This window comes from Burkholderia sp. KJ006 (assembly GCF_000262695.1).
GTDB classification, from domain to species: domain Bacteria; phylum Pseudomonadota; class Gammaproteobacteria; order Burkholderiales; family Burkholderiaceae; genus Burkholderia; species Burkholderia vietnamiensis.
On the sequence record NC_017920.1, the window covers coordinates 1 to 57671 of the forward strand.

47 protein-coding genes, 1 tRNA gene and 3 rRNA genes (1 of these 51 running past the window's edge) are annotated in these 57671 nt (G+C 64.1%); 19 read left to right on the forward strand and 32 right to left on the reverse strand.

What is annotated here, in order from left to right; genetic code table 11:
* Positions 1–293: 293 nt before the first annotated feature.
* The 6 genes from dnaA to MYA_RS00030 all read left to right on the forward strand — a co-directional run bounded on the left by dnaA (position 294) and on the right by MYA_RS00030 (position 8595).
* Positions 294–1871, forward strand: a complete 1578-nt coding sequence (gene dnaA, locus MYA_RS00005; RefSeq protein ID WP_011882715.1) for a chromosomal replication initiator protein DnaA — start codon at positions 294–296, stop codon at positions 1869–1871.
* Between the two features lie 168 nt (positions 1872–2039).
* On the forward strand, positions 2040–3146 hold the full coding sequence (gene dnaN / locus MYA_RS00010; protein WP_014722105.1) for a DNA polymerase III subunit beta: 1107 nt from the start codon (positions 2040–2042) through the stop codon (positions 3144–3146).
* Between the two features lie 193 nt (positions 3147–3339).
* The gene (gene gyrB / locus MYA_RS00015; RefSeq protein WP_011882717.1) at positions 3340–5814 is read left to right on the forward strand and encodes a DNA topoisomerase (ATP-hydrolyzing) subunit B; all 2475 of its coding nucleotides are present in this window, start codon (positions 3340–3342) and stop codon (positions 5812–5814) included.
* Positions 5815–6180: 366 nt separating this feature from the next.
* The gene (locus MYA_RS00020; protein WP_050991206.1) at positions 6181–6987 is read left to right on the forward strand and encodes a S1 family peptidase; all 807 of its coding nucleotides are present in this window, start codon (positions 6181–6183) and stop codon (positions 6985–6987) included.
* A gap of 260 nt (positions 6988–7247) precedes the next feature.
* Complete coding sequence (locus tag MYA_RS00025) at positions 7248–8090, forward strand: hypothetical protein (protein WP_226256676.1); 843 nt, start codon at positions 7248–7250, stop codon at positions 8088–8090.
* 136 nt (positions 8091–8226) lie between these two features.
* Positions 8227–8595: a helix-turn-helix domain-containing protein gene (locus tag MYA_RS00030; RefSeq protein ID WP_050991207.1), complete on the forward strand. Its 369-nt coding sequence runs from the start codon at positions 8227–8229 to the stop codon at positions 8593–8595.
* 319 nt (positions 8596–8914) lie between these two features.
* Here the strand turns inward: MYA_RS00030 and MYA_RS29045 are convergent, their stop codons facing one another.
* The 4 genes from MYA_RS29045 to MYA_RS00040 are packed head-to-tail and all read right to left on the reverse strand — an operon-like array spanning position 8915 to position 15002.
* Entirely contained in the window at positions 8915–9202 is a 288-nt protein-coding gene (locus MYA_RS29045) for a PAAR domain-containing protein (RefSeq protein WP_080484292.1), read from the reverse strand.
* Positions 9203–9215: 13 nt separating this feature from the next.
* Positions 9216–10259, reverse strand: a complete 1044-nt coding sequence (locus tag MYA_RS31670) for a T6SS immunity protein Tli4 family protein (protein WP_080957828.1) — start codon at positions 10257–10259, stop codon at positions 9216–9218.
* Entirely contained in the window at positions 10253–12184 is a 1932-nt protein-coding gene (locus MYA_RS29055; RefSeq protein WP_014722108.1) for an esterase/lipase family protein, read from the reverse strand. The genes MYA_RS31670 and MYA_RS29055 overlap by 7 nt, the downstream gene beginning before the upstream one ends.
* Before the next feature lie 37 nt (positions 12185–12221).
* Positions 12222–15002: a type VI secretion system Vgr family protein gene (locus tag MYA_RS00040; RefSeq protein ID WP_041493711.1), complete on the reverse strand. Its 2781-nt coding sequence runs from the start codon at positions 15000–15002 to the stop codon at positions 12222–12224.
* A 212-nt stretch (positions 15003–15214) separates the two neighbouring features.
* Between MYA_RS00040 and MYA_RS30785 the strand changes: the two genes are divergently transcribed.
* Together MYA_RS30785 and MYA_RS00045 are read left to right on the forward strand one after the other, a co-directional pair.
* Positions 15215–15439, forward strand: a complete 225-nt coding sequence (locus tag MYA_RS30785; RefSeq protein WP_134206944.1) for a hypothetical protein — start codon at positions 15215–15217, stop codon at positions 15437–15439.
* Positions 15440–15934: 495 nt separating this feature from the next.
* Positions 15935–16216, forward strand: a complete 282-nt coding sequence (locus MYA_RS00045; protein WP_041493712.1) for a hypothetical protein — start codon at positions 15935–15937, stop codon at positions 16214–16216.
* A gap of 259 nt (positions 16217–16475) precedes the next feature.
* Here the strand turns inward: MYA_RS00045 and rrf are convergent.
* The 5 genes from rrf to MYA_RS00070 all read right to left on the reverse strand — a co-directional run bounded on the left by rrf (position 16476) and on the right by MYA_RS00070 (position 23568).
* Positions 16476–16588: ribosomal RNA gene (gene rrf / locus MYA_RS00050) — 5S ribosomal RNA — on the reverse strand.
* 155 nt (positions 16589–16743) lie between these two features.
* Positions 16744–19625 (reverse strand): 23S ribosomal RNA (locus tag MYA_RS00055).
* A gap of 390 nt (positions 19626–20015) precedes the next feature.
* A 16S ribosomal RNA gene (locus MYA_RS00060) occupies positions 20016–21548 on the reverse strand.
* Together the 16S, 23S and 5S rRNA genes form the textbook arrangement of a ribosomal RNA operon.
* Before the next feature lie 401 nt (positions 21549–21949).
* On the reverse strand, positions 21950–22483 hold the full coding sequence (locus MYA_RS00065; protein ID WP_014722111.1) for a cytochrome b: 534 nt from the start codon (positions 22481–22483) through the stop codon (positions 21950–21952).
* On the reverse strand, positions 22480–23568 hold the full coding sequence (locus MYA_RS00070; RefSeq protein WP_014722112.1) for a catalase family peroxidase: 1089 nt from the start codon (positions 23566–23568) through the stop codon (positions 22480–22482). The genes MYA_RS00065 and MYA_RS00070 overlap by 4 nt, the downstream gene beginning before the upstream one ends.
* A 156-nt stretch (positions 23569–23724) precedes the next feature.
* Here MYA_RS00070 and MYA_RS00075 point away from each other — a divergent pair, with 156 nt between their 5' ends.
* Entirely contained in the window at positions 23725–24243 is a 519-nt protein-coding gene (locus tag MYA_RS00075) for a sigma-70 family RNA polymerase sigma factor (protein ID WP_041493713.1), read from the forward strand.
* The gene (locus tag MYA_RS00080) at positions 24240–25001 is read left to right on the forward strand and encodes an anti-sigma factor family protein (protein ID WP_014722114.1); all 762 of its coding nucleotides are present in this window, start codon (positions 24240–24242) and stop codon (positions 24999–25001) included. The genes MYA_RS00075 and MYA_RS00080 overlap by 4 nt, the downstream gene beginning before the upstream one ends.
* Positions 25002–25497: 496 nt before the next feature.
* Here the strand turns inward: MYA_RS00080 and MYA_RS00085 are convergent, their stop codons facing one another.
* Positions 25498–26568, reverse strand: a complete 1071-nt coding sequence (locus tag MYA_RS00085; protein WP_014722115.1) for an Imm72 family immunity protein — start codon at positions 26566–26568, stop codon at positions 25498–25500.
* Positions 26569–27443: 875 nt separating this feature from the next.
* Here MYA_RS00085 and MYA_RS00090 point away from each other — a divergent pair.
* Positions 27444–27520 (forward strand) — tRNA-Val (locus MYA_RS00090).
* Between the two features lie 167 nt (positions 27521–27687).
* Here MYA_RS00090 and MYA_RS00095 read toward each other — a convergent pair.
* Positions 27688–28557 carry a sigma-70 family RNA polymerase sigma factor gene (locus MYA_RS00095; protein ID WP_014722116.1) on the reverse strand — a complete coding sequence of 290 codons (870 nt, stop codon included), beginning with the start codon at positions 28555–28557 and terminating at the stop codon, positions 27688–27690.
* Positions 28557–29033, reverse strand: a complete 477-nt coding sequence (locus MYA_RS00100) for a carboxymuconolactone decarboxylase family protein (protein WP_014722117.1) — start codon at positions 29031–29033, stop codon at positions 28557–28559. The genes MYA_RS00095 and MYA_RS00100 overlap by 1 nt, the downstream gene beginning before the upstream one ends.
* A gap of 554 nt (positions 29034–29587) precedes the next feature.
* Between MYA_RS00100 and egtB the strand changes: the two genes are divergently transcribed.
* The 5 genes from egtB to MYA_RS00125 all read left to right on the forward strand — a co-directional run bounded on the left by egtB (position 29588) and on the right by MYA_RS00125 (position 33222).
* The gene (egtB, locus tag MYA_RS00105; protein WP_041493714.1) at positions 29588–30817 is read left to right on the forward strand and encodes an ergothioneine biosynthesis protein EgtB; all 1230 of its coding nucleotides are present in this window, start codon (positions 29588–29590) and stop codon (positions 30815–30817) included.
* A complete protein-coding gene (gene egtD / locus MYA_RS00110; protein WP_014722120.1) occupies positions 30801–31814 on the forward strand; it encodes an L-histidine N(alpha)-methyltransferase in 1014 nt (337 codons plus the stop codon). Before egtB ends, egtD begins: the two co-directional genes overlap by 17 nt.
* A 231-nt stretch (positions 31815–32045) precedes the next feature.
* A complete protein-coding gene (locus tag MYA_RS00115; RefSeq protein WP_011882740.1) occupies positions 32046–32348 on the forward strand; it encodes a hypothetical protein in 303 nt (100 codons plus the stop codon).
* A 56-nt stretch (positions 32349–32404) separates the two neighbouring features.
* The gene (locus MYA_RS00120) at positions 32405–32659 is read left to right on the forward strand and encodes a hypothetical protein (RefSeq protein ID WP_011882741.1); all 255 of its coding nucleotides are present in this window, start codon (positions 32405–32407) and stop codon (positions 32657–32659) included.
* Between the two features lie 188 nt (positions 32660–32847).
* Positions 32848–33222: a hypothetical protein gene (locus tag MYA_RS00125; protein WP_014722121.1), complete on the forward strand. Its 375-nt coding sequence runs from the start codon at positions 32848–32850 to the stop codon at positions 33220–33222.
* A 255-nt stretch (positions 33223–33477) separates the two neighbouring features.
* On the opposite strand, the gene MYA_RS00130 is transcribed toward MYA_RS00125, so the two are convergent.
* The 17 genes from MYA_RS00130 to MYA_RS00215 form a co-directional block, all read right to left on the reverse strand.
* Complete coding sequence (locus MYA_RS00130) at positions 33478–36504, reverse strand: type III restriction-modification system endonuclease (protein ID WP_014722123.1); 3027 nt, start codon at positions 36502–36504, stop codon at positions 33478–33480.
* Entirely contained in the window at positions 36504–38522 is a 2019-nt protein-coding gene (locus MYA_RS00135) for a site-specific DNA-methyltransferase (protein WP_014722124.1), read from the reverse strand. The genes MYA_RS00130 and MYA_RS00135 overlap by 1 nt, the downstream gene beginning before the upstream one ends.
* Positions 38523–38858: 336 nt before the next feature.
* Complete coding sequence (locus tag MYA_RS00140; RefSeq protein WP_034193009.1) at positions 38859–39989, reverse strand: porin; 1131 nt, start codon at positions 39987–39989, stop codon at positions 38859–38861.
* 286 nt (positions 39990–40275) lie between these two features.
* Positions 40276–40953, reverse strand: a complete 678-nt coding sequence (locus MYA_RS00145) for a response regulator (protein WP_014722126.1) — start codon at positions 40951–40953, stop codon at positions 40276–40278.
* Between the two features lie 14 nt (positions 40954–40967).
* The gene (locus MYA_RS00150; protein WP_014722127.1) at positions 40968–42335 is read right to left on the reverse strand and encodes a sensor histidine kinase; all 1368 of its coding nucleotides are present in this window, start codon (positions 42333–42335) and stop codon (positions 40968–40970) included.
* 80 nt (positions 42336–42415) lie between these two features.
* The gene (locus MYA_RS00155) at positions 42416–43273 is read right to left on the reverse strand and encodes an ABC transporter permease (protein WP_011882748.1); all 858 of its coding nucleotides are present in this window, start codon (positions 43271–43273) and stop codon (positions 42416–42418) included.
* A 45-nt stretch (positions 43274–43318) separates the two neighbouring features.
* Positions 43319–44116 (reverse strand): ABC transporter ATP-binding protein, encoded by a 798-nt coding sequence (locus MYA_RS00160; protein ID WP_011882749.1) that lies wholly within the window; start codon positions 44114–44116, stop codon positions 43319–43321.
* 146 nt (positions 44117–44262) lie between these two features.
* Positions 44263–45267 carry an ABC transporter substrate-binding protein gene (locus MYA_RS00170; RefSeq protein ID WP_014722129.1) on the reverse strand — a complete coding sequence of 335 codons (1005 nt, stop codon included), beginning with the start codon at positions 45265–45267 and terminating at the stop codon, positions 44263–44265.
* A gap of 145 nt (positions 45268–45412) precedes the next feature.
* Positions 45413–46195, reverse strand: coding sequence for a flagellar biosynthetic protein FliR (gene fliR / locus MYA_RS00175; protein WP_014722130.1), 783 nt, complete (start codon positions 46193–46195; stop codon positions 45413–45415).
* 28 nt (positions 46196–46223) lie between these two features.
* On the reverse strand, positions 46224–46496 hold the full coding sequence (fliQ, locus tag MYA_RS00180; RefSeq protein ID WP_011882752.1) for a flagellar biosynthesis protein FliQ: 273 nt from the start codon (positions 46494–46496) through the stop codon (positions 46224–46226).
* A gap of 15 nt (positions 46497–46511) precedes the next feature.
* Entirely contained in the window at positions 46512–47273 is a 762-nt protein-coding gene (gene fliP, locus MYA_RS00185; RefSeq protein WP_011882753.1) for a flagellar type III secretion system pore protein FliP, read from the reverse strand.
* 36 nt (positions 47274–47309) lie between these two features.
* Entirely contained in the window at positions 47310–47879 is a 570-nt protein-coding gene (gene fliO / locus MYA_RS00190; protein ID WP_014722131.1) for a flagellar biosynthetic protein FliO, read from the reverse strand.
* Positions 47876–48388, reverse strand: coding sequence for a flagellar motor switch protein FliN (gene fliN / locus MYA_RS00195; RefSeq protein ID WP_014722132.1), 513 nt, complete (start codon positions 48386–48388; stop codon positions 47876–47878). The genes fliO and fliN overlap by 4 nt, the downstream gene beginning before the upstream one ends.
* The gene (fliM, locus tag MYA_RS00200; protein ID WP_011882756.1) at positions 48381–49379 is read right to left on the reverse strand and encodes a flagellar motor switch protein FliM; all 999 of its coding nucleotides are present in this window, start codon (positions 49377–49379) and stop codon (positions 48381–48383) included. The genes fliN and fliM overlap by 8 nt, the downstream gene beginning before the upstream one ends.
* A 22-nt stretch (positions 49380–49401) precedes the next feature.
* A complete protein-coding gene (gene fliL / locus MYA_RS00205; protein ID WP_046425506.1) occupies positions 49402–49938 on the reverse strand; it encodes a flagellar basal body-associated protein FliL in 537 nt (178 codons plus the stop codon).
* A gap of 222 nt (positions 49939–50160) precedes the next feature.
* Positions 50161–50883 (reverse strand): LrgB family protein, encoded by a 723-nt coding sequence (locus MYA_RS00210; RefSeq protein ID WP_014722134.1) that lies wholly within the window; start codon positions 50881–50883, stop codon positions 50161–50163.
* A gap of 13 nt (positions 50884–50896) precedes the next feature.
* Positions 50897–51373 carry a CidA/LrgA family protein gene (locus MYA_RS00215; RefSeq protein ID WP_011882759.1) on the reverse strand — a complete coding sequence of 159 codons (477 nt, stop codon included), beginning with the start codon at positions 51371–51373 and terminating at the stop codon, positions 50897–50899.
* 138 nt (positions 51374–51511) lie between these two features.
* Here MYA_RS00215 and MYA_RS00220 point away from each other — a divergent pair, with 138 nt between their 5' ends.
* Positions 51512–52438, forward strand: coding sequence for a LysR family transcriptional regulator (locus MYA_RS00220; RefSeq protein WP_014722135.1), 927 nt, complete (start codon positions 51512–51514; stop codon positions 52436–52438).
* Positions 52439–52564: 126 nt separating this feature from the next.
* Here MYA_RS00220 and MYA_RS00225 read toward each other — a convergent pair whose 3' ends face one another.
* Both MYA_RS00225 and MYA_RS00230 read right to left on the reverse strand, forming a co-directional pair.
* A complete protein-coding gene (locus tag MYA_RS00225) occupies positions 52565–54127 on the reverse strand; it encodes a DHA2 family efflux MFS transporter permease subunit (RefSeq protein WP_014722136.1) in 1563 nt (520 codons plus the stop codon).
* Between the two features lie 175 nt (positions 54128–54302).
* Positions 54303–54800 carry a MarR family winged helix-turn-helix transcriptional regulator gene (locus MYA_RS00230; protein ID WP_011882762.1) on the reverse strand — a complete coding sequence of 166 codons (498 nt, stop codon included), beginning with the start codon at positions 54798–54800 and terminating at the stop codon, positions 54303–54305.
* Between the two features lie 173 nt (positions 54801–54973).
* Here MYA_RS00230 and MYA_RS00235 point away from each other — a divergent pair, with 173 nt between their 5' ends.
* Both MYA_RS00235 and MYA_RS00240 read left to right on the forward strand, forming a co-directional pair.
* Positions 54974–55267 carry a hypothetical protein gene (locus tag MYA_RS00235; protein ID WP_011882763.1) on the forward strand — a complete coding sequence of 98 codons (294 nt, stop codon included), beginning with the start codon at positions 54974–54976 and terminating at the stop codon, positions 55265–55267.
* Positions 55268–55554: 287 nt separating this feature from the next.
* Positions 55555–57090 carry an efflux transporter outer membrane subunit gene (locus MYA_RS00240; RefSeq protein WP_014722138.1) on the forward strand — a complete coding sequence of 512 codons (1536 nt, stop codon included), beginning with the start codon at positions 55555–55557 and terminating at the stop codon, positions 57088–57090.
* A 28-nt stretch (positions 57091–57118) separates the two neighbouring features.
* On the opposite strand, the gene gspN is transcribed toward MYA_RS00240, so the two are convergent.
* Positions 57119–57671 carry the 3' portion of a type II secretion system protein N gene (gene gspN, locus MYA_RS00245; protein ID WP_011882765.1) on the reverse strand. Its footprint extends 236 nt past the window's final position, so 553 of the gene's 789 nt are visible here — the last part of the coding sequence; the start codon falls outside the window, past its right edge; it ends in the stop codon at positions 57119–57121.

Consider the following 57671-nt stretch of genomic DNA (forward strand, 5'->3'; position numbering starts at 1 on the left):
TTCTCTTGACGGTCAATACTTTACGAGTCGTCCGCCTGTGCCGGCCCGTTCCGATCCGGCCCCGCACCCCACAGCCGCAGCCTGTGGATAAGTCCCGCTGTGGCTGCGTTTGGCGTTAGAATCTCGCCTTATCTCCAAGAATCCCGCACGCCGCTTCGGTGTTCGCCTGCCCGTCCGCCACTGTGACGCAGGCGCCCGACGCACGCTCGCACGACCGCTTCGGGCCTTGTCACGCGACCGCGACAAGGGCGCCGGCGAGCTGCCCTGTGCACGCAAAAAACGACAGCTACTTGATGAACGATTTCTGGCAACACTGTTCCGCACTGCTGGAGCGCGAGCTGACGCCCCAGCAGTACGTGACGTGGATCAAACCCTTGGCCCCGGTGGCCTTCGATGCGTCGGCGAACACGCTGTCCATCGCCGCGCCGAACCGCTTCAAGCTGGACTGGGTCAAGAGCCAGTTTTCGGGCCGCATCGCCGATCTGGCCCGTGAATTCTGGAATACGCCGATCGAAGTCCAGTTCGTCCTCGATCCGAAGGCCGGCATGCGCGGCGCGCCCGCGGGCGTCGCTCCGGCCGCGCCGCGCATGCCGCTCACGCCGAACGGCCCCGCCGCGGCGGTCGCCGCGATTGCCGCAAACCTGACCGCACATGCATCGGCCGCGCCGAGCGCGCCGGCCGACGTGCCGCTGACGCCGTCGGCGGCCGCCGCACACCACCTGCACGGCGACGACGCCGACATCGACCTGCCGAGCCTGCCCGCGCACGAAGCGGCGGCCGGCCGCCGCACGTGGCGCCCGGGCCCCGGCGCCGCGCCCGCGAACGGCGCCGAAGCCGATTCGATGTACGAGCGCTCGAAGCTGAACCCGGTGCTCACGTTCGACAACTTCGTGACCGGTAAGGCGAACCAGCTCGCGCGCGCCGCCGCGATCCAGGTCGCGCACAACCCGGGCATCTCGTACAACCCGCTGTTCCTGTACGGCGGCGTCGGCCTCGGCAAGACCCACCTGATCCACGCGATCGGCAACCAGCTGCTGCTCGACAAGGCCGGCGCGCGGATCCGCTACATCCACGCCGAGCAATACGTGTCCGACGTCGTGAAGGCGTACCAGCGCAAGGCGTTCGACGACTTCAAGCGCTACTACCACTCGCTCGACCTGCTGCTTATCGACGATATCCAGTTCTTCTCCGGCAAGTCGCGCACGCAGGAGGAATTCTTCTACGCGTTCGAGGCGCTGGTCGCGAACAAGGCGCAGGTGATCATCACCAGCGACACGTATCCGAAGGAGATCTCGGGCATCGACGATCGCCTGATCTCGCGCTTCGACTCGGGCCTCACCGTCGCGATCGAGCCGCCCGAACTGGAAATGCGCGTCGCGATCCTGATGCGCAAGGCGCAGTCCGAGGGCGTGAACCTGTCGGAAGACGTCGCGTTCTTCGTCGCGAAGCATCTGCGCTCGAACGTGCGCGAGCTCGAAGGCGCGCTGCGCAAGATCCTCGCGTATTCGAAGTTCCACGGCCGCGAGATCTCGATCGAGCTGACCAAGGAAGCGCTGAAGGACCTGCTGACCGTGCAGAACCGGCAGATTTCGGTGGAGAATATCCAGAAGACCGTCGCCGACTTCTACAACATCAAGGTCGCCGACATGTATTCGAAGAAGCGTCCCGCGAACATCGCGCGGCCGCGGCAGATCGCGATGTACCTGGCGAAGGAGCTGACGCAGAAGAGCCTGCCCGAGATCGGCGAGCTGTTCGGCGGGCGCGATCACACCACCGTGCTGCACGCGGTACGCAAGATCGCCGACGAGCGCGGCAAGGACGCGCAGCTGAACCACGAGCTGCACGTGCTGGAGCAGACGCTGAAGGGCTGAACGCCGCGCGCACTTGATAATTCGGCCTCCGCCCCAATTTAATTGGGGCGGTTCGGTTTTGAGGCACAATACAGGTTTGACCGCCCCGGCGGCGGCGGGCCAAGAGCCCGGCTGGCGGGGCGCTGCGAGGCTGCTGCGCTGCAGGCCGTTACTCAACGAAGGAACTCTATGCAACTGGTCAAGACCGAACGAGACACCCTCCTCAGGCCGCTGCAAACGGTCAGCGGCATCGTCGAACGCCGCCATACGTTGCCGATCCTCGCCAACCTGCTGATCACCAAGAACGGCCCGGACGTTTCTTTCCTGTCGACCGACCTGGAGCTGCAGATCACCACGCGCGCCGATTTCGGCGTCGGCAGCGACCAGGTGGCGACCACGGTCGCGGCCCGCAAGCTGCTGGACATCCTGCGCGCGATGCCTGACGGCCAGGTCACGCTGTCGCTCGCCGACAAGCGGCTGACCGTCCAGTCCGGCAAGAGCCGCTTCGCGCTGCAGACGCTCGCCGCGGACGAGTTCCCGACCGTTGCGCAGGCCAAGGATTTCGCCGCGAGCCTGAGCGTCCCGCAGAAGTCGTTCCGCCAGCTGCTCGGCATGGTGCACTTCGCGATGGCGCAGCAGGACATCCGCTACTACCTGAACGGCATGCTGCTCGTCGTCGACGGCGACCAGCTGATGGCCGTGGCCACCGACGGCCACCGCCTCGCGTTCTCGTCGATGAAGATCGAAGGCGGCACGTTCGGCCGCCAGGAAGTGATCGTGCCGCGCAAGACGATTCTCGAGCTGCAGCGCCTGCTCGAGGACATCGACGACACCGTCACCATCGACATCGCGCAGACGCAGGCGAAGTTCACGTTCGGCGGCGTCGAGCTCGTGTCGAAGCTGGTCGAGGGCAAGTTCCCCGACTTCCAGCGCGTGATCCCGAAGGCGCACAAGAACACGTTCGAGATCGGCCGTGAAGAGCTGCAGCGTTCGCTGCAACGCGCGGCGATCCTGACGTCGGACAAGTTCAAGGGCGTGCGCTGCATCATCGCGCCGGGCCAGTTGAAGATCATGTCGACCAACGCCGATCAGGAAGAGGCGCAGGAAGAACTCGAAATCGCGTACCAGGGCGACACCGTCGACATCGGCTTCAACGTCACGTATCTGCTCGACGTGCTCGCGAACCTGAAGGTCGACACCGTGCAGGTGAGCCTCGGCGACGCCAGCTCGAGCGCGCTGATCACCGTGCCCGAGAACGACGAATTCAAGTATGTCGTGATGCCGATGCGCATCTGACGCGCTCGACATCGCGATACACACCAGGGGGCGGCAAGCCCCTTTGGCGTTTTTATGGCGAACCGACAACCCGTCCCTTTGGCGTCTTTTGGGCGCCGGGGGCGAGCCAGGAAACTGGAGCGGCCGGCGATTTCTCCTCGCTGAAACGCACCGCGCCGCCACGAGAGTGGCCTCGCAGAACCGGAAGATATCCATGAGTGAACAGCACAATACGCAACCCGATAACAGCAGCTACGGCGCCTCGTCGATCCAGATCCTCGAAGGTCTGGAAGCGGTGCGCAAGCGCCCCGGGATGTACATCGGCGACACGTCGGACGGCACCGGTCTGCACCACCTCGTGTTCGAGGTGCTCGACAACTCGATCGACGAAGCGCTGGCCGGGTACTGCAACGACATCCACGTGACGATTCACGCCGACAACTCGATTTCCGTGACCGACAACGGCCGCGGGATTCCGACCGACGTGAAGATGAACGACAAGCACGAGCCGAAGCGCAGCGCCGCCGAGATCGTGATGACCGAGCTGCATGCGGGCGGCAAGTTCGACCAGAACAGCTACAAGGTGTCGGGCGGGCTGCACGGCGTGGGCGTGTCGTGCGTGAACGCCCTGTCGAGCTGGTTGCGGCTCACCGTGCGCCGCAACGGCAAGAAGCACTTCATGGAGTTCCATCGCGGCATCGCACAGGATCGTGTGCTCGAGCAGGTCGATGGCGTCGAAGTGTCGCCGATGCTCGTCACCGGCGACACCGAGAACCGCGGCACCGAAGTGCATTTCATGGCCGATCCGACGATCTTCGGGACCGTCGAGTATCACTACGACATCCTCGCGAAGCGGATGCGTGAGCTCTCGTTCCTGAACAACGGCGTGCGGATTCGTCTTACCGACCTGCGTTCGGGCAAGGAAGACGATTTCGCGTTCGCCGGCGGTGTGAAGGGCTTCGTCGAGTACATCAACAAGACGAAGACCAACCTGCACCCGACCGTGTTCTTCGCCAACGGCGAGAAGGACGGCGTGGGCGTCGAAGTCGCGATGCAGTGGAACGACAGCTACAACGAAAACGTGCTGTGCTTCACGAACAACATTCCGCAGCGCGACGGCGGCACGCACTTGACCGGCCTGCGCGCGGCGATGACGCGCGTCATCAACAAGTACATCACCGACAACGAAATCGCGAAGAAGGCGAAGGTCGAGACGACCGGCGACGACATGCGCGAAGGGCTGTCGTGCGTGCTGTCCGTGAAGGTGCCGGAACCGAAGTTCAGCTCGCAGACCAAGGACAAGCTGGTGTCGTCCGAAGTGCGTGCGCCGGTTGAGGAAGTCGTCGCGAAGGCGCTCGAAGAGTTCCTGCTCGAAACGCCGACCGACGCGAAGATCATCTGCGGGAAGATCGTCGAAGCTGCTCGGGCGCGGGATGCTGCCCGGAAGGCGCGCGAGATGACGCGACGCAAGGGCGTGCTCGACGGCGTCGGCCTGCCGGGCAAGCTCGCGGACTGCCAGGAGAAGGATCCGGCGAAGTGCGAAATCTACATCGTCGAGGGTGACTCGGCAGGCGGCTCGGCCAAGCAAGGCCGCGATCGCAAGTTCCAGGCGATTCTGCCGCTGCGCGGCAAGGTGCTCAACGTCGAGAAGGCGCGCTACGACAAGCTGCTGTCGTCGGAGCAGATCGTCACGCTCGTGACCGCGCTCGGGTGCGGCATCGGCAAGGACGATTACAACCTCGACAAGCTCCGCTATCACCGCATCATCATCATGACCGACGCGGACGTCGACGGTGCGCACATCCGGACGCTGCTGCTCACGTTCTTCTATCGGCAAATGCCGGAGATGGTCGAGCGCGGGTACGTGTATATCGCGCAGCCGCCGCTTTACAAGATCAAGGCCGGCAAGGACGAGCGGTATCTGAAGGACGACGCGGAGCTCAACGCGCATATGCTGCGGTTGGCGCTGCAAGGGTCGGAGTTGGTGCCTAGCGAGAACGGCGCGGCGATTTCGGGCGATGCGCTCGGGGAGCTGGCGCGGTCGTATCTGCTGTCGCAGAGCGTCATCGGGCGGTTGAGCCGGTTGTATGACCCGGCCGCGCTCGAGGCGATCATGGACGGGGTTTCGATCGATCTTTCCAGCGAGGAATCGACGGAGGCTTCGGCCAAGGCTCTGCATGCGGCGCTGCATGACGAGACGCTGAAGAATGAAGTGCGGGTGGTGCCTTCGTATGATCCGGTGCGGGAGCTGCGGTCGCTGCGCGTTGAGCGGGCGCATCACGGCAACGTGCGCGTTTCCGTTATCGATGAGGAGTTCCAGCATACGGCGGATTATCAGCAGCTGGTGACTACTGCCAAGACGTTCGAAGGGCTCATTCAGGCCGGTGCGGTGATCAAGCGCGGTGAGCGCAGCATGGCCGTGACCGACTTCAAGAGCGCGATGAAGTGGCTGCTGGCCGATGCTGAGCGGAACGTGTCGAAGCAGCGCTATAAGGGGCTGGGGGAAATGAACCCCGAGCAGCTGTGGGAAACGACCATGGATCCGACCGTGCGGCGTCTGCTGCGCGTGCAGATCGAAGACGCGATCGCGGCGGATGGGATCTTTACTACCCTCATGGGGGACGAGGTCGAGCCGCGTAGGGCGTTTATTGAGTCGAATGCGTTGCGGGCGGGGAATATTGATGTTTAACAGCGAATGTAGATAGACGCATATCCTGAGAAAAACGGACCCATAAGTTGAGAAATTTATGGGTCTTTTTCATTGATAGCCAAGAGTTAAGAACAATCCATCGAGTTGTCCTACGCCCACCACAGGCAGAAGCGCTCGGCATTCAGTGCGGACCTATCATCGTTCCAGCGCCTGCCGCTCCGCCGCAGAAGCCCGAACTGGAGGTGCCCAGTGCTAACGCGCGCTTCGTAGAGCAGATGCGTGCGAGGCGCAATGCCAGCCTCGGGAAGAATCTCGGCAATCGTTGACGGTGGCGAGCGCAGCCGCGTGGCACGACTTCAGTCCACGCCGCCAGACGAAGCCTGAACTCTCACTTATGAATGCCTCATGCTCGAAGAACTCTACAATCGAATCTCATCCGCGTGCTGCTCTGTCACGGTCTTCCTTGACGACGAGAAAATCAGCGAGGGCTCAGGCTTTGCGTTTCTTCCGAACGGTCAGGTGATTACGGCCGCGCACGTCGTCACCGGGCGGTTCCCGATTCGGCACAGCCATTACATCGACCCGGCGCTAAAAATATTCTGCAAGTTCCAGGGTTTGCCGGTCGCAGAGTATGCGGTCCAGCTTTGCTCCATGAACATAGAAGTCCCGGGATTTTCGCAGCCGGTCCAGCTGGACATCGCGATGCTGAATCCGAAGGAGCCGTTTCCGACGGAGGTTCCTCGGATACCGGTCGTGCTTGGGGATACGCCGCGACTTGGCCAGCGCGTATTCCTGGCAGGCTATTCTGAAGAGCTGCGCCTCCCGTTCGACATTGACCGACTACTCTTGCCAGAGACAAAGGGCGCCGCCGAATTCAAGGCAGCCATGGACAAGGGCTACATGGCCGACATGACGGGCCCGCTCATCAAGCAAGGGCATATCGGCAACCTCAGGCGGATAGTGACGACAGTCTCTGGTCTCGGAACCCTCGAATGCGATGTCATGTATATCGACAACGCAATGCATCCCGGCGCCAGCGGCGGCCCAGTGTTCAACGAGCGGGGCGAGGCTATCGGGATTCTATCTCAGCGCGCTATGACCGCCGTTGAATACGGAGCCGATGGCCGAGCACGCGTGCCATCTGGTTGCACTATCGCTATCGGCCTCAACCCGCTTGCGTTTCTTGGCGGGCAGCCCCACGCCTCTAAATGATTGCGGCCGGCTCGAACAGACTGGATGACTTGGTCGACCGTCGTCTTGTTTAGGCTAGACTGGCGTTTCGCCAGCTCCGGAGGCAACCATGGTTGGCGTCCATTCGAAGAATGCAGAGCTCACAACCGCGCACCTGCGCGCCGTGCGGTGCTGGGTTGCCTCGCTTTGGTTGGCGGCGCAGCGCTTAGCGATGACATCAACTCGGTAGTCGAACGAACGTCGCGCGGTGTCGCGTACATGAAAGGCCTGAAGGTGCACACATGATTGTTCTGGAAGCGAACGAGACCCTCCGCTCAACGTGCGAAGAAGCCCGACATTTCCTGCGGCTCGGTCAGGCGGATAAAGCGGGGTCCGCCTGGTATAAGAGCTTCCTGGACCAGCCCACTGTACGGAGCTTCTTCAAGCGTTCCGTGTTCGGCAAGGGGACCGTGCTGCAGGTCACGGCGATTACTCAGGTCGCGCTCGCGTTCGTGGCTTGCGTCGACGACGAGCCGTCCGAGCTGTTGCCCACTGCCGCAGCTGTCCAGGCAGTGATGAAGCGCGCGGAGGCCTTTGAGTCTTCCCTGCTGGCTGAGACTTCCTTCTGGGTGCCGTCGCAGCTCCAGGCGAGTTTCTTTGGGCAGTTCAAACACCTGCACGATGTAGCATCTGCGGTCAAAACTCGCTCTGCCGGCCGCCCGGCATTCGAGGAACGGCGCACATTCGTCTTGCACCTTGCCCGAGCGCTTTACGAGATGTGCGGAGACTATCCGAACAAGTTCATCGCTACGGTGGCTGCGCGTGTTTGGGAAGACACCGAATCGCGCGCCGTCCGGAAAATCCTGACCGATGTCGAGCGAGCCTCCATCGCGCGTTACGTAGACGATAAACGGCGTCAAACCGCCGAGAGCGAGAACCTCGCGCACCTCGTGGTTGCACGGGCAAGCATTCCGCCGAAGATGCTCCCCGCGGTCGCGCTGCCGCAGACAACCAGCGAGATATTCCAAGCGATGCTTGCGCTCGCCCAGCGCATTCCGGATGAGACTGACAGGATTGTCGCAGTCGACCACCTGGACATGCTCCGTCGCGAAATCGGTTTGGAGCCTGACCATCCCGCCGAATAACAGGCGGCCCAAATAGGCTCAAAAATGGCCGAATTTTGGCCGGACGATTCGGCGCTCGATTAGTCAGGTATTTCGGTAGCTACGTTTTGAAGCATGTGGCCAACAATGGACCTCATCCCCACTACGTTAGCGTCGAATGCACAAGCAAAACGGACGGCTGGACCATTCATTGTTCAGCAGCATCATCGCCAACTGGCCTGAGAACACCGCTGCGCATCAGCGCGCCCGCCTGCTCGAGGCGATGAAGATGTACGGTGGCGTAACAACGTTGGAGGCGGTGCGGTTTCTCGACATCGTTGACCCGCGGCCGCGGATTGTGGAGCTCCGCAAGGAGGGATACAAAATTGCAACCCTGTGGAGCCGTCAGCCGTCCGAGTGCGGGCGGATGCACCGGGTCGGGGAGTATGCGCTTGTGAACAGCCGTCCCACGGCAGCATTCGGTGGACGGTCGGACATGCCGCGCACCGACTCCGGCCGGCAGATGACTCTTGCGTTGCAAATTTGAAGACCGGCTGCCAGCGACTCGTTATTTGTCCGGGTCGTGCCGGAGATAGCCAATCATGTGGCGAACTTTGTAGGGCAATCCCGTGCCGGCGTGGGGCGCAGCTGTCGAGAATGCAAGCCCTGGCCTAGTCGCGTCCTCGCGGTCGCATTCGATGCCCTGCTCGCTTTCCAGATACTTGGCCGATTGCTCCGGACGCGATTTTGCGTCTTTGTAATTCTGCAGGTAGATGAGGATGCCACCGGCGTCCGCATGAGGCTAGCCCAATTTCCGTCCCAGTCTTAGCTGGAAAATTCCGGCTCGGAGCATCCCTCTCCGTAGATCAGAACTCGACATAAGATACCGACTGCGACGCCACCAACTTCGGCGGCGTTGGACATGCGCACCGACAGAGGTCGTCACTAAGCGCCGACTGCCGACCATCCGGCCCGGTGCTCGAATGGCGCGGGCCGTCGCATACGATCATGCCAACTGTCTTGCACACCGGGCACCACACCTGATCGTGCTCGTACGCTTGTTCGCGATCGTGCAGTATGTCCCGTGCGTCACCTCCCTGCACGATGCCACCGACTGTCGTCATGTCACCTTTTAGGATATCAAATCGCCTCACGGCACGCCCCCCCTTAAACCGCACCGGGCCGCAGCCTCAAGCTGTTCAGCAATGTATCCCACGCCTGTAATGCCCGCGCTTCATCGACCGGAGAGGTTCGCTCTTTAGCCGGCATATCGTGACTACTGATATCTCCGAGAATCATTTGAATCGAAGTATGTGGCTTCGCCAGCGTACTCGGGTCACCCGGGGCAAGCAAAGAGAAGCGGTATTCGGTAACCCCTCCGTCTTTAGCTTCAAACAGTACTTCTTCCGCTTCGATGCCCGCGACTTTGCGATGGCCTTGGCGCAAAATACGGTAGTGTGCACCGATACTATCCAATTTCGCACGCAAATCAGGCAAGGTCTTCAGGAGCGAGGCGGAAGGATCGCGGTCTTGACTAACTGAATCGCGCATCTGAATCACTAGCAGTGCCGGGCGACTTTCCGGCATCAATGCGAACGACTGGGTAACCTCCTCAGAGTAGGTCGACGAACCAGTCACGATTCCACCATCAATACAGAATCCTGACTCTGTCGGTACCGACCAGTTGTCACGGCTCTTAATTCGACGGTACGTGTCCTTATAGATCTCCTCAGCCTGTCCCAGCGCCTCTGCCCCAATTCCACCAACAGTGTGAAAAAGATTCCCACCATCCAACAAATAGCCCTCGGTCTTGAAATCAAGCCCCGATTTTGAATAATATTCCTGATAGACAAATACCGCCGAATCATTTCGTGGACGCAACTCCTTCTCCAACCACGAATGATTAATCTTGACACCAGTTCCGGGATTTACTCGCTGCGAACCATTCAACCTCGAGCTCAAGAGCTTTACCTTCGAATCGTATTCGGCTGCCGAAGAATTATGTTTAACATCAATCTTTTCACCGCGAAATTCGTATGATTGATTCGATATTTCGCTCGCCACCGGGCGATCAAAGACAAAGCGACCGACACACCACGGTCGCGACTTGGACAACAAAGGATTAGTCACTGCCGACTCCCCCGAGAAGACAACTGAGCAGGCACACATACCTGCAACAATTAACGAAATAGTAGCGACACGTCTCAGCATTTCGGCTCCGGTGCATTCCAGGCAATCTGCACAATACTATAGAGCACCGACCAACGTGTCCACGGGTGATCGTAACTAAACTGATGTTGATACCCGCCTTGCTCGAAAACCATCTGTACACCTTCGGCCGGACCGCCGCCCACACCCGGCTTAAGGCCACGGGCCTGCGCACGAGCTGACCAGACCGGCACTGTTCCGTCTCCCGGAATGATACCGTTTCGACTTTTTTCCAAATCCTGATTTGGGCCACCGGGCAACGACGCAGTTCTCTGGACTTGAAACTCGATTGTTAGTTTGCGAGATTCCAGATGGATACGCAAAATCCCATCACGAGAATCAAACAATGGAGTAGCGGCAAGCAACTCCTCTTCCGTTACCCCTGCTGGGATGTTTCCGGTCCACACTGCATTCCCCCACGCCAAAAGCTTGTCGAGCACCTCTCCTTTCTCGATAGTTGGTTTTCCGGCGCTCTTTTCAGGCGGGCTGCCTTGCAGCTTAGGATCGAGTGCTCCATTCGCATAGGCAGCATACGTATTACCATGATACTTGTTGATAATATTTCTCTGATTCTCAACCGCCTTAGACAGCGTGTCTTTGAAATTTCCCAAGACCGTCTTATTAATTTTATTCTTTTTAAGCCTATCCTGAACAATTCCAGCCGGATCTAGCATTGACGCGTCCGGAACGAGTCCATACCATTTTGAGCTTGTATATATGTCATCATATGCATTACCGGCTTTCGGCAGTTTAACAACTGGATCTCCATTTATTCTTGCAAATATCCACCATGGCTCACCGTTGTTGTAATCTGGCATCGGCAACAGTTCGAGTGGCCCCGGCGCATTCGCCGTCACCGCAACAAACTCATTTTCATTTCTTCCCATCAACGCAGCATTCTTATATCCGTCTTGCGTGATAAATGTGGAAGGACCCTCGGTCTCCGCTCCCACCCTAAATCGCTTCGCCGCCAATGGCGCCCCAGTCGCCGGTTGCACGCCATGAAACACCCCATGCATTAAATCCGCCGCACCATGCATCGCAATTGCCATGCGTGCCACTAGCCCGCCCATCGAATGAGTTACGATTATCGCCTTACCGCTATGATTTTCTGCGATAATTTCCTTGATTCCCATCAAGTGTGTTTTTTTCTTGGATTTTGGATTGAAATAATCTGTACTTTCAATCACCTGCCTGGCGGAATCCGAATTCGATTGAAGCCAGTTATATCCAATCGCATACACTCGATATCTGAATTTCGTAAAATGATCAAATTTTGTCGAATCAGCCTCGATAGGTGCTCCGTTACCAAAGCCCCCGTATTTCTTCGGATCAGTCCCAAGTACCGGATGAAGCGCCCACTTCTCGCCAGTTGGATCAGGAGTGATCCACGGACCGAGTATTTTCCCAAAAAACTTCGGCGAGTTCAGCGTCTGCTCGAGCCATAAAAGAAACGGGTGGTAGCTCCAGCGATGTACTGACCCCCACCCTCTTCGCCGCGCTTCGTCTTCACTGATTGTCTTTCCATCCCCGACGTTGATGGGGCCAAGCGTAGTGACGGCCGCCTCTAACGGATTGAATTTTGTCTGGCGCTCGGCCGCATTTTGGTGGTAAGCACCATATAACCAAGGCGCTGCGGCTGCCTTCGAACCTGTAGTATCCGCATTCGGCGGAAAAAACATTTCGTCGCCTGTATTTTTGTTGACCAACAGCGTGCCCATTACTCCCGGAATGAAAATCACCGGGATGATGGGCCGGACATCACACAGCAACTCCTTTTGCCGCGTATCACTCGCGGGGGTGAGCGTAAATTTTCCGAAAGACGAGCCGTCAGGCGCCGTGTGCCCCATGAGTTGCACAACATCCTGATCGAAGTCGTTATTGAACGGCGAAACTACGTTTGGATTACCTACCGGATTGGTGCCCATAGCATTCGCAAAATATGTTTAGATCTGTCAGACAATGTTATTGAGTATCGCCACCCGCGTCCGGGGTTCGCCTCAATGCATGCAGCATCAGTGATTCAACGTCATCGCTTTTTTGCTCGGCGACATGGCCCAGTTCGTTTGTCGTCCCGGTCAGGCGTGTACCGTCCCCGCGGATCAGTTCATACGGATGGTTTTTCAGCACCTCGCCCGTGATGCGATCTCGCAGCACATACGGATCGTTGAACTTGGCTTGCGGCAGACTGTTCATATGCTGCGCAATCGAGCTCGGCCCCTGACGGCTGAGCGACGCCGATTTGATCGTGCGCGGACCTTGCGTGCCGTCTTCAATGCCAGCAGCGACCCACCGGGTGTACGAACCGCCCGCCTTGATGATGATTTCATCGGCATCGAGCACAATACGCTTGGCCTTCACGGTCACATCTTTACCGGCATTGACATTCACGTCATCCGTGTTGGCCGACAGTTTGATCGGACCTTTAGCCGTCACAAAGAACGCTCCGAGCTTCTGGGCGAAGAAGCTCACCTTTTCCGCAGCCGCCACGACGAGCGACTTGCCGGTCGCCATAGACGTGTTCTCGTTGCTGACGACGTTGATCTCTTTCTCGGCCACGATATGCGTCGAGTTGTCCGCAACCAAAGCGATGTCCTTCGGCGTCGATACCAATATGTTCGGCTGCGAAAATCCGTTGGCGCTGCCGGTACCGCCACCTGCAGTCACGCCACCCGACGTATCGCCCGACACTGGGTGCTGGATGTCCTTCGACAACGCTTTTAGCGCATCCTGTCCGGTTTGCAGCGATTCCGCCTGGGCGGTTGTGCTTGCGCTTGATAGCGATTCGACCAACATCCCCGCCTGCTGCAACTGCGACCGCGCCTCATCCACGCCCATCTGTTCGTCGTCGTAGGATTTCGAATGCGCACTGATGGACAATCCCTTGCTGGCGCGAACTGCACCGAACTCGTCGGCGTGCAGGATGAAACCGGCGCCCAGATACTTCCCGCGCGTGTTGCCCTCATGCTTGATCAGGTAGCCCTGCGTCAGCGCCGCATAGCTCTTGCCGGTGTAGCTGACCAGGCGTGTGCCGCCTTGATTAGTGGAATCGTCGTGGACAAAGGAGTTGTATGCTCCTGTCTTTCCGAATCCCTCGGACTTAAACCCGGACAACAATGCGTTTGAATGCCATGGCGATGGGGTTGCGCCTCCGTTGATACGCCCTAATACGAACGGCTTGTCACAGTCGCCGTTCCAGTAGCCGACGATGACCCATTCCCGCGCCCGCGGAACATGAACCGCTCCATAACCGTTCCCAGTATCCGATTGAAGCGATGACAGCAATGGCGAGGAGGTGAAAGCGTCTGGTGGATTCTTGCGGTCCCATGCGAAATGCACCCTGATCTGATTCCGGTCGTTCGTCCATGCTTCGGCGCCATCGGGCGTCACGACAAGCGCGTGTTCGATCGACATGATCGGCTTCGGATGATCCAGCGGACTCCGGTATTCGACTGCCGTGGGTTGCGCCTCGACTTCGATCACGAAAAATCCGGCTGAACCATCCGCAGCATGTCCAGGCGTCTTAAAGCGCTCACTGTGGATCGCCTGCTGCTCGGCCAGCGTTGCGCGAAGGCTCTGCGGAAACTCGGCCGTCTGCTGGCCAATCGGCACATTGTTCTCGATGAACCAACGTGCCTCGATCACCAGAAACTCTCGCTTCTTCGCATCACCGCCTTCGTGGCGGGGATGTCCGTTCAACACAAACCGCGAACCGGCATCGAGCCAGCGCACGCCTCCGACACCAAAATATCGGCTTGCTCGCGCATCCCATACTTCTACCAGCCGTCGAGCTCGCGCCTCGCCCGTGTCCGAACTGGAATAGCCGTAAGCCGTCGATTCGTAGACGGTCATCGGCACATCAGGAACGCTACGCTCGACTTTCTGGCGGCGCTCCTCCGCGACATAGCTCGTCGCGGCAAGTGCACTCTCAGCCTGAAAATCGGACGCGGGCCGCTTGTAATCAAATGCACGCGATATGTAGCGCGTGCTCTGCATCGTCTGCACCCCTGCCCAATGGGCGAAGCCATCCGATTCGTTGCTGTCGTTCGCCCGAATGAACTCAACTGCCTTGGCATCTGGGAGAGTCGAGACGTGGTCGACGATAACGAGCGTCGTCTTTGGAGCGTCGCCTTCAGCAACGTTTTCATGGATCCAGTAGAAGTACCAGCCCTCGGCCTCAGCCAAGCGGTTCACAAAGTGAAGATCGGATTCGCTTTGCCGGCACCACGAACGCTTGGCAGGATCGGACAACAGCGAGAAACGGTACTGTCCGCGTAGCTGCGGATACCGATCAAGCACGTCGGAAATGATCTCCCGGGCGTCTTTCTCGAGCCAGCCTTCTTCGTTATGGGTTTTCTCAAGGAAGACCAGCGCCGATGAAAACTCGATCTGGTATGTCGAAAGGCCGCCATTACCGCCCAAATAGGCGACCCGATGCACGAAGCCGTGAACCGGACGATAGACAGGAATCGCAAAGGGAGCAGTGACTTGCTGAATCTGCAAGGTCACGGGCTGATGCATCAGCGACAGCAGCGCAGTGTCGTCGCGCGTCGACGCAACGTCGATCGTGTACGAATAGTCGCGCCCGATTCTGGCCGATCCGCGCACCCGTAACGGCACCAGCGCATTCTTGCCGAGCGGCGTATCCAGCATCAGCACTCGGCCCTGCTGCAAAACGCCGTTGCTGATCGCCTCATAGAGCTCGCGCAACTTCAAGTCCCCGAGTGCGGACGATCTGATATCCATTTTCGTTATCCTTCTTTCTCTCAGGTTCGACTGTCCACACTGTGACAAAGGACAGACGGCCATTGCGACGGCACCCAGTCGCTCGCGCGATTCTAATCCAAAGTCTGAGAAATATGGTTCGACTTGATAGAAGTTGACGACTTGCCATGTATTGAAGCGTGCACTCACGTTCCGGCACGATCCGCGAAAGCAAGTCTATGGTCAGAAATACGGTGAGCCGCACCTGGGCGGAGGCAATGAAATCGGAGGTTCAGCAATTGTTCGTCGCGAACGACAAGCACCATTTGGATCTCAGCCATGCCGTTGGCCGTTATCGCGAATTAGTCTTCAGCCTAACCGTCCGACGGAATCGCGAAACGCCGCTTAAGCTGGCCCCGTTTGTTGGGGCAGATCATGCCGGAGTGAACCTCATTGAATACACTGAGATGCCCGCATGACAGGACTCGGGTGGCAAGGGCAAGCGTAAAGGTCACCGTCAAGACCGGCGTGCTTCCCATGAGTGAATCCGGCCGCCGTGGCCGGTGGCCGCAATAACGTCGGTCGACCCGCAAGCCGAGCCGTGAACTTCGGCGCTGACGATCTGCCGTCTTGAGATAGCACCGTTCCATTATGCTTCGCCCTATTTTATTAAATATGCGAAGTCATACCACCTCCGTCACTGGCGAACCATTGGACCGATACGAAAGTTTTTCTACGTTTGACAAAAATCTTCTTTACGCATCTGCCATGTGGCTATTGAGCATCCAAATCGATTTATGAGATGCACCGCGGACTAAACTATCCGTGGCGTGCGATATATAAAAGATCGCATTGCTAGAGACAGCGGATCAGAAGAACCGCTGAAGAGAGAGCAAAGCAGTAAGAGCGCGGGCCGCATGGGCTGCCACCCATACGACCCGCTGACCACAACCAACTCAACACAGGAGTCGGAAATGGCTGTCCCGAATATTAAATCGCTTCCCAAGAAACGCAAGCCCCAGCGCGACCCTACCACCGTGCTTCAGCTGATCCTCCGCAGCACGCCTGACAAGCCAAAGCGAGGTTGGCCGTACTTGCCTTGGATGGCCGTCATCGACGCGCACTTCAAGCTGTTCGGATTCGAGCCTGGCGACCGCGTCTATTTCGAGATCAACCACGATACCCGGCAAATGCACATCACGCCGCACTATGGTGATCTCGATTTCCGCGAGCAGCCCTACCATCAACCGGATTGACGGCGACTATTCGAGCGCTAAAGGGTCAAGGGCCGCGTTGCGCGGCCCTCACTGCCTCCGCAACGGCCCGCCCCCGGAGAGACCATCTCCATGCGCTCTTCCCGAGCGCGGAAAGCCGCGCAGTTTTCGACAGCCATCGTCAACAACCGTCACACCAACGGTCAACAGATAGATGCTGATGATCTTCGGTGGCTGGATTTTCCGAGGCCACAAATGCAAAAACCCCCGCCTGTTCAGGCGGGGGTTCTTGGCTTAGGGAGCCTGACGATTACCTACTTTCACACGGGAATCCGCACTATCATCGGCGTAGAGTCGTTTCACGGTCCTGTTCGGGATGGGAAGGGGTGGGACCGACTCGCTATGGTCATCAGGCAAAGAGGGTTGTTCTGCTGGCGTGGCCAACAGAACCAATCTGGGAAGAAGCAGTAATCTTGAGTTGTGTGTATCACACACGAGAATCCAACATGTCGCGCTGGATCGCGGCCAGTGCTTTCGCACGGCGCCGATCTACAAGGCAGACTTGTTATAGGATCAAGCCTTACGGGCAATTAGTATCAGTTAGCTGAACGCATTACTGCGCTTACACACCTGACCTATCAACGTCCTGGTCTCGAACGACCCTTCAAGGGGATCTAGTCCCCAGGGATATCTCATCTTAAGGCGAGTTTCCCGCTTAGATGCTTTCAGCGGTTATCTCTTCCGAACATAGCTACCCGGCGATGCCACTGGCGTGACAACCGGTACACCAGAGGTTCGTCCACTCCGGTCCTCTCGTACTAGGAGCAGCCCCCTTCAAATATCCAACGCCCACGGCAGATAGGGACCAAACTGTCTCACGACGTTTTAAACCCAGCTCACGTACCTCTTTAAATGGCGAACAGCCATACCCTTGGGACCGGCTACAGCCCCAGGATGAGATGAGCCGACATCGAGGTGCCAAACACCGCCGTCGATATGAACTCTTGGGCGGTATCAGCCTGTTATCCCCAGAGTACCTTTTATCCGTTGAGCGATGGCCCTTCCATACAGAACCACCGGATCACTATGACCTGCTTTCGCACCTGCTCGACTTGTCGGTCTCGCAGTTAAGCACGCTTATGCCATTGCACTATCAGCACGATTTCCGACCGTACCTAGCGTACCTTCGTACTCCTCCGTTACGCTTTGGGAGGAGACCGCCCCAGTCAAACTGCCTACCATGCACTGTCCCCGACCCGGATCACGGGCCAAGGTTAGAACCTCAAACAAACCAGGGTGGTATTTCAAGGACGGCTCCACCGAAACTAGCGTTCCGGTTTCATAGCCTCCCACCTATCCTACACAGATCGGTTCAAAGTCCAATGCAAAGCTACAGTAAAGGTTCATGGGGTCTTTCCGTCTAGCCGCGGGTAGATTGCATCATCACAAACACTTCAACTTCGCTGAGTCTCGGGAGGAGACAGTGTGGCCATCGTTACGCCATTCGTGCAGGTCGGAACTTACCCGACAAGGAATTTCGCTACCTTAGGACCGTTATAGTTACGGCCGCCGTTTACCGGGACTTCAATCAAGAGCTTGCACCCCATCATTTAATCTTCCGGCACCGGGCAGGCGTCACACCCTATACGTCCACTTTCGTGTTTGCAGAGTGCTGTGTTTTTATTAAACAGTCGCAGCCACCAGTTTATTGCAACCCCTTCACCCTCCTGGCGCAGGCCAGTCAAGCTACAAGGGCGTACCTTATCCCGAAGTTACGGTACCAATTTGCCGAGTTCCTTCTCCCGAGTTCTCTCAAGCGCCTTAGAATACTCATCTCGCCCACCTGTGTCGGTTTGCGGTACGGTCATCGTTAGACTGAAGCTTAGAGGCTTTTCTTGGAACCACTTCCAATTGCTTCGCTCCCGAAGGAGCTCGCGCCACACCCTTGAATTACGCACCCGGATTTGCCTAAGTGCCTTCTCCAATGCAGCGACCGGGACTTCCAACACCCGGACAACCTTCCGCGATCCGTCCCCCCATCGCATCTAACAATGGTGCAGGAATATTGACCTGCTTCCCATCAGCTACGCATTTCTGCCTCGCCTTAGGGGCCGACTCACCCTACGCCGATGAACGTTGCGTAGGAAACCTTGGGCTTACGGCGAGGGGGCCTTTCACCCCCTTTATCGCTACTCATGTCAGCATTCGCACTTCCGATACCTCCAGCACCCTTTACAAGGCACCTTCGCAGGCTTACGGAACGCTCTCCTACCATGCGAGCAAAGCTCGCATCCGCAGCTTCGGTATATAGCTTAGCCCCGTTACATCTTCCGCGCAGGACGACTCGATCAGTGAGCTATTACGCTTTCTTTAAAGGGTGGCTGCTTCTAAGCCAACCTCCTGACTGTTTTAGCCTTCCCACTTCGTTTCCCACTTAGCTATATTTGGGGACCTTAGCTGGCGGTCTGGGTTGTTTCCCTCTTGACACCGGACGTTAGCACCCGATGTCTGTCTCCCGTGATTGCACTCTTCGGTATTCGGAGTTTGCTATGGCGGGGTAATCTGCAATAGACCCCCCAACCATGACAGTGCTCTACCCCCGAAGGTGAGACACGAGGCACTACCTAAATAGTTTTCGGAGAGAACCAGCTATTTCCAGGTTTGTTTAGCCTTTCACCCCTATCCACAGCTCATCCCCTAACTTTTCAACGTTAGTGGGTTCGGACCTCCAGTACGTGTTACCGCACCTTCATCCTGGCCATGGATAGATCACCTGGTTTCGGGTCTACGCCCAGCAACTGAACGCCCTATTCGGACTCGCTTTCGCTACGCCTGCCCTATACGGTTAAGCTTGCTACTGAACGTAAGTCGCTGACCCATTATACAAAAGGTACGCCGTCACCCCTTGCGAGGCTCCGACTGTTTGTATGCATGCGGTTTCAGGATCTATTTCACTCCCCTCCCGGGGTTCTTTTCGCCTTTCCCTCACGGTACTGGTTCACTATCGGTCGATCACGAGTATTTAGCCTTGGAGGATGGTCCCCCCATCTTCAGACAGGATTTCACGTGTCCCGCCCTACTTGTCGCACACCTAGTTCTTTCATACTGTTTTCGCCTACAGGGCTATCACCTGCTATGGCCGCACTTTCCAGAGCGTTCGGCTAACAATACAAATAAAGAGTGCAAGGCTCATCCCATTTCGCTCGCCACTACTTTGGGAATCTCGGTTGATTTCTTTTCCTGCGGTTACTTAGATGTTTCAGTTCACCGCGTTCGCTTCTCTGGACCTATGTATTCAGTCCAGGATGACCCAAAAGGGCCGGGTTTCCCCATTCGGACATCTACGGATCAAAGCTCGTTTGCCAGCTCCCCGTAGCTTTTCGCAGGCTACCGCGTCCTTCATCGCCTGTGATCGCCAAGGCATCCACCACATGCACTTGTTCGCTTGACCCTATAACGAGTCTGTCTCGTTACAGGTTGAGTTCTCGCATTGTGCCGTATTCCAATTGAGCCGAACATGAAGTTCGAATCATCTTGAGATACATCGATACAATCACAACCCGGATAGTTTCCACGTCCATCTCAAGACGCTTCCGCTATCCAAATTACTTACTTCTTCCAGATTGTTAAAGAACGACAGCCGATATGGTGTTACTCATATCACTCTGACTGGCTCAATCGCCAATGAGAAAGACTCGAACGAAACACCGTTCGAATATTTTTCATTGAAGATTATCGAAAGCGGCCGGTATTATAACCGATAAAACCGCCAACAGACAGTCTTTCTTTCTAAACCAACAGCCGATAAGCGTGAGCGCTCAATTTTGCGAGATAGCTCTGGAAAGGAGGTGATCCAGCCGCACCTTCCGATACGGCTACCTTGTTACGACTTCACCCCAGTCATGAATCCTACCGTGGTGACCGTCCTCCTTGCGGTTAGACTAGCCACTTCTGGTAAAACCCACTCCCATGGTGTGACGGGCGGTGTGTACAAGACCCGGGAACGTATTCACCGCGGCATGCTGATCCGCGATTACTAGCGATTCCAGCTTCATGCACTCGAGTTGCAGAGTGCAATCCGGACTACGATCGGTTTTCTGGGATTAGCTCCCCCTCGCGGGTTGGCAACCCTCTGTTCCGACCATTGTATGACGTGTGAAGCCCTACCCATAAGGGCCATGAGGACTTGACGTCATCCCCACCTTCCTCCGGTTTGTCACCGGCAGTCTCCTTAGAGTGCTCTTGCGTAGCAACTAAGGACAAGGGTTGCGCTCGTTGCGGGACTTAACCCAACATCTCACGACACGAGCTGACGACAGCCATGCAGCACCTGTGCGCCGGTTCTCTTTCGAGCACTCCCGAATCTCTTCAGGATTCCGACCATGTCAAGGGTAGGTAAGGTTTTTCGCGTTGCATCGAATTAATCCACATCATCCACCGCTTGTGCGGGTCCCCGTCAATTCCTTTGAGTTTTAATCTTGCGACCGTACTCCCCAGGCGGTCAACTTCACGCGTTAGCTACGTTACTAAGGAAATGAATCCCCAACAACTAGTTGACATCGTTTAGGGCGTGGACTACCAGGGTATCTAATCCTGTTTGCTCCCCACGCTTTCGTGCATGAGCGTCAGTATTGGCCCAGGGGGCTGCCTTCGCCATCGGTATTCCTCCACATCTCTACGCATTTCACTGCTACACGTGGAATTCTACCCCCCTCTGCCATACTCTAGCCTGCCAGTCACCAATGCAGTTCCCAGGTTGAGCCCGGGGATTTCACATCGGTCTTAGCAAACCGCCTGCGCACGCTTTACGCCCAGTAATTCCGATTAACGCTTGCACCCTACGTATTACCGCGGCTGCTGGCACGTAGTTAGCCGGTGCTTATTCTTCCGGTACCGTCATCCCCCGACTGTATTAGAGCCAAGGATTTCTTTCCGGACAAAAGTGCTTTACAACCCGAAGGCCTTCTTCACACACGCGGCATTGCTGGATCAGGCTTTCGCCCATTGTCCAAAATTCCCCACTGCTGCCTCCCGTAGGAGTCTGGGCCGTGTCTCAGTCCCAGTGTGGCTGGTCGTCCTCTCAGACCAGCTACTGATCGTCGCCTTGGTAGGCCTTTACCCCACCAACTAGCTAATCAGCCATCGGCCAACCCTATAGCGCGAGGCCCGAAGGTCCCCCGCTTTCATCCATAGATCGTATGCGGTATTAATCCGGCTTTCGCCGGGCTATCCCCCACTACAGGACATGTTCCGATGTATTACTCACCCGTTCGCCACTCGCCACCAGGTGCAAGCACCCGTGCTGCCGTTCGACTTGCATGTGTAAGGCATGCCGCCAGCGTTCAATCTGAGCCAGGATCAAACTCTTCAGTTTAAACCTGTTACTGTTTTCGGTTCCGTTAAGAACCGGTCGCTCACTCAAAGCTGACAGGTATATGAATCTCTTCATAAACCTGACTTACTTTAGTGTGAGACTCTTGATACTTTCGCTTTCTGATCCGAAGATCAGCTCGCTTCCATCAAGCGCCCACACTTATCGGCTGTTAATTTTTAAAGAACGTCGCGTTTCAAACGTCTCGTTTGTTTCGCGTCTCAATCAAGAGAGGCCGAATTATGGTTTTCCCCAGCATCGGCGTCAAGCACTTTTTGAAAATTTTTTGACAAGCGGTGCGGCGGAGTCCGTTGAGCAGCCTTCCGCAGCCGTCAAATCGAGACAGCGGCGGCACCCTTGAGCGCCGCCGACAGCCCCGCCGCATCGCGCGCAACCCGCGCCAGTCAACGCCCAACCATCGCCCTCACCACCCCGTCGCGCCGGATCAGCCCGTGATAGAGCGCCGCCGCGAAGTGCGCGACGAACGTGACGAAGAACAGGTAAGCCAACACCCGATGCGCGACCCGCAGCCATGCGAAGGTCGCCGGATCCGCCGCGACCAGCGCCGGCAATTGCACCCCGCCGCCCAAGGTCACCGGGTATCCGCCCGCCGACAGCATCGCCCAGCCGATCAGCGGCATCGCGACCATGAGCGCATACAGCACGAGATGCGACCCGTGCGCGGCAAGCTTCTGCCACCACGGCAGATCGTCCGGCAGCGCCGGCGCTTTCGTCGACAGCCGCACCGCGATGCGCACGCACACCAGCACCAGCACGGCGATCCCCAACGGCTTGTGCAACGCCACCAGGAAATCGTGTCGCCGCGAAACCGACGCCACCATCCCCACACCGACGAACAGCATCGTCACGATCATCGCGGCCATCACCCAATGCAGCAGCCTCGCCGGCAAGCCAAACGTCGTCGTTCCGTTCATCATCGTCCCTCCGCAGTCAATCGCGCCGCCCCGGCCACGCCGGCCTCTTCACTCGTGCGGCGCAGATACGAATCCGCATACGCGGCCGAGCGCGCCGCCAGCAACGGATCGCCCGACACCTGAATCCCGCGCGGCAGCACCGTCGGGTCGTAGTTCACGTCGCGGCACGGGCCGCTGTCCTGCGGCTCGACGCGATCGAGCACCAGCGTGCCGGCGTCGATCGTCGTTCGCTGCGCGGGCCAGGTTTTCGTCGCGTCGTCCACCGGATCGCCGGGTTCGGCCAAGGTGACGAGCATCTTCCACTTCTGCGCACCGCCAGCGATGCGGCGCGTGACGTCCTGCTGCAGCACGTTCGGATCGGCCGCCGTCGCGACGTCCGCGGCGCCGGCCGTCTGCTCGGGCACGACGCGCCATCTCACCGCGTGCCGCTGGCCGGCGGCGTCGACGAAGTAGAACGCGTTCAGCCCGTAATAGCTTTCGGTGACGTAGCTCGCGCTCGGCTTCGCACCCTTCACCCATGCGCGGAAGGCGGCCGTCTCCGGATGCGCGGCGAAGAACGCCTTCACCTTCGCCGGATCGGCCTTGCCCGTCGCCGGGTCGGGCGCGGTCGCGAGCAGCTGCTCGTAGAACGCCTTCGGCGTCGCGACCGGGAACACCGGCATCGCGTTCATCCCGGTGCGCCATTGCTCGCCGTCCGGAGCGGTCAGCTTCAGCGCGAGGCTGCGGATCGGCACGCTGCTGTCCGGCGCATACGGATTGCCGCCCGGCAGCGCGAACCGGCCGACCACCGGCGTGCGCACGGGCTTGAAGAACGGCGCCACCGAATACGCACTCGCGGCGCCGCTGCCTTCGAAGTAGCCGGTCACGCACACGCCCTTCGCGTGATTGCGCCGGAAGCCCGGATGGACGCCGCCGCCGGCCGTCTGCAGCGCGTCGACGAGCCGATGCGGCGTCAGCCGCGCCGGCGCGAGCCACCCGCCGACATAGCCGAACGCCACCACCACGCCGGCCGCCGCGCCGCCGATCACGGCCCAGCGCCACCATCCGCGCCCAGGCTCGCGCGGCGGCGAAGAAGAAGATTGCTTCATGGATGCACTCCCGATCGTCTGATCATTGTCGAACGGGAATAGGACGCCGCCCGCGTCGCTTTATTCCACGAAACAATTTTTCGTATGCTGATGGAATAAGCGGTGCCGGGCGGCGTCTTACCCGGCATCTCCACGCCTTTCGGCTCGCCCCCGGCCATGCCTTCAAACGCCCCCGACGACGACGCGTTGCGCGCACTCATCCCCAGGCTGCGACGCTTCGCGCTGTGGTTGGCGCGCGACGTCCACGCAGCCGACGATCTCGTTCAGTCGACGCTCGAGCGCGCGTTGTCGCGCTGGGCGAGCCGCCGCGACGACGCATCGCTGCGCAGCTGGCTCTTCACGATCCTTTACCGCCAGTTTCTCGACGGCAAGCGCAGCGCGAAGCGCTACGCGTGGCTGCTCGGCCGCATCCGCGACGATGAAGACGCGCACTGGCCGTCCGCCGAACGCGAATTCGCCGCGCGCGCGACGCTCGAAGCGTTCGGCCGGCTCTCCGACGAGCAGCGCAGCCTGCTGCTGCTCGTCGCGGTCGAAGGCTTCACGTATCGGGAAGTCGCCGATCTGCTCGAGGTGCCGATCGGCACCGTGATGTCGCGCCTGTCGCGAGCGCGGCAGGCGCTGCGCCAGCTCAGCGACGGCGAGCTTCCCGCTCCTTCTCTCCGGTTGATGAAATGAACGACCTCCGCCCCGACGAACACGATCTCCAGGCCTATGTCGACGGCCAGCTCGACGACGATGCGCGCGCCGCGGTCGAGCGATATCTCGCGCTGCATCCGGAGAGCGCCGAGCAGGTGAAGCAGTGGCAGCAGGATGCGCAGCGGTTGCGGGCAGCGCTCGAAAGCGTGCGGATGCCCGCCGGGAATCCCGAGCTCGATCCGGCCGCGATTCGTTCGCGCCGCACCGAACGCTCACGGATGCGGTTCGCGATGGCCGCTTCGTTCGTGTTCTGCATCGGGCTCGGCACCTTCGGCGGCTGGCAGGCGCGCGGGTGGAACGCGCCGCCGCCCGTCGCGCCGATGAGCGATGCGGTCGAGGCTTACCGGATGATGGTGGTCGATCAGGTCGCGAAGGTGGATTTCCGGCCGACGAGTGCGAAGGATCTGCATGGGTGGCTCACCAGACGCGTCGGCGCGTCGGCGAAGCTGCCGGACTTGAGTGCCGCAGGGTTCAAGCCGATCGGCGCGCGGTTGTTCATGACGGACAGCGGCGCCGCGGCCGCGATGGTGCTCTATGAGGACGATGCCGGGCGGACGCTGAGCTTCTATCTGCGGCCAGCGGAAGCGAAAAATCGGCTGCTGCCCGCGGGGCAACGCGTGGACGGCGCGTTGATGGCGCGGTATGGGTCGGTGAACGGGCTCAACTATGCGGTGGTCGGGCCGGCGAGCAATCTCGGTGAGCAAGCCGTTGCGAGGGCGTTGGATCAGCAGATTTGAGGGGGGTGATGTCGGCGGGCCGGCTGGTGGAGCTCGGCCAGCGCTCAAAGCGCTCATGTGAGACGTTCAGATCCACAGCGTTGGGAGTCGCTTTTGTGGCGGTTGTCCACACAGAGAGTCTCGTCTCGGTGCGTTCGCAGATCGGCGTGTCTTGCACGATTCCGGTGTCGTGCGGTTTGGCGTCTTCTGCGCGCGGGATATCAACATCAGTCTCGGCAACTCTGCATGCAGCCTCTCGTCGAACCGCCCATCTTCGGGTTACACAGCGTTTCGAGTGACTTCGGGCGGCGATATCCACACAGCTTTCACTGAGCCGGCATAGCGGATCTCGGTTCGGCTGCGCTCGCGGTGTTCGCATGCGCGTCAGTGCTTCGAACTCGTGCTTTTTGTCGACGGGCACACCGTTTCCGATTGTGTTGCGTGCCGGTTGTCCACACTCAGAAGCCAAGTGCTACGGCAGCAAGGGCGGCATTTGCCCGCCCTTGCCGTCTGCGCACTACGCGCGCTTCACCAGACGCCACGTCACCCAGTGCACCTTGAGCTCCCCCAGATTGTCCCGAACCAGCATGTCGGGCATCGCCGCCCCGGCTTCGACGCGCAGCACCTTGCCGCCGTATTCGTCCGTCTGCCAATCGCCGGTCACCGGGCAGATATCGCTCGTGCGGACCTGCGCGACGGGGTCGCGGTCGGACGCCGGCGCTGAAGGCGGATCGAGGAAGTACTCCGATTCGTCGGGGATGATGCCGTCCGCGTATCGCTTGTCTTCCCACAACAGCCGCCAGTGCGTCTTGACGGGCGTTCGCGTCTCGTCATCCCGGAGGTTCGGCGCGCGGATGTCACGAATGAAATAGTTGAAGCAGCCGTTGTTGTGCAAGCTGCGATTGCCGACCGGCACAACGCCCAGCAACTTCGATTGCTCGACGGTAACGGGCTCCCAGATGCCGTCACAAGGCACTTTGTCACCAGATTTGACCACCGGGCCCACGGGTTCCGGAACCTCCGGCAGGTTCGCTGGAAATACCGGATACGGAAGCGTGTAGAAGGTGTAGTCGTATGCACCGGGAGACAGCAGCAGTCCGACCGAGCGCAGTTGTGCGAGACCAGTATGTCCGGGCTCGAATGGCGCGTGTTCCATCTGGTATTCCGATACATGCAGCAGCCACGCCAGCGCTTCGACCTTCGGCGGGTAAGGAGCAGCCTGCGCACCGCGATCCCAGTAATCGGGATGGGGGAAAAAATACGCGTTCAGATACGTAAATCGATCGAACGCGTATTGCAGCGGCTCTCTGCGCTGCCAAACGGACCGGTCTCCGCGGGCCAGTTCTGGCAACCCTCGATCGTAGGCTGCCAGTATTTCGAAGATGATCGGCAAATTGTTTGCCGGCATGACCTCGGGATCATCTTCGGGCCAAGTCTTTACCGCGTTCTCGTACTCGTTCGCGAAGATCGCAAAGTCTTCGCGCTTGCGCTTCCAGAGCGAGAAGCTGGTCAGTCGTTGAAGCAGCCAGAAAATTCTGCGCCGGGTCGCATCGTCGGCCATGTCGTATTGCTTGATCGTCTTCGTCATCGTTGAACTTCGTACCACGCTTCCAATTCGCGTCGTGGGACTCACGTTGCTGTCGGTCATCTTTGTATGGGTCTCTTCATTCTCGAGCCAACGACGCCTCCATGCAGCGGCTTGCACAGCCGGCCGGCGAGCTGCACAGCGCTTCGAACTGGTTTGCTTCCGGTTAACCAAACGTGATGGAGAGCCGCATCACCGGCACGAGCGTTTCCTGTGCAGACCACTCCCCAGGACGCTTCGCCTGCCGCGCCGCTTCCGAGCTACGCGGCTTTACCAGGCAGCACATCACCCAATGCAGCTTGAGCTCGCCAAGCTAGCTCCGGCCCCACGCTATCAAACAATTGATCTGTGCGTCCCATCCAGACCTTGGCCCCGCTCACAGCGCCCAAATTGGGTTCTCCCTCCACCGCACGCAGTGCACATCCACTCCGAATCACAGTCTCCGGACTGTGCTTATCCAAAGGTGTTAACAGGATTCGTATACATACGTAGTGATAGTTAACAAGCGCACGGCCTCACAGTGGATAACCTCCTTAACCCCCTGAATCCAAAGCCCGAACCGCAACGCATAACCCGCCGCAAAGCAGACGCAAATCTCTGTGCAGCACAGAACAACTTTTCGTCGATTCACAGCCGCGCCGACGTATCCCCAATCGTTCCACTGTGAATCCAGAGGCTTCCGAGCCGGTTATCCAGAGGGCGATGTGGATAACGTCACAGCGCACCGACACGTTTTGCTGTGACGCGACGACACGAGCGCAACGCCCCGACTTCGCCGCCCCACACCAACCGCCAGCCGCTCCCGCACACCGGTTCAAAAAATTTTCACGAAGGGGCTTGTGCTGTCTGAAAACCCTCTCTATAATTCGCGGCTTCTTAGGCTCGTAGCTCAGTTGGTTAGAGCACCACCTTGACATGGTGGGGGTCGTTGGTTCGAATCCAATCGAGCCTACCAACGAATAAATGAAGGGGTCCGGCAGCACGCATTGCCTACAGGCAGTCGGCTCGCCAAACATACGAACGCCACGCGGCAACATCGCGTGGCGTTTTTCTTTTTGCGGTCGAAATCACGCATGCGCTGCAAGCAGCCAAGCGGGCGCACGAATCGCCCGCCGGCCGCCTTCAATGCAGATGCTTCAGCTTGTCCGGATTGCGCACGACATAGATCGCGACGATCTTCCCGTCGTCGACCTCGAGCGCCGTGGTCTGCAACTCGCCGTCGGCCTCCAGCGTGACGAAGCCCGGCAAGCCGTTGATGAACCCGGCCCGCACGAGCTTCGATGCATGCGTCGCGAACAGCCGCGCGAGAAACGCGTGCACCTTCATCACGCGGTCGAATCCGAACACCGGCTTGCCCGCGGCCGAGCGCTTGCCGCCGCCGTCCGAATGCAGGCTCACGTCCTCGGCGAGCAGCGCACCGAGTGCCCGCATGTCGCCGCTGCGCGACGCCGCGAAGAACGCCTCGGCCAACTCGATTCCGCGCTGCTTCTCGACATGAAAACGCGGCCGCGCGTCGCGCACGTGTGTGCGCGCCCGCGCAGCGAGCTGGCGGCACGCAGCCGGTTCGCGCTGGATCGTCGTCGCTATCTCGTCGAACTCGAGACCGAACACGTCGTGCAACAGAAACGCCGCGCGCTCCAGCGGCGACAGCCGTTCGAGCGCGAGCAGCAGCGGCAGCGTCACGTCCTCCTGCACGTCTTCGTCGACGATCGGCTCGGGCAGCCACGGGCCGATATAGGTCTCGCGCTGATGCCGCGCGGACTTCAGCTGATCGATGCACATGCGCGTCACCATCCGGCGCAGGAACGCCTCGGGCACGCGCACGTCGGCGCGATCGACGTCCATCCAGCGGATGAACGCGTCCTGCACGACATCCTCGGCATCGGCGACGGAGCCGAGCATCCGGTACGCGACGCGGATCAACGTACGACGCAGCGGATCGAAGCTCGTCGCTGCGTCGTCACCGCCCGCGGACGGATCGACGTTCGTCATCAGGCCACCAGGCTCGCGGCGGCAGCCTTCGCTTCGGCCGGATCGACCCACAAGCCGAAGCCGACGGCGAGCCGGTTCCAGCCGTTGATCACGTTGATCATCAGCGTGAGTTTCACCTGTTCCTCCTGGCTGAATTGATCGACCAGCGCCGCATACGCGGCTGCGCGCGCATCGTGGCCTTCCGACAGCCGCGTCAGCGCATCGGTCCAGCCGAGCGCGGCGCGTTCGCGATCGGTGTAGCAGGGCGCCTCGCGCCACGCGGCCAGCAGATTGATGCGCTGCTCGGTCTCGCCTCGCGCGCGCGCCTCGACCGTGTGCATGTTAAGGCAGTTCGCGCACGCGTTGATCTGCGACGCGCGGATCTTGACGAGCTCGATCAGCGTCGGCTCGAGGCTCCCGGCAGCGGCGACCGATACGGTCATCCAGCTCTTCATCAGCGCGGGCGCGGCGGCAAACGGATTGAGTTTCGCTGTCATGGTTGCTTCTCCTTTCGGGTGGATTCAGACGACATGACGAGCGACACCTGCCGCGTGTGACATCGACGCGAAAAAAATTTCAACGACCGGAAGCGGCGGGGCGATGCAGCGCGATTGCAGGTCATGTGCGCCGAGCGTCCGATCAGAAGCGCAGCGCGCCCGGTATCGCGCGCATGGAGACGCCGCAGCGTCATCGCAGCTTTCACTCGCTCAGGGCGCTTGTCACCAGATGTCGGCAGAATCGACGCTCGGGCATGCGAATTGCGGGCGCGTTGCGACACATTGCGCTACCCGCATTCGACCGCCCGCCGCCCATCCGAGCTTCGTGGAACCCATGCTTTCATTCCTCTTTCGCTATCGTTTCACCCGAAATCCGATTCGCGACGGTCACATTTCTGGCCCATACTGTTCTGCACGGGCAGACGAAGTGACGCAGAATCTACCGCCCGACGACGCAGCAACGAAGGTCGCACGTCAGCCGCGCGCATCCGAGCGCAACGCTGTCCTTTTCCCGGCAACGCAACGCAGCGAATCGCGACGTGGACGGTAAACCGATGAGCCTCCTTGCATCCCAGCTTCAGCGCCGTTACCAGGAAGTGCGCGCCCATAGCCTCGCGTTGACCGCGACGCTGTCGGCCGAAGACCAGGCCGTGCAGTCGATGCCCGACGCGAGCCCGGTGAAGTGGCACCTCGCGCATACCACCTGGTTCTTCGAAACCGTCGTGCTGATGCGCCGCGTGCCCGGCTACGCGCCGTTCGACGACGCGTTCCAGTTTCTGTTCAACTCGTATTACGAAGCGCTCGGCCCGCGTCATCCGCGGCCGCAGCGCGGGCTGCTCACGCGTCCGTCGCTCGATCGCGTGCATGCGTACCGGCAGCATGTCGACGCAGCGCTGCAGCACGCACTCGACGCTGCGGATCCCGCCTTGCTGGCCGCGATCGCACCCGAGGTCGAGCTGGGCCTGCATCACGAGCAGCAGCATCAGGAGCTGATCGTCACCGACATGCTGCACGCGTTCTCGTGCAACCCGCTCAAGCCTGCGTTCCGGCCGCGCGACGGCGCGCACGCGCAAGCGGCGCTCGCCGCGGGCGACGCCGGCGCGCTGCGCTGGCTGCGTCAGCCGGGCGGCCTCGTCCAGATCGGCCACGACGGCGACGCGTTCTCGTTCGACAACGAGCGCCCGCGCCATACGGCGCTCGTGCAGCCCTGCGAGATCGCGAACCGCCTCGTGACGAATGCCGAATTCGCGGCCTTCATCGCGGATGGCGGCTACACGCGCGCCGAACTCTGGTTGTCCGACGGCTGGGCGACCGTGCAGCGCGAAGGGTGGTGCGCGCCGGCGTACTGGATCGCCGACGATGAGCGCACCGCGAAAACCGTACGCGAATGGCGCGCGTTCGGCCTGCATGGCGTCGAACCGCTCGCGCCCGATGCGCCGGTGTGCCACGTGAGTTTCTACGAGGCGGCCGCGTACGCGGAATGGGCCGGCGCACGCCTGCCGACCGAATTCGAATGGGAAGCCGCGTTCGGCGTGGACGGCGTGCGCGAGATGCTCGGCCACGTGTGGCAGTGGACGCGTTCGTCGTACGAGCCGTATCCGGGCTTTCGGCCGCTGGCCGGCGTCGCGGCCGAATACAACGGCAAGTTCATGGTCGGCCAGCAGGTCCTGCGCGGCAGCAGCATCGCGACGCCGCCGGGCCACGCGCGGCCGACGTACCGCAATTTCTTTCCGCCGGCCGCGCGCTGGCAATTCACGGGAGTGCGACTTGCGCGAGACGTCTGACCTGACGGCCACGAGCGGTGGCCAGCAACCCGCCCGCGAGGCGCGGCCGAGCGCGTTCGAGCGCGACCTGATCGACGGGCTGTCGCGCACGCCGCGCAGCATTCCGCCGAAGTACTTCTACGATGCGGCCGGCTCCGCGCTGTTCGACCGCATTTGCGAGCTGCCGGAGTACTACCCGACGCGCACCGAGCTCGGCATCCTGCGCGACCGCGCGGCCGAGATCGTGCAGCGCGTCGGCCCGCACGCCGACATCGTCGAATTCGGCGCGGGCTCGCTCGAGAAGATTCGCGTGCTGCTCGACGCCTGCGCGAACAACTATGCGAACGCGCCGGCGCGCTACGTGCCGATCGACATCTCGGCCGACTATCTGCACGGCGCGGCCGCGCGCCTGCGCGCCGCGTATCCGTGGCTCGACGTCGCGCCGCTCGCCGCGGACTACACGAAGGCCGAGCAGCTGGCCGAGCTGACGAACACGCCGCGGCGACGCATCGGCTTTTTCCCCGGCTCGACGATCGGCAACTTCTCGCCGGAAGAAGCCGATGCGTTCCTGCGCGACGCCGCACGACTGCTGCGCGGCGGCGGCCTGCTGGTCGGCGCCGATCTGGTGAAGGACGAGCGCACACTGCATCGTGCGTACAACGACGCGCAGGGCGTCACGGCGCAGTTCAACCTGAACCTGCTGGTGCGCGCGAACGCGGAGCTCGGCGCGGATTTCGACGTCGACGCCTTCTCGCATTGCGCGTTCTACGATCGCGAGCGGCAGCGCATCGAGATGCATCTCGTCAGCGATGTCGCGCAGACGGTGCACGTGCGCGGCCACGCGTTCCGCTTCGAGGCCGGCGAGCGCATCCATACGGAGAACTCGCACAAGTTCACGATCGACGGCTTCCATGCGATCGCGCGGCGCGCGGGCTTCGAGCCCGACACCGTGTGGACCGACGCCGACGAGCTGTTCAGCGTGCACTGGCTGCGCAGCGTCGACGATATCCGCGCGTAGCGGCCGGGCACGCCGCACCGGCCGCCTTGCGGCAATAATTTCCGTCTCCGTCGATTCGATGCGCCGTCGCAACGGCGTGTCGAATCGCGCGTCTCCTTGCGCAGCAAGGCTCCGCGGGCGCCGTAATCGCCCGTTACCGGTCTCGCAGACCGGTTTCACCTGTGTCGGCCCGCGCTGCCTAGACTCCGAACCGTAGTCACATCACGCACGACACGTGCAGGGAGTCGCGAAATGAGCAAGAAACTTATTCTCGGTGCAGTTCTCGGTGTAGCGGCGCTCGCAGCGTCGGGCGTCGCGTCGGCGCACGTCGACCTGTCGGTCGGGATCGGCGTGCCGGGCGTCTACGCGGCGCCGGCGCCCGTCTACGTCGCACCGCCGCCGCCGGTGATGTACGCGCCGGTGGGCTATCGCGACGACGACTGGCGTGCGCGCGCGTGGCGCGAACATGAATGGCGCCGCCGCGAATGGCGCGAACACGAGTGGCGCGAGCGCGGCTGGCGCGACGGCGGCGGCTGGCGCGGCCGCTGGGACTGAGCGCCGCGACACGCACACGACAACATTGATCGCATCGACACGAGGAGCGTGATCGCATGAACCCCATTCGATACATCGGAACGTTGACGGCCGCCGCGGCCGTTGCGCTCGCAACGATCGGCAGCGCGCAGGCTGCCGGCTGCATCAAGGGCGCGGCGGTAGGCGGCGTTGCCGGCCACTACGCCGGGCACCATGCGGTGGTAGGCGCGGTCGGCGGCTGTCTCGTCGGCCGCCATATGGCGAAGAAGCACGAGCAGGAGCAGGCGGCGCAGCGCAAGGCGGCCGCGGCCGCATCGCAGACGGCGCAGTGAACCACGACGACCGGCGGCGCCGCGACACCGTCGCCGCCGGTCGCTGTCGTTGTCGCACGCCGGTGGGCCGGAAATTGATCGGACGAATGCGTGCACACGGCGCGTTACGATCATTTACAACGTCGCGCCGCGCGAAAACCGCGCGTTCGTAGAATGCAGTCATCCGAACGCGCTTCAGGGAGAAAACGATGAAAACTCAACGATATCTGTCCGTGCTGGCAGCGGCGCTGCTCGCACTCGGGGCCGCCGGCGCACAGGCGGCGGCTGGCGGGAATGGCGGTGGCGGCGGCGGCGGCCATGGCGCAGGCGGGATGGGCGGCAACGCGGGTGGGATGTCCGGTAGCCACATGAGCGGCGACGCGCTGAGCAATTCGAACGGCTTCCGCTCGGGCGACCGCGACAAGGGCCTCGCACGCGCGGCCGATCGCTCCGACACGATCGCCGACCGCGCCGGCGTGCAGCCCGGCCACGGTCACGCGCATACGCACGGCCATACCGCGCATGCGACGACGGCGACCTCGACGCATCACGGGCATCGTAACGCGCTCGGCCGCACGCTGTAAGCGTACCCGTGCGGACGGAACAAGCGCGCTTCGGCGCGCTTTTTTCATGGGTGCGCGCGGCATCGCAGGCCGCTCGTTGCTCGCCGTCTCGACCCTGATTTGCAACCAGCCGTCACGGGGCGCGCGAACGCGTCGGAATACGAACCGCTTTCCCGCGAATGACGGACGGATCGTTCGTATAGAAGCAACGAAGGAGCGAAGGCTCGAAGCGCGTCACCCCAGATGAAAAAAAGGCGGCTCGCGCCGCCCTTCGCATCAACCCGCGCGGCCGCCCGCCGCCGCACCGGGCTCGAACAGCGCATCGACCTGCGCGACGCGCACGAACCGCGCCGCATCTTCGCCATCGGCCAGCGCGCGGAAATGCGCGGCGCCGCACGCGAGCTTCGCGCGCTCGTGCTCGCTCGGCACGGCGTCGTCGGCGTTCGGCGTATCGACGACGAAATAGAGCCGCTCGCCGCCATCCTGTTCCGCGAGCACGGCCCAGTCCGGGTGATAGCCGCCGAGCGGCGTCGCGATGCGGAACCACGCCGGCAGCCTCGCGTACAGCTTCACGCCGTCGTGCGCTTCGAGCGCATCGGCGAACGCGCGCTCCGCGTCCGTCTCGCACACCACCGCCTCGTGAATCGACTTGCGCGCATCGAGTCGCAGGCTGCGCAGGTAGCCGGTGAGCGCCTCGCTCTCGAACGATTCGAGCGCGTGCACGTGACGATCGCCGAGCTTCCTGTACGAGATCCCCGCAACGAGCGCGAGCCGCTTGCAGCGGTTGATCGCGTCGGCGGCCAGCGCGATGAACTGCTGCGGATTCACGCGGAAGTCGTCGAGCCGGCCGCTGTCGGCGATGATCGTCGCGAGCGAGCGGCGCGTGAGCTGCGTGCGGTCCTGCAGCTCGGTGAGCAGGTCCGGCAACGGCAGTTCGCCTTCGTCGAGCAGCACCGTGCCGGCGCCCGCCACCTCGATCGCCTCGATGCCGGCCTTGCCGATGTCGATCTCGGCCTTGCGCCATTGCAGCCGCGCCCGCGCGATGTCGGGCGCGTCGCGCAGCGCCGTCGTGCAGTCGCGCACCAGCTTCGCGTTGTCGAAGTCCACGCTGTACACGGTGCGATGGCGAATGCGTTCCCACAGCGCGCGGAACGCGTCGCCGAAGATCACGGCCTTGCCGGACGCATCGCGGCGCAGCGCGATCGCGCGCCGCTCGTCCGCGTTGCGCACCGCGAAGCGGCCCGACAGCTTGCGAAGCGTCGCGACGATCGGCGCGCGCAGCGTCTCGAATGCGTCGGGCAGCACGAGCGCGCTGCGGCGCAGCGCGTCCTTCAGGCGGTCGAGCACCTTGCCCTGCGCGTCGACGTAGCCTTGCTCGTGCAGATGCGTCCACAGCATGCGCGACAGCTCGATGCCGAGCGCATGCGCGGGGCCGTCGCCTTCCTGCACCGGCAGCGCCGCGAACTGGTGTTGCTCGACGATCCCGAAGCGGATGCCGGTGTCGGCCTCGATTTCCTTCTGCAGGTTCTCCGCGAACGACTCGTAGCGCTCGGTTGCGATCACGGTGAGCGTGTTCACGCCGGGGTCGCGCACGCGCTCGCCGTCCTGGTCGACCGCGAGGCGCAGCCCGCGGCCGAGCGTCTGACGGCGCTCGCGTTCGGTCTGGATGTCGCGCAGCGTGCAGATCTGGAACACGTTCGGGTTGTCCCAGCCTTCCTTCAGCGCCGAGTGCGAGAAGATGAACTTCAGCGGCGTGTCGAACGACAGCAGCGCTTCCTTCTCGCGCATGATGAGCCCGTACGCGCGCTCGGCGTTCTCGCGCGCGGCGGCGCTGCTCTCGCTCGTGTCGGTCCAGCCGCCCTTGCGGTCGATCGAGAAGTAGCCGTTGTGCGCGCGCTCGACCTCGCGGGCGATGTCGACGCCGTCGAATAGCGCGCGATAGGCCGGCACCCGCGCGGCGCGCGCATATTCATCTTCGAAGATCAGCGCGTAGTCGCCTTTGACGGGCGTGCCGTTCTCGTCGTAGCGGCGATAGCGCTCGACCGAGTCCACGAAGAACAGCGACAGCACCTTCACGCCGCGCTCGGCGAGGCGCAGCTCCTTGTCGAGATGCTCGCGGATCGTGCGGCGGATCATCTCGCGCTGCACCGCGAGCGTGTCGATGTCGCCGAACGCCTCGCCGAGCGACAGGAACGCGTCGCCTTCCGGATGGCGCAGCTCGACGTATTCGGCGCCCTTGACCGCATGCACTTCGCCGATGCGCAGCCCGGCGTACAGCGCGCGTTTGGTCAGCCGTTCGAGATCGTCGCCGTCGGTCGCGGACACGATCTGCCGCTTCACGCCGGCCGCGGTCGCCACGTCGAGCTCGATGCGCGCGCTGATCGCGCCGCGCCGGTTCGACACGCCGACGAGCCGCACGTACGGCTTGTTGTGCGCGTCCTCGACGATCGCCGACGCGATCTCGATCTGCTTGACGAGCTTGCGCTCGTAAGCGTCGACCGCGTCGAGCCGATACACCATGTGATGCCGGTCGACGTGGGTGGCCGAGTAGCGCAGCGTGCAGAGCGGCGCCATCGCGGCGAGCGCCTCGCGGCCGCGCCCTTCGAGGCCGCCGTCGACGCTCTGCGGCTCGTCGACGATCACGATCGGCCGCGTCGCGCGGATCAGGTCGATCGGCTTCTCGCCGCCGGTCTTCTCGCTGTCCTTGTAGAGGTTGTTGATTTCCTTCTTGTTGATCGCGGCGACGGTCATCACCATGATCTGGATCGCCGCGCTCGCCGCGAAGTGGCGCACCTGGCCGAGCTTCGCCGAGTCGTACAGGAAGTAGTCGTACGGCACGCCCGCGTACAGCGCGCGGAAATGATCCTCGGTGATCGACAGCGTCTTGTGCACGCCTTCCTTGATCGCGATCGACGGCACCACGATCACGAACTTCGTGAAGCCGTAGCGGCGGTTCAGCTCGAAGATCGTGCGCAGATACACGTAGGTCTTGCCCGTGCCGGTCTCCATCTCGACGGTGAAGTCGCGCGAGCCGGGCTGGCCGGACGGCGGCAGCCCGCCGCGCAGCTGCACGTCGGCGAGGTTGCGCGCGAGCGCGTCGTCGGTCAGCGACAGCCGGTTGCCGACGCCTTGCTCCGACACCGCGAAGCCGAGCGAGCCCTGCGCGGCGGCCGTCGTGCCGGGCGCGGCGTTCGCGAGCACGCTGAAGTCGCCGCGATACGATTCCTGGCCGCGAAACAGGTCGCAGACGGCGTCGATCGCGTCGCGCTGGTAGTCGAGATCCGCTTCGAAATGCAGCCGCATCAGAGGCTCCGCACGCGCTTCACGCCGTGCTGCTCGAGCAGCGCGGCGAGATTGAGCTTCGCGACGTCGTCGACGAAGCCGCTGTCGCGGAACAGGCACGTGACGTCGCGCGTCGCGCCGGTCGCATCGAGCAGCTCGACGATGCCGTCGGCGAGCGGCCCCGCGTCGTCGCGCGACATGCGCGCGTCGAAGCACGCGACGATCGCGCGGCCGATCAGGTGCACCGTCTTGCCGGCCACCTGGTGATGCTCGACCGGCGTGCACAGATCGAGGCCGAGCTTGAGCGTGAGCTCGGCGAGCAGGTCGTCTTCGCTGCGGCCGGTCTTCACGTGCTCGACCGACGCGAACAGCGCATGGTCGAAGTCGTCGCGGCGCGGATCCCACTCGATCACGTTGGTGGTGTCGAGGCGATACACGCGAAAGCCGAGGTCGCCATAGCTTTCCGGATAGTCGCGCGCGACCTGCTGCGCGGCGCGGCGCAGCCGCTCCTTGGTGACTTCGGCGAGCGTCGCCGGCTTCTTCAGCTTCGCGCAGAAATCGGCGGCCGCCTGCTGCGCCTTGTCGCGGCGGTCGAGCGCCTCGGGTAGCTGCACGAGGATGTAGCGGCGTGCGCCGCCGTCGGTCGCGTTCACCTGCATCACCGCGTGGCCGGTCGAGCCGGAGCCGGCGAAGCAGTCGAGCACGATGTCGTCGCCGCGCGTGCACCAGCCGATCACGGCCGCCGCGAAATCGACCGGCTTCGGCTGGTCGAACGGGATGCCGAGCGCCTTCAGCAGCGCGTCGTCGGAGCCGGCGAACGGCAGCACCGACGGCACGTTCTCGTACATGTTCTCGTCGAGGTAGTAGATCCGTTGCGGCTGGGTGGTTTCGTCCGGGCCGAATTCGATCTGGCCGCGCTCGATCAGCGCCTGCATCGTCGCGGGCGGATTGCGCCAGCCGCGCGCCGGCATCGCGCACGGCTTGCCGGTGACCGGGTGGATCAGCGGCGTGAAGTACTCGTCCGGCGCCTTCTTCTTGTTCGGCCACGCCATCGACACGAGCCGGTACACGCGCCCGTCGGCGGACAGCCGGTCGTACATCACCTCGCCGCCGGACAGGTTGGTCTGCGCCTTCATCCACGCGCGGTACGCCTTCTGCGCGTCCTTCGCGTTGCCGCTGCGGTACACGGCGTCGTGCGCGGCGTCGAGCATGCGCTGCGCGTTACGCTTCGGGCGCTTCAGCGGCGCCTGTTCGAGCAGCGTCTCGGCGTTGCGCGCGAACAGCACCAGCGATTCGTGCTGGTACGCGATGCCGCGCGCGTCGCCCTTCGGATTGCGCTTGTCCCACACGGCCACGCCGAGCTCGTTCTCCTCGCCGAAGATCTCGCGCAGCATCAGCACGAGCGCATGCACCTCGTGCTCGTCGATGTGCACGGCGATCAGCCCTTCGTCGGACAGCAGCGCGTGCGCGAGCTTCAGCCGCGGATACATCATGTTCAGCCAGTCGGTGTGGAACCGGCCGTTCGCCTCGGTGTTGGTGCTGCGCTTCACGCCGGCGTCGGTCTGGCCCGTCATCGCGAGGTAATGGCGGATGCTGTCGCTGAAGTCGTCCGCGTAGACGAAATCGCTGCCGGTGTTGTACGGCGGGTCGATGTAGACGAGCTTCACCTTGCCCGCGTAGCTCTTGTGCAGCAGCTTCATCACGTCGAGGTTGTCGCCCTCGATCACGAGATGGCGCGTGTCGTCCCACGCGACGCTGTCGTCGGGGCACGGGCGCAGCGTGCCGGTCGACGGCGTGAGCGCGGCCTGGCGCGCGCCGCGCTTGCCGTGCCAGTGGAAGCCGTAGCGCTCGTCGGCGGCGCCGACGGTGTGCTCGCCGACCAGCGCCTTGAGCACGTCGACGTCCACCGACGCGCCGTGCGGGCCTTCGGTCACGAGTTCGGGGAACAGCGCCTTCAGGCGCGCGACGTTGTCGGCGGTGAAATCCGTCGACATCGCCAGCGGGCTCGCCGCATCGAGTTTCTGCATCGTCTTTTCCATCGGAGCCCGGCCGCGTGCGCCAGGACATCGGGCGCAGTCGCGGCACCGGCGGCAAGGGCCGCCCGGGCAAACCCGAAACGCTAGCGAGTCGGTCGGCGCAGGTCAAGCACCGATGTGAGGCGATCGTGCGCGCATCGGCCGGGAAACGCCCGTCGGGCGGCCCGCGAGGCGCGTCGGGCCGGGCCTCGCGGCCGGCGCACGACGCGCGGGCCGCGGCGCATGCGGGGCTGCGGCAGCGGCAGCAGAAAAAAGGGGCACGGTCGACGCGAGCGCGCCGCCGTGCCCGCCGCGCGTATCGGGCGCGCGCGATACGGGGCCGGCCGGCCCCCGGTCCGGTCAGAAGCGCGTGCGAATCCCCGACGTCAGCTCGAGCTGGTTCTTCGCGCCGAACGTCGACGCCACCGTGTAGCCGCCATGCAGCTTCATGTAGTCGCCGGCGAGGTACACCTCGGTGCGCTTGCTCAGGTGGTAGAACACCGACCCGTAGAGCGTCTCCTTGAAGCCGTTGCCGACGCCGCTGGTCAGGCTGAACGCGCCGAGGTTGGCGTTCGGCACGAAGCCGTCGGCGTTGTATGCGGCGTTCTTCACGCGCATCTGCTGGTAGCCGAGCTCGTAGTCGAGCGGGCCGCGCGGCGCGATCTTCATCGACACCGTCCAGGAATCGTCGTGGCGCTGGCCGAGCGAGCCCTGGTCGCCGTTGTAGCGGAAGTAGCCGGCGTTCAGGCGCACGATGCTGAACGCGTAGTTGCCGCCGACCGAGAACGTCTGGTTGGTGAAGCCGCCGTGGTTCACGTGGTTGTAGAAGCCGGACACCGCGAACGGTCCGCCGTTGTAGCCGAGCGCGACCTGGTACGCGGAGCCGGTCGCGAATGCGGTCGAGTTGCTGAACTGGTAGCCGGCGCTCGCGAAGATGCCGTTGCCGAACACCTTTTTCCACGCGACGCCGTTGTTGTAGCGCGTGCCGGTCGGGCCGGCCGCGTAGAAGATCATCTGCTTGAAGTTGTTCGAGTTGGTCCAGCCGCCTTCCTCGGTCGTCAGCTTCGCGGCGCCGTACGCGTCGCCGTAGATCGCCGAGGCGTCGCGTGCGATCGTGTTCTGGAAGCCGGCCGTCAGCTTGCCGAGGCGCGGATCCTCGACGCCGACCCACGCGTCGCGGTCGAACAGCTGGCCGTCGTCTTCCATCTGGCCGTTGGCGACCACGTATTCGCTCTCGAGGCGAAAGATGATCCTGGTGCCGCCGCCGATGTCTTCCGCGCCGCGCAGGCCCCAGCGGCTGCCGCTGAACCACGGCTCGCCTTCGTTGCCCATGCCGATCACGTGATTGCCGTTCGCATCGGCGTGGGTCCGGTAGGTCGGAAAGCTCAGGTCCATCAGCCCGTACAGCTGCACGCTCGACTGCGCGTGCGCGTGGGTGCCTGCGCAGAGGCCAGTCGCCGCGATGGAAAGGGCAAGGGTGGTTCGTTTCAAGATCGTCTCCTCCGGGCTGCCGCATTGAAGTCAATTCGTTGGCGGTACGAAACGTACGCCGCATGGTGACGGCCGCATGGGGCCGACGCGTAGCATCGTAGAAGGTGCAATCCTTCACGTCGCTTTCCCGCGGCAAGCATCTGCGTCGGTGAAAACACCGAAGCCGCGACGAAGGCAGGTCGCGCACGCGAGCGGCGGCGAGCCGCGCGATGCATCGCCGGGCCGGGGGTGAATTTCCGTACTACGAATGGTCGCGCGAGGCGCGTGAGGCAAGAGAGCGCGCGCGTCAGTGCTGCGCGGGCTTCGCGCGCAGGATATAGCCGAGGCCGCGCAGCGTGATGATCTCGGCCGTGCTGCCCGCGAGATGCTTGCGTAGCCGGTGGATGTAGATGTCGATCGCATCGGCGCTCGGCTCGTCGTCGAGCGCGAACACGCTGTCTATCAGCCGCGCCTTCGACACCGTCTTGCTCTGCTGCAGCATCAGCGTTTCGAGAATCGCATGCTCGCGGCGCCGCAGCGCGAGCAGCGCGTCGCCGCAGCGAAACTCGCGCGTGCCGAACGCGTAGACGAGGTCGCCGCACACGAGCTGCGCGGTGCCGACGCCGGCCTGTCGCCGGATCAGCGCGCGAATGCGCGCGACCAGCTCGCGCGATTCGAACGGCTTGACCACGTAGTCGTCGGCGCCCGCGCCGAAGCAGTCGACCTTGTCGTCGACCGAGCCGTGCGCGGTCAGCATCAGCACCGGCACGTTGTCGTTGCGGCGCCGCAGCCGCGCGAGCACTTCCTTGCCGCTGATGCCGGGCAGCCGCATGTCGAGCAGCACCGCGTCGTAGCGCTCCGTCTTCAGCACCGTGTCGGCGCGCTCGCCGTCGCCGACGCAGTCGACCGCGAAGTCCTCGCCGCGCAGCAGGTTCACGATCCAGTGCGCGAGTTCGGCGTTGTCTTCGACCAGCAGCAGTTTCATGGCGATTCGTATCTTCAGTCGTAAGCGGGCAGCCGCACGGTCACGACGATACCGCGATTGCCCGGGCCCGGCGCGAGCTCGGCGCTGCCGCCGTGCGCCTGCGCGATCTCGCGCACGATCGCGAGGCCGAGGCCGGAGCCCTCGGTATCGGCCGACACGCGGTAGAACCGCTTGAACACGTGCGGCCGCGCTTCGGCCGGAATGCCGGGGCCGTCGTCGATCACATCGAGCACGACCGCGTCGCCGTCGCGGCGCGCGGCCACCGTCACGCAACCGCCCGGCTGCGTGTAGCGCACCGCGTTGTCGACGAGATTCGACACCAGCGCGCTCAGCAGGCTGTCGCTGCCGGCGACGTCGAGCCGCTCGCCGAGATCCGCGCCGAGGTCGATCGCGCGCCGCTGCGCGAGCACGATCGCTTCCTCCAGCACGCTCGACACGACGGCCGCGAGATCGACGCGCTGCGTGAGCAGCGTCGACGGCGTGGCTTCCGCATGCGCGAGCAGCAGCAGCTTGTCGGTCACGTCGGCTATCTTGCGGCTGCTGCGCTGCATGCTGTCGAGCACCGCCGCCAGCTCGCGGTCGCCGTGATCGCGCCGCCGCGCGTACTGGATCTGCGTGTCGAGCACGGCGATCGGCGTGCGCAGCTGGTGCGCGGCGTCGGCGATGAAGCGCCGCTGCGTCGCCGTGTGCGTGTTGAGCCGCGCGATGCACTGGTTGATCGCATCGACGATCGGCCGCAGCTCGTGCTGCAGCCGCTCCGGGCGGATCGGCTCCAGCTCCATCGGCCCGCGGTCGGCGACGTCGTCCTTCAGCTTCATCAGCGGCCGCAGCTCCAGCGTGAGGCCGAGATAGACGAGCACGATCGCGAGCACCAGCATCAGCGACAGGCGCAGCAGCTGCGGCCGCCAGATCGTCGCGACCATCGCGTCGTACGAGCGCGCCGTCTTCGCGACGACGACCGTGACCGTCTCGACGCGTCCCTCGTCGTACAGCTGGCGATCGTATGCGACGGCGCGCAGCGGCACATGCTCGAGCGTCGTGTCGTACAGCGTCGGCTCGGCGCGGTGCCGCGCCGGTGCATCGAGCGCCGGGTTGCCCGCGAGCAGCCGGCCGTGGCCGTCGATCACCTTGTAGAACACCGAGTCGCGCGACGGCGACTCGAAGATCTCCAGCGCGGCCGGCGGCACGTCGGCAACCGGCAGCCCGTTGCGCCACTCGACGTCCTCGCCGATCGTGCGCGCCGATGCGATCAGCGCGCTGTCCTGCACGAGCGCGGCCGTGCGCCGCGCGGTGTCGTACGACATCGCGCCGGCGATCAGCACGAAGGCCGCGAGCGGCAGCAGCAACCACCACAGCAGCCGCCCGCGCAGGCTGTGCGCCATGGCGTCTCCTCAATGCCGAACCGCGCCGGGGCGGCCGGCGCGGTTCGCGCGGTTCGTGGATGCGGTCGGCCGGGCGCGGCTCAGAACGCGGCGGGACGCCATTTCAGCAGGCGCTTCTCGATCCGCGTCAGCAGGTAGTCGGCGGCCAGTGCGACCACGGCCAGCACGATCATCGCCGCGAACACGCCGCTCGCGTTGAACGCGCCCTGCGCGGTGGAGATCAGCAGCCCGATGCCCTGCTTGGAGCCGAGGAATTCGCCGACCACCGCACCGACCAGCGCGAAGCCGAAGCTCACGTGCAGGCTCGCGAGAATCCAGCTCAGCGCGGACGGAATCACGACCGACGTGGTGATCTGCCGGCGCGACGCGCCGAGGATCTGCGCGTTCGCGATCAGGTAGCGGTCCGCTTCGCGCACGCCCTGGAACGCGTTGCCGAACACGACGAAGAACACCATCACGACGGCCAGCGCGATCTTCGACGCCATCCCGAGGCCGAGCGCGATCACGAACACCGAGCCGAGCACCACGCGCGGAATCGAGTTCGCGATCTGGATGTACAGGCCGAACACGTCGGCCATCAGCTTGTTGCGGCCGAGCACGATGCCGCAGATCACGCCGGCGACCGAGCCGATCACGAAGCCGATCGCGGTTTCCTCCAGCGTGACCCACACCTGCGTGAGCAACGGGCCTTGCGACGTGCCGTTGACGAACCAGTCCTGGATCTGCTCGAAGATCAGCGACGGCATCGAGAAGAAGAACGGATCGATCCACTTCAGGCGCGCGGCGAGCTCCCAGCCGCCGAGCACGACGACGAGCACGGCGATGCGCAGCGCGACGATCAGATTGCGCCGGCGGCGCAGCCGGCGTTGCGCGGCGCGCTCGTCGTCCTCGAGCGTGGTCGCCGGCAGGGCGGTGGGGGGAAGCGTCATGTCGGTCATGCTCCTGTCCTTGGCGGTGGGTCGCGTGCGCGGGCGGCGCAGGCGTCAGCCGATCTGCACTTCTTCGCGCAGGTCGTGCCAGATGTCCTTCGAAATCTCGATGAAGCGCGCGTCGTAGCGCACCTCCGACGTGACGCGCGGGCGCGGCAGGTCGATCTCGTACACGCGCTTGAGCGTCGCGGGGCGCGCGGTGAGCACGAACACGCGGTCGGCGAGCGCGATCGCCTCCTCGAGATCGTGCGTGACGAACACGACCGAGCCCTTGTTCGCCGACCACAGCTGCAGCAGCTCGTCCTGCATCAGCGTGCGCGTCTGCATGTCGAGCGCGGAGAACGGCTCGTCCATCAGCAGGATTTCCGGCTGGTTGATGAAGGTCTGCGCGAGCGCGACGCGCTTGCGCATCCCGCCCGACAGCTGGTGCGGGTAGTGCTTCGCGAACTTGTCGAGGCCGACCTTGCGGATCCATTCGTCGGCCTGCGCGTAGGCCACGTCCTTCGAGCGGCCGCGAAACAGCGGGCCGGCCGCGACGTTGTCGATCACGTTGCGCCACGGAAACACCGCGTCGGCCTGGAACACGAAGCCGATCCGCGGGTCGATCCCGTCGACTGGGCGGCCCATCACGCGCACCTCGCCCGACGCCGGTTTCAGCAGCCCGGTGATCAGGTTCAGCGTGGTCGACTTGCCGCAACCCGTGGGGCCGACGATCGCGATGAACTCGCCGCGCGCGACGCTCATGCTGAATTCGCGCAGCGCGACGGTCGCGCGGCCTTCCGGCGAAATGAAGCGGCACGACACGTTGCGAAACTCGATCGCCGGTGTGCTCGGGGAAACTGCCTGGTTCATCGCATTCGTCCTGCGGGTGAAGAGGGCGCCGCAGCGGCGGCGCCGGGCCGGTCAGCCGGGCCTGCGGTGCGCGCACGGCGGCAGCCGGCCGCCGGCGCGGGCACCGCGCGCGTTCATGGCGCGTTCATGGCGCGCTCATTGCGCACTCATTTGGCATTCACGAAGTCGTTGGTGTAGGTGCGCGCCAGATCGATGTGCTTGCCCTTCACCGACGGGTTGAACGCCGACAGCACCTTCAGCACGGTCGCCGGGCCGTCGGCCGGCATCTTCGCGTCGGCCGTGTACATCGGCAGCGACGCCTTCAGCGCAGCCACGTACAGCGCCTTGTCCTTCTGGTAATCGGCCGGCATCTTCGCGGCGATCTCCTCGGCGCTGTGCGTGTGGATGAACTGCATCGTCTTCGCGAACGCGTGCGCGAGCTTGGTCGCTTCCGCCTTGTGCGCATCGGCCCACGCGGACTGCACGTACAGGCTCGCGGCCGGGTAGGTGCCGCCGAGCGCGGCGCGCGTGCCTTCGACGGTGCGCATGTCGACCAGCACCTTCGCGTCGCCCATCTTCTCGAGCGCGGACACCGTCGGCTCGGTCGTCATCCCGGCGTCGATGCGGCCCTGCTTGATCGCGGCGATGAAGCTCGCATCGGCGCCGACCGGCAGCATCGTGTACTGCGTCGACGGCACGCCGCGCTGCAGCGCGAGATATTGCGTGAGGAAGCTGGTCGACGAGCCGAGGCCCGTCACGCCGAGCGTCTTGCCCTTCGCGTCGGCCATCGTCCTGAACGTCGGCGCGGCCTTGGTCGACACCATCTCGACCTCGCCCGGCACCTGGCCGAACACGGCGATCGCCTTCACTTCCTTGCCCTTGCTCTGCAGGTCGACCGTATGGTCGTAGAAGCCGACGACGCCCTGCACGGCGCCCGCCAGCAGCTCGTTCTCGGCATCGACGCCGGCCGGCTGCGACAGCAGCTCGACGTCGAGCCCTTCGGCCTTGAAGTAGCCGAGTTCCTGCGTGAGCCGCGCGGGCAGATAGATGAGCTTGGCGATCCCGCCGACCATGATCGTGATCTTGCCGCCGTCGTCGGCGAGCGCGGGGTGAGCGGCGAGCGCGCAGCTCAGGCTGGCTGCAACGGCGAGGGTGCGCAGGATGGGTCGCATCGGGTCGTCTCCTTCGTTGTATTCGTATGGCGCGATGCGTGGCGCATCGTCACGACGAGTATAGGGACGCGAAGCCTTCCGCAACCTTTCGCGACACGGCGATTCGGTTAGGGGTTTTCCAGCAAATGGGGCGGGCGCGGCCGCGTCAGCGCCAGCCCTGCAGCACGCGGCCGATCCCGTCGAGGCCCATGTCGAACAGGTGCGACACGAACGGCACGAGGTTCGGGATCATCAGTTGCACGAGCAACAGCCCGACCAGCATCGTGACCGGGAAGCCGATCTGGAAGATGCCGATCTGCGGCGCCGCGCGGTTCAGGATGCCGAGCGCGAGGTTGGCGATCAGGAGCGCGGCGACGACCGGCAGCGCGAGCAGCAGCCCCATCTGGAACACGGTCACGCCGAACGCGGCGAGCGTATGCCAGCCGGGCGCATGCAGCAGCTCGGCCGACACCGGCAGCGTCTGGAACGACGCGGCCAGCGCCGCGAACACCTGCAGATGGCCGTCCACCGCGAGGAACGCGAGCATCGCGACCGCGTTCAGGAAGCGGCCCATCACCGGCGTCGCGCCGTTCGAATGCGGATCGAAGAAGGTCGCGAAGCCGAGCCCCATCGACAGCCCGATGAAGTCGCCGGCCGCCTCGACGGCCGCGAACACGAGGTGCATCGTGAAGCCCATCGACACGCCGATCAGGAACTGCGTGACGATGATCCAGATGCCCTGCGCGGAGAACACGGTCACGCCGGGCATCGCGCCGAGCGTGGGCGCGACGACCAGCGCCATGAACGCCGCGAGGCCGATCTTCACGCGCATGGGCACCGCCCCGTGGCCGACCAGGGGCGCCGTCGCGACGAGCGCGAGCATCCGCACGAACGGCCACAGGAAGGCGGTCAGCCAGCCGTTGAGCTGCGCGTAGGTAACCGAGAACATCGCGTGGAAGCGGGGCCGCGCGGGCCGCTCAGCCGGCGCCGAGCGTCGCGACTTGCAGCAGCGTCTGCCGCAGGTAGTCGAGCATCGTCGTCAGCATCCACGGGCCGGCGATCACGAGCGTCGCCGCGACCGCGAGCAGCTTCGGGATGAACGACAGCGTCGATTCGTTGATCTGCGTCGCGGCCTGGAACAGGCTCACGACGAGACCGACCGCGAGCGCGACCAGCAGCAGCGGGGCGGCCAGCAGCAGGCCGACCATCATGGCGTGGTGCGCCAGCGTCATCACCTGTTCGGGTGTCATCGCGTCTTCCTCCGCTTACGTGAAGCTCTGCGCGAGCGAGCCGATCAGCAGCTGCCAGCCGTCGACCAGCACGAACAGCATCAGCTTGAACGGCAGCGACACGGTGGACGGCGACACCATCATCATCCCCATCGACATCAGCACGCTCGCGACCACCAGGTCGATGATCAGGAACGGAATGAAGATCGTGAAGCCGATCTGGAAGCCCGTCTTCAGCTCGCTCGTGACGAACGCCGGCACCAGCAGCGACAGCGGCACGTCCTCCGGCCCCTGCATCGGCGCGGCCTTCGAGATCTTCGCGAACAGCGCGAGATCGGTCTCGCGGGTCTGCTTCAGCATGAAGCCCTTGAACGGCGCGACGCCGCGCTGCACGGCCTGCTCCATCGGCAGCGAGCCGTCGGAGAACGGCTTGTAGCCGTCGTTGTAGGCCTTGTCGAGCACCGGCGACATCACGAAGAAGGTGAGGAACATCGCGAGGCCGAGCAGCACCTGGTTCGGCGGCGTCGTCGCGGTGCCGAGCGCCTGGCGCAGCAGCGACAGCACGATGATGATGCGCGTGAAGCTCGTCATCATCAGCAGCATCGCCGGCAGGAACGACAGCATCGTGAGCAGCAGCATCGTCTGCACGCTCAGCGAATAGGTGGTGCCGCCGTTCGGGCCCGGGCTCGTGTTGAACGCGGGCAGGCCGGCCGCCTGCGCGCACGCGAGCGCGGGGAAGAGGCCGAGGATCAGCACGGGCGCGAAGCGCGCCGCGTGACGCAGGAAGTCGTGTTTCATCGGAATGCGGGTACGGATGGGTGACGCGGCGCCATGTCAGCGCTCCTTGCCGCGCCCGAAGCGCTTCGCGGCTTCGCCGGCGAGCGCGTCGCGAAACCGCGCGCCGAACGGGCCGGACGCGTTCGCGTCGGCGGCGCCGGCGCCGGGCGACGTCGACACGACGGCCGCGTCGGGCGCCGAGCCGGCCGGCAGCGTATGCAGCAGGCGCACGTTGCCCGGCGCGACGCCGAGCACGAGCCAGGTGTCGCCGATCTCGACGATCGTCGCGCTTTCCTTCGCGCCGAGCCCGACGCTCGACACGACCTTCAGCGGGCCGCCGCGCCGCGCGGGCTGGAACCCGAAGCGGCGCGCGAGCCACGCGCAGCCGAACACCAGGCCGATCACGACCGCGAGCCCGACCAGCGTCTGCAGCACCGCGCCGACGCCGAGCGACGGCGCGGCCGAGCCGACCATCACGCTCGACGCGATCGAACCGGCGTGGTTCACCGCGTTCATGTCGGCCGCGCCGGCGCCGCTGCTCGCGAGCGCCGCCGCCCCGGCCAGGAGGGCCGGGAGGGTGGCGACGGCGAAGCGGTGGGCGCGGCGGGCGGCCTTCACGACGTTCACCGATTCAGCTTCCGGATGCGTTCGGCCGGCGTGATGATGTCGGTCAGCCGGATGCCGAACTTGTCGTTGACCACCACGACCTCGCCCTGCGCGAGCAGGCAGCCGTTCACGAGCACGTCCATCGGTTCGCCGGCGAGGCCGTCGAGCTCGACGACCGAACCCTGCGCGAGCTGCAGCAGGTTGCGGATCGCGATCTTGGTGCGGCCCAGCTCCACGGTCATCTTGACCGGGATGTCGAGAATCATCTCGATGTCGTTGTGCGTCGAACTCGCCGCGGCCTTCGACAGCGGCTGGAACACGCCGGCGCCGGTCGCGCCGGCCACCACCGGCTGCTCGTTCTGCTCGGCGAGCGCGGCGGCCCAGTCGTCGAGGCCCTGTTCTTCGTCCGCGGCAGGCGCTGCCGCCGGCGCGGCCGGGGCCGGGGTCGCCGCTGCGGCCGATTCCGCGAGCGCCGCGTCGGCGAGGGCCTGCGCGTCGAGTTCGGGCGTCGTCGTGTTCAGCTCACTCATATCCACCTTCCTTCATCGTGTCGCCCGCGCTGATCATCTTCTGCACGCGCAACGCATATTGACCATTGAAAATGCCGTAGCCGCATTCCATCACCGGCACGCCGTCGACCTTGGCGGTGATCGTGTCGTCGATCTCCAGCGGCAGCACGTCGCCTGCGCGCAGGTTCAGGATCTTCTCGAAGGTCGCCGGGATTTCCGCGAGATCCGCGGTCAGCTCGACCTCGGCCGACTGCACCTGCTGCGACAGCACGCGCACCCAGCGGCGGTCGACTTCGAGCGCCTCGCCCTGGATCGGCGACGACAGCACGTCGCGGATCGGCTCCACCATCGAATACGGCATGCAGATGTGCAGCGTGCCGCCGGTCGGCCCGAACTCGATCGAGAACTGCGTGACGATCACGATCTCGTTCGGCGTCGCGACGTTCGCGAACTGCGTGTGCATCTCCGAGCGCACGAATTCGAACTGCAGCGGCCGCACGCTCTTCCACGCGGTCGTGTAGTGCTCGAACACGAGGTTCAGCAGCTTGCCGATGATCCGCTGCTCGGTGGCCGTGAAGTCGCGGCCCTCGACGCGCGTGTGAAAGCGCCCGTCGCCGCCGAACAGGTTGTCGACGACGAAGAACACGAGGTTCGGATCGAACACGAACAGCGACGTGCCGCGCAGCGGCTTCACGTGCACCAGGTTCAGGTTCGTCGGAATCGGCAGGTTGCGGGTGAACTCGCTGTACTTCTGCACCTTCACCTGGCTCACGGAGATTTCCGCCGTGCGCCGCATGAAGTTGAAGATGCCGATCCGCAACAGACGCGCGAAGCGGTCGTTGATGATCTCGAGGCCGGGCATCCGGCCGCGGACGATCCGCTCCTGCGTCGCGATGTTGTAGGGGCGAACGCCCGACGTGTCGCGCTGCTCGTCGATCGAGTCGGTTTCGCCGGTGACGCCCTTGAGGAGGGCATCGACCTCCTCCTGGGACATGAACTCCTGGTGGCCCATGCGCGCTCCTTTTGCGGCCGCGTTACTGGACGACGAATTCGGTGAACAGCACGGCGTCCACCTTCGCGCGCTGGTTACCCGGCTGCGTCGGTTGCTCGACCAGCTCGCGCAGCTGCTTCGCGAGCAGTTGCTTGCCGTCCGGCGTCGCGAGCTCCTCGGGATGCTTGTTCGACAGCGCGAGCAGGATCCGGCTGCGGATCTCCGGCATGCGCGCGGTCAGCTCCTCCTGCGCCTTCGGGTCGGTCAGCTTCAGCGACAGCCCGACGCGCAGATAGTGCTGGATGCCGTCGTCCGACTGCAGGTTGACGGTCAGCGGGTCGAGCGGGAAGAACACGGGCGCCGCGAGCGGCGGCGGTTCGGCCGGCGCGCTCGAATGGCCGACGCCCGCCTTGCTCAGGAACACGTACATGCCGCCGGCTGCGGCGGCGGCCGCGCCCAGCGCGATGACGGCGATCAGCGCGATGCGCTTGAACTTGCCGGACGAAGCCGGCTTGTCGGCAGGCGGGTTTGCAGTCGTGGAGGCCATGTGAATGCGTGCGTGGTGTCTCGTAGCATGCATTGTTCGGCATCCGGGCCGAAGCCGATGGGCGGAAAAGAGGGGGGAATTACGGCTATCTCAGCAGATTGTCGGCCGGCTGCGGGGGCGCTTCGGCTCGATTCGGCGCGGGGAGGGTGGCGGAGCGGCGGGGGAACGGTGAAGGGCCGCCGCGCGGCGGCCGGCGGCAGGCAGGACCGGGCGGCGATGCGGGCGGCCGGCCGCCCGCGCGGGCTCAGTGCCTGCTCAGATCGGCAGCAGCGACAGCAACGGCGCGATCAGCACCATCGCGACGCCCGCGATCATCATCGTGAGGCTGGACACGACGCCTTCCTCGCTGCCGATCTCGCGCGCCTTCGCGGTGCCGACGCCGTGTGCGGCCGCGCCGAACAGCGCGCCGCGCGCGAGCCGCGTGCGCATCGGCACCAGCGCGAGCACGATTTCGCCGAGCAGCATCCCGCAGATGCCGGTCGCGATCACGAACAGCGCGGTGAGGTCCTTCGGCGCGTGGATCTTGTCGGACACCGCGAGCGCGAACGGGGTCGAGACCGAACGCGTCATCAGCGAGCGCTGCAGCTCGGGCGACAGGTGCAGCAGCTTCGCGAGCAGCAGCGAACCGCACACGCCCGCCGCGATCCCGACCGCGACGCCGACCGACAGCGACAGCCAGTGGCGGCGGATCAGCTCGCGGTATTCGTAGATCGGCACCGCGAACGCGATGGTCGCCGGGCCGAGCAGCCACATCAGCCAGCGCGTGTCGCGGAAGTACACCGAATACGGGATGCCGGTCAGCACGACCAGCAGCGCGAGCACGCCCGGCACGAACACCAGCGGCGAGAACAGCAGCGTCTTGCGGTACGCGTAGAGCCGCTTCGACGCGAAATACAGCGCGACCGTCAGCACGAAGCAGCCGATCGAGATCGCGGTATTCACCTGGTCGACGCTCAGGCGCGACAGCAGCGCATGCATGACGGGCTCCGGCTCAGTGGACCGACACGGTCGCCAGACGCGCGCGGCGGCGTTCGGCGAACATGCGTTGCGCGGCGAGCCGGCGCTCAAGCTTCGCGGCGAGGTCGACCGCGACGGCCACCGCGACCATCACGAACGCGGTGCCGGCGAGCATGACGAGCGCGATGCGCCAGCCGTCCTCGCGGAACAGGCCGCCGTACTGGACGGCCGCGACGGCCGCCGGCACGAAGAACAGCAGCATGTCGGACAGCAGCCAGTTCGCGCCGTCCTTCACCCATGCAGGCGCCACGCGGCCCGAGAACAGCAGCACCAGCAGCACGGCGAGCCCGACCACGCCGGACGGCACCGGCAGGCCGACCGCGCGCACGGCCCAGTCGACCGCGAGCCACAGCACACCGAGCGCGGCGGACTGCAGCGCGATGCGGCCCGTGCGCGTGAGCTTGCCCGGCGTGGCGGGAAGGACGGCGACAGACGCGGTCGAGTGGCTCATGGCTGGCTCCTGCAGAGATTCGGTTGATGCTAGGAGTATAGGGTTTCCCCTAACCATAAATAAAATGACTTGTCTCTATCCTTATCATTCCAGTTCGGAATCCTGTCTGTAGATGCTGCACCAATCTGGGGAGAAGCGATGGAATTGCGCGCGCTGCGGTACTTCGTCGAAGTGGTCCGCCAGCAGAGCTTCACGGCGGCGGCCGACCGGCTGTTCGTCACGCAGCCGACCATCAGCAAGATGGTGAAGGCGCTGGAGGACGAGATCGGCTCGCCGCTGCTGCTGCGCGACGGCCGGCAAATGGTGCTGACCGACGCGGGCCGGATCGTGTTCCAGCGCGGCCAGGACGTGCTCGCCGCGCAGGCGCAGCTGCAGTCGGAGCTGAACGATCTGGGCACGCTCGGGCGCGGCGAGCTGACGATCGGCATTCCGCCGCTCGGCGGCTCGTTGTTCACGCCGATCATCGCCGCGTACAAGCAGCGCTATCCGAACATCGAGCTGAAGCTGTTCGAGCAGGGCGCGCGGATGATTGAGGCGGCGCTGATGTCGGGCGAGCTGGAGCTGGGCGGGCTGCTGGAGCCGGTCGATCCCGGCACGTTCGAGCGGCTGCCGATGGTGCGCGCGCCGCTGTGGCTGGTCGCGCCGCGCGAGTCGCGCTGGGAGGACCACACGGCCGTGGCGCTCGCCGACCTCGCGCGCGAGTCGTTCGTGTTCTACGCGGAAAGCCTCGCGCTGCACGACGCGGTGCTCGACGCGTGCCGGCAGGCTGGCTTCACGCCGTCGATCGTGAGCCGCAGCGGCCATTGGGACTTCATGGCGGCGCTGGTGCACGCGGGCGTCGGCATCGCGCTGCTGCCCGAGCCGTACTGCCGGCGGCTCGATGCGCGGCAGTTCACGTGCCGGCCGATCGTCGAGCCGGAAATCACGTGGGCGATCGCGCTCGGCTGGCTGAAGAAGGGTTATCTGTCGCACGCGGCGCGCGCGTGGCTCGAGGTTGCGCGCGCGACGCTGCCGATCGCGTCCGGCGATGATCTCGCCTTCGGGGGTCTGCTCGCGCGCGAGTGATGCGGGCCGGGACATCGGCACGCGGCGGCCGTGCGGCTCATGCGTGCCGTGGGCGGTGGGCGTGGGCGATGTGTGCGGCCCGCGGCCGGCGGCCGGGCACGCGACGCCGGCCGGCCGCGGCGGGGCTCAATGCCCCATCGACGGCCCCGCGCCCTTCTTCGGCTTCGTGATCCACACGAGCGCCGCGAGCGCGATGAACACGCCGGCCGACAGGTGGAAGAAGTCGTTGGTCGCCATCATGAAGCCCTGCTGCGTGACGAGCTGGTTGAGCTGCGCGTTGGCCGTCTGCCCGACGACCCCGAGCTGCGCGAGCGCGGCCTGGTAGTCCGTCGTGTTCTGCGCATAGACGCTCACCGATTCCGCGAGCCGCGCATGGTGGTAGATCGCGTCGTTCTCCCAGAACGTCGAGCTGGCCGCGGTGCCGATCGCGCCGGACAGCGTGCGCAGGAAGTTCGACAGCCCCGACGCGCTCGCGAGCCGGTCGTCCGAAATGCTCGACAGCGTGATCGTCGTCATCGGCACGAAGAAGCACGCGACGCCGATCCCCTGCACGAGCCGCGGCAGGATCACGTGGTTGAACGGCACGTCGAGCGTGAACGTCGAATTCCACACCGACACGACCGCGAACACGATGAACGCGAAGCTCGCGACCATCCGCAGGTCGAGCCGGTGCATGTTGCGCCCGATCAGCGGCGACAGCACCAGCGCGAGCAGCCCGACCGGCGCGGTCGCGAGCCCGGCCTTGCCGGCCGTGTAGCCCATCACCGTCTGCAGCCACAGCGGGAAGATCACGACCGAGCCGAAGAACGCCATGAAGCCGAACGAGATGATCAGCGCGCCGAGCGCGAAGTTGCGGTCGCGGAACAGCGACAGGTCGACCACCGGCTCCTTCTCGGTGGCTTCCCACACGAGCATGAACGCGAGCGACACCACCGCGATCAGCGCGAGCGCGACGATGAAGCTCGAGTTGAACCAGTCGCGGTCCTTGCCGAGGTCGAGCATCATCTGCAGGCACGACACGCCGATCACGAGCAGCGCGAGGCCGATCGCGTCGATCCGCTGTTTGCTCGTGCGGGTTTCGCGGCCGCGCAGCAGGAAGTACGCGCAGGTCGCCGAGAAGATCCCGATCGGCAGGTTGATGTAGAAGATCCACGGCCACGTGTAGTTGTCGCTGATCCAGCCGCCCAGCAACGGGCCGAAGATCGGCGCGACGATCACCGTCATCGCCCATAGCCCGAGCGCGAGCCCGCGCTTCGCGGGCGGGTAGCTGCGCATCAGGATGGTCTGCGACAGCGGCACCATCGGCCCCGACACGAGGCCCTGCAGCAGCCGGAACGCGATCAGCGTCTCGAAGTTCGACGCGAGGCCGCACAGCGCCGACGCGATCGTGAACGCGAGCACCGACAGCGTGAACAGCCGCACTTCGCCGACCCGCCGCGCCAGCCAGCCGGTCAGCGGCACCGCGATCGCCGATGCGACCGAGTACGACGAGATCACCCACGTGCCTTCGCTGGTCGCGACGCCGAGGCTGCCCGAGATGGTCGGCACCGCGACGTTCGCGATCGACGTGTCGAGCACTTCCATGAAGGTGCCGAGCGCGAGCCCGACGGTGAGCAGCGCGAGCGCGCCGCCGGTGAGCGGCGCCGGTTCGGCGGCAGGGGACGCGGCAGATGCCGTGGTGGTGGACATCGGAATCTCCTAGACGCGACGCGCGCAACGCGTCGGCACAAGGCGCGGGCACACGGAACCGTGCGGCGCGACCGGGTGGAACGAATGAAGGGGCGCGCGGGGCACCTGCACGGTCATCTTCTGCCCAGACAGACAAATAAGCGAATGCTTAAACCGGAACATCGGGCCTCCGCGCTCAACAGTGGGGTTCGTCGGATTCGTCGGGCTTCGGGCAGCCGGCGTCGCCGGGGCCGTTCGCGATGAAGCGCTGCAGCAGGCCGGTGAGCGTCGCGAGCTCGTCGGCCGAGAAGCCGGCCAGCTGCGCGTTCAGCGCGGTCGCGATCAGCGACGGCAACGCCCGCGCCGCCTCGGCGCCGCGCTCGGTCAGCGTCAGCTCGATCACGCGGCGGTCCTGCTCGCTGCGCGCGCGGGCCACCAGGCCCTTGCGCTCGAGACGGTCGAGCATCCGCGTCATCGAGCCGCTGTCGTACGACATCTTGCGCGACAGCTCGAACGGCGTGCGCGCATAGCCGCGCGACAGCAGCAGGATCACGCCGATCTGCTGCGCGGTGAGGTCGTACGGCTCGAGGGCGCGATCCATCCGCTCGACGAGCGCCTGCCGAGCCTTGGTCAGGAAATAACCGAGGCTCGTTTCCAGCTCGATGGTGTCGGGATCGTAAAGGCCGCCGTTCATTGCGATTGCGCGCAGCAACAGTGCGTTTCAGGACAAAACGCGCCCAGTATCTTGAAAAATGATTGCTTGGTCAATATTATTTCAGGCAACCAGTTACGACGTGCACGTCGCACCGCCGGAGACTATGTTCTGACCGCCGCGCCCGCCCTGCCGGGCACCCGAGGATGTTCCCCATGCTGTTCCTGAAAAACGCCGCCGGCGCACTGCGCCGCAACCTGACCGATACCGCTCATCATGCGTTCGCCGGCCCGCACCGCGGCTGGAAGATCGCGCTGTACGTGACGATGCTGGTGGTGCCGGGCGGCTCGCTCGCGGCGCTCGGGTTCGCGTGGTTCGATCATCGGCGCCAGCGCAGCGCGAAACGGGCCGGCCGCGCCGGGCACCGCACGACTCAGACGGCGGCACCCGACCCATCGCCATGGCGGCCCGCCGTCGATCCCCTGCCGGTGCCCGCGCGCTGCCACTGACGCGGCGCGGCGCACGCCGTCGCCGTTGCCTTCGCCGTTGAATCGGCCCGCCGCAACGCGCGGTGCGGTCGGCGCAGCCGGCCCGTTTTGCACGCAAGCCCGCCGTAACGACCGGTAAACCGGCCGTCCGCACCGGTAACACATGCGTGCGGCCGCGCACCTTACCCTTACGGCTGCGCAGCTTTCCCGCCGTCAGTTACCATTTGTCCGCCAGCGGCTGAACGTCCGCACCGCGCGCGTTGCGCGACGCCGCTCGCCGGCCGCCGCACCCAGACAGGAACCTCACGATGCCGTACGCCTCCTTCCCGCGCGCCTTTCGCCCGCTGAGCGCCGCCGTTGCCGTTGCAACGGCCGTGCTGCTCGCCGGCTGCGCGGTCGGGCCCGACTATCACCGGCCCGACACGACGATTCCCGCCGCGTTCAAGGAAGCGCCGGCCGGCTGGAAGGTCGCGCAGCCGGCCGACCGGGCCGATCGCGGGCCGTGGTGGTCCGTCTACGGCGATTCGCAGCTCGACGCGCTGATCGGCAAGCTCAACGCGTCGAACCAGACCATCGCGCAATCGGCCGCCGCGTACCGGCAGGCACGCGCGCTCGTGACCGAGGCGCGCGCCGCGTACTTCCCGACGGTCGGGCTGACGGCGTCGGGCACGCGCTCGCGTACGGGACGCGCGTCGTCGTCGGGCTCGTCCACGTTCGGCGGCGGCTCGGCGATCGGCAACAGCTACAGCGTCGGCCTCGATGCGAGCTGGGAGCCGGACCTGTGGGGCAAGGTGAGCCGCAACGTCAGCGCGCAGCGCGCCGGCGAAGCGGCGGCCGCGGCCGATCTCGCGAACGCGCGGCTGTCGCAGCAGGCGCTGCTCGCGCAGACGTACTTCCAGCTGCGCACGTCCGATGCGCTGCAGAAGCTGCTCGACGACACGGTGAAGTCGTACGGCGACTCGCTGAAGCTCACGCAGAACCAGTACGCGCAGGGCGTGGCCGCGCGCGCCGACGTGATCCAGGCGCAGACCCAGCTGCAGAGCGCGCAGGCCGCGTCGATCGACAACGGCGTCGCGCGCGCGCAATACGAGCATGCGATCGCGACGCTGATCGGCGAACCGGCATCGACCTTCTCGCTGCCGCCGAACCCGCTCGCCGAGGAGCCGCCGGTCACGCCGGTCGACGTGCCGTCCGCGCTGCTCGAGCGCCGGCCCGACATCGCGGCCGCCGAGCGCCGCGCGGCCGCCGCGAACGAGCAGATCGGCGTCGCGATCGCCGCGTTCTTCCCGACGCTCACGCTGTCGGCCAGCGGCGGCTTCCAGAGCTCGGTGTGGTCGCAGCTGTTCACGCTGCCCGCACGGTTCTGGACGGTCGGCCCGCAGCTCGCGGCGACGCTGTTCGACGCCGGCCTGCGGGCCGCGCAGACCGACGCGGCCCGCGCGACCTACGATCAGGACGTCGCCGCGTACCGGCTCGCGGTGCTCACCGCGTTCCAGGACGTCGAGGACAACCTCGCGTCGCAGCGCATCCTCGCGCACGAAGTCGACGTGCAGCGGCAGGCCGTCGCGAGCGCCGAGCAGGCGCTGGCGATCGTCACGAACCAGTACAAGGCCGGCACGGTCGCCTATCTGAACGTGCTGACCGCGCAGACCACCGCGTTCACTGCGCAGCAGAAGCTCGCGACGCTCGGCGGCCAGCGGATGGTGTCGTCGGTCGGGCTCGTGAAGGCGCTCGGCGGCGGCTGGGATACGTCGGACATGGCGCGCGAGACGGGCGGCATGGCGGCGCCCGCCGCGATGCCGGCGTCCGGCGCGACGGCCGCCGCGCCGCTCGCGCAGCAGTAACGGGAGCCGCGGCGCGGGCCGCGGCGGCTCAGCGCATCGCGTCGCCGAAGATCAGCGACACCTGGTTGTTGCCGATCGGATGTCCGAGCAGGTTCAGCAGCCCCGCGAGGTTCGCCTGCTGCTCCGGCGCCGCGTGCGCGGTGCCGCGGAACGACCCGTGGCCGGGGCCGAAGCCGCCGTGTCCGTCGAGGAACAGCGGGCCCTGCGTGGTCGACAGGTCGAGATCGGCGTCCGCGCCCTTCGCCTGCAGCACCGCGCGGTACGAGCCGAGCGGCTTCACGCGCGACACGCGCGAACTCATCGAATCGATCGTCACCGTCAGCTGGCCGAACGCGTTGTTGCCGATCAGCCGCCAGTCGGTCCAGCCGAGCCGCACGTCGCCCTGCAGGTCGAGCGTGTTGAACGGCGTGCCGAGCCCGGCGAGCAGCGAAGCGGGCACGGCCATCGCACCGGCCGACAGCACCGCGCCGCGCCACGTCGCGTCGAGCGTGACGGCATCGGGCATCGCCTCGGTCTGCCGCATGCGCATCTGCACGCGGCCGGTCAAGAGCGGCCAGAAGCGCGTGGTCCATTCGACGCGG

Excerpts from the sequence above, each read along its gene's own strand:
- dnaA (WP_011882715.1), top strand. The coding sequence starts at position 294 with ATGAACGATTTCTGGCAACACTGTTCCGCACTGCTGGAGCGCGAGCTG.
- fliR (WP_014722130.1), bottom strand. The coding sequence starts at position 46,195 with ATGTTCTCGGTTACCTACGCGCAGCTCAACGGCTGGCTGACCGCCTTC.
- MYA_RS00120 (WP_011882741.1), top strand. The coding sequence starts at position 32,405 with ATGAACCCCATTCGATACATCGGAACGTTGACGGCCGCCGCGGCCGTT.
- MYA_RS00160 (WP_011882749.1), bottom strand. The coding sequence starts at position 44,116 with ATGAACCAGGCAGTTTCCCCGAGCACACCGGCGATCGAGTTTCGCAAC.
- MYA_RS29055 (WP_014722108.1), bottom strand. The coding sequence starts at position 12,184 with ATGGGCACCAATCCGGTAGGTAATCCAAACGTAGTTTCGCCGTTCAAT.
- MYA_RS00220 (WP_014722135.1), top strand. The coding sequence starts at position 51,512 with ATGGAATTGCGCGCGCTGCGGTACTTCGTCGAAGTGGTCCGCCAGCAG.
- fliL (WP_046425506.1), bottom strand. The coding sequence starts at position 49,938 with ATGCATGCTACGAGACACCACGCACGCATTCACATGGCCTCCACGACT.
- MYA_RS00075 (WP_041493713.1), top strand. The coding sequence starts at position 23,725 with ATGCCTTCAAACGCCCCCGACGACGACGCGTTGCGCGCACTCATCCCC.
- fliP (WP_011882753.1), bottom strand. The coding sequence starts at position 47,273 with ATGAAACACGACTTCCTGCGTCACGCGGCGCGCTTCGCGCCCGTGCTG.
- MYA_RS00135 (WP_014722124.1), bottom strand. The coding sequence starts at position 38,522 with ATGGAAAAGACGATGCAGAAACTCGATGCGGCGAGCCCGCTGGCGATG.
- egtB (WP_041493714.1), top strand. The coding sequence starts at position 29,588 with ATGAGCCTCCTTGCATCCCAGCTTCAGCGCCGTTACCAGGAAGTGCGC.
- fliN (WP_014722132.1), bottom strand. The coding sequence starts at position 48,388 with ATGAGTGAGCTGAACACGACGACGCCCGAACTCGACGCGCAGGCCCTC.
- MYA_RS00065 (WP_014722111.1), bottom strand. The coding sequence starts at position 22,483 with ATGATGAACGGAACGACGACGTTTGGCTTGCCGGCGAGGCTGCTGCAT.
- MYA_RS00240 (WP_014722138.1), top strand. The coding sequence starts at position 55,555 with ATGCCGTACGCCTCCTTCCCGCGCGCCTTTCGCCCGCTGAGCGCCGCC.
- MYA_RS00070 (WP_014722112.1), bottom strand. The coding sequence starts at position 23,568 with ATGAAGCAATCTTCTTCTTCGCCGCCGCGCGAGCCTGGGCGCGGATGG.
- MYA_RS00145 (WP_014722126.1), bottom strand. The coding sequence starts at position 40,953 with ATGAAACTGCTGCTGGTCGAAGACAACGCCGAACTCGCGCACTGGATC.
- MYA_RS00230 (WP_011882762.1), bottom strand. The coding sequence starts at position 54,800 with ATGAACGGCGGCCTTTACGATCCCGACACCATCGAGCTGGAAACGAGC.
- MYA_RS00225 (WP_014722136.1), bottom strand. The coding sequence starts at position 54,127 with ATGTCCACCACCACGGCATCTGCCGCGTCCCCTGCCGCCGAACCGGCG.
- MYA_RS00040 (WP_041493711.1), bottom strand. The coding sequence starts at position 15,002 with ATGGATATCAGATCGTCCGCACTCGGGGACTTGAAGTTGCGCGAGCTC.
- MYA_RS00235 (WP_011882763.1), top strand. The coding sequence starts at position 54,974 with ATGCTGTTCCTGAAAAACGCCGCCGGCGCACTGCGCCGCAACCTGACC.
- MYA_RS00025 (WP_226256676.1), top strand. The coding sequence starts at position 7,248 with ATGATTGTTCTGGAAGCGAACGAGACCCTCCGCTCAACGTGCGAAGAA.
- MYA_RS00150 (WP_014722127.1), bottom strand. The coding sequence starts at position 42,335 with ATGGCGCACAGCCTGCGCGGGCGGCTGCTGTGGTGGTTGCTGCTGCCG.
- MYA_RS00115 (WP_011882740.1), top strand. The coding sequence starts at position 32,046 with ATGAGCAAGAAACTTATTCTCGGTGCAGTTCTCGGTGTAGCGGCGCTC.
- MYA_RS00210 (WP_014722134.1), bottom strand. The coding sequence starts at position 50,883 with ATGCATGCGCTGCTGTCGCGCCTGAGCGTCGACCAGGTGAATACCGCG.
- gyrB (WP_011882717.1), top strand. The coding sequence starts at position 3,340 with ATGAGTGAACAGCACAATACGCAACCCGATAACAGCAGCTACGGCGCC.
- MYA_RS00155 (WP_011882748.1), bottom strand. The coding sequence starts at position 43,273 with ATGACCGACATGACGCTTCCCCCCACCGCCCTGCCGGCGACCACGCTC.
- MYA_RS00125 (WP_014722121.1), top strand. The coding sequence starts at position 32,848 with ATGAAAACTCAACGATATCTGTCCGTGCTGGCAGCGGCGCTGCTCGCA.
- dnaN (WP_014722105.1), top strand. The coding sequence starts at position 2,040 with ATGCAACTGGTCAAGACCGAACGAGACACCCTCCTCAGGCCGCTGCAA.
- MYA_RS00100 (WP_014722117.1), bottom strand. The coding sequence starts at position 29,033 with ATGACAGCGAAACTCAATCCGTTTGCCGCCGCGCCCGCGCTGATGAAG.
- MYA_RS00095 (WP_014722116.1), bottom strand. The coding sequence starts at position 28,557 with ATGACGAACGTCGATCCGTCCGCGGGCGGTGACGACGCAGCGACGAGC.
- MYA_RS00080 (WP_014722114.1), top strand. The coding sequence starts at position 24,240 with ATGAACGACCTCCGCCCCGACGAACACGATCTCCAGGCCTATGTCGAC.
- MYA_RS00170 (WP_014722129.1), bottom strand. The coding sequence starts at position 45,267 with ATGCGACCCATCCTGCGCACCCTCGCCGTTGCAGCCAGCCTGAGCTGC.
- MYA_RS00085 (WP_014722115.1), bottom strand. The coding sequence starts at position 26,568 with ATGACGAAGACGATCAAGCAATACGACATGGCCGACGATGCGACCCGG.
- fliM (WP_011882756.1), bottom strand. The coding sequence starts at position 49,379 with ATGGGCCACCAGGAGTTCATGTCCCAGGAGGAGGTCGATGCCCTCCTC.
- fliQ (WP_011882752.1), bottom strand. The coding sequence starts at position 46,496 with ATGACACCCGAACAGGTGATGACGCTGGCGCACCACGCCATGATGGTC.
- MYA_RS00215 (WP_011882759.1), bottom strand. The coding sequence starts at position 51,373 with ATGAGCCACTCGACCGCGTCTGTCGCCGTCCTTCCCGCCACGCCGGGC.
- MYA_RS00030 (WP_050991207.1), top strand. The coding sequence starts at position 8,227 with ATGCACAAGCAAAACGGACGGCTGGACCATTCATTGTTCAGCAGCATC.
- MYA_RS31670 (WP_080957828.1), bottom strand. The coding sequence starts at position 10,259 with ATGCTGAGACGTGTCGCTACTATTTCGTTAATTGTTGCAGGTATGTGT.
- MYA_RS00045 (WP_041493712.1), top strand. The coding sequence starts at position 15,935 with ATGGCTGTCCCGAATATTAAATCGCTTCCCAAGAAACGCAAGCCCCAG.
- MYA_RS00130 (WP_014722123.1), bottom strand. The coding sequence starts at position 36,504 with ATGCGGCTGCATTTCGAAGCGGATCTCGACTACCAGCGCGACGCGATC.
- MYA_RS00020 (WP_050991206.1), top strand. The coding sequence starts at position 6,181 with ATGCTCGAAGAACTCTACAATCGAATCTCATCCGCGTGCTGCTCTGTC.